Below are 57671 nucleotides of genomic sequence, written 5' to 3'. Positions count from 1 at the left end.
GGTTCCTTCTACCTCAGGATGGCCCTTATGACCGATCATGATGAATTCGTACCCTTCTTTATGCAATTTGGCGACTTCAACATGTACTTTGGTTACCAACGGGCAAGTGGCATCAAATACCCTGAAGCCTCTTCGGGCCGCTTCATGTTCAACTTCTTTCGGTACGCCATGTGCACTGAACACAAGTGTTGAATCTGGTGGTACATCATTCAAGTCTTCAATAAAAATTGCTCCGCGTGCGCGCAAATCATCTACGACATGCGTGTTGTGCACTATTTCATGTCGAACATAAATAGGTGCACCAAATTTTGACAGCGCGTGTTCGACAATATCGATGGCCCTGTCTACACCTGCACAAAAGCCGCGTGGCTCAGCCAGGATTATTTCTGCGTTGCTAGGTTCAATCATTCACAACACTCCTATGACTTTTACTTCCAGACTTACAGCTTGTCCGGCCAAGGGATGGTTGAAATCAAACAGCACTTCATCATCGCTCACTTGCCTGACCGCGCCAGCATAACGACCATTGTTCTCAGGCGCAGGGAATTCAACCACTTCGCCAACAGCGTAAGTCATGCCTTTTTCACCAAACTGATCGAGTAATTGGCGAGATACCCATTGCATCATTTGCGGGTTGTGTTCTCCAAATGCCTGCCCAGCCTCCAACTCCAAAGTAACGTGCTGACCTTCAGTCAGCCCTAGCAATTTAGATTCAATAGCTGGAGAAAGCTCTGAGTTTCCCAAGGATAAAGTAGCTGGCGGGCCGCCAAACGTGTTGATGATGTCCCCTTGCGGGCCACTCAAGCGGTAATGCAATGTCAGAAAAGATCCTTGTTGAATGATCGTCGGGGCTGTCATGGTCGCCTTTGTAAACTGTCTCTATTGTAGAAAGGCTGTAAATCACAAAACCAAGGGGTGACAAACCACGCTTTTGTGGATGAAATAGCGAGAAGATTTACCGACCCCCATCATCCATGTTGTCATTGCACTGTTCCCTATGCGGCTTCTTGATATCCCTAAAACAACTCGCCCTCGCGAAAGACTGCTCAACATGGGCAGCCACACATTGACTGATGCAGAATTGCTTGCAGTTATGCTGGGTACTGGATTGCCAGGACAAAACGTGCTTGAACTTGCTCAATCTTTGCTTGATAGTTTTCATGGATTGGCTGGTTTGCTTCAAGCAAGCCCCGCTGAGTTACAGGCCGCTAAAGGGCTTGGTGGCTCTGCCAGACGCGCCCAATTGCTGGCTGTTCTCGAATTGTCTCGCAGAGTGTTGTTACAAAAAATGCGCAAGCGAGATCTGCTAAACAATCCAGACAGTGTCACTCAATTTTTACAATTGCAAATGGGGGGCTACCTTCAGGAGGTCTTTGCCGTGATCTTGATGGATACGCAATACAGATTGCTGAGTTTTCAGGAAATGTTCAGAGGAACCATAAACCAGACATCGGTATATCCACGTGAAGTTGTTAAATTGGCCTTGGACCAAGGTGCTGCCGCTGTCATTCTGGCCCATAACCACCCAAGTGGCGATGTTCGCCCCTCTGCAGCTGACAGTACGCTCACAAGAACGCTTCAAACAGCATTGTCTATGGTGGATATCAAGGTTTTAGATCACATCATCGTTGGTCCCGGTATTCATTGGTCTATGGCGGAGCGCAGTCCATGGTGAAAGCACGCAGTTTGAAAGATCTTGCCGCCATCAAAAAAACCTTGACCGATCAAGCACAGTATGAGGCGGCGCAAGCTGCTGAGAAACGGGCTCTAGATCTTAGAGAAAAGGCTGAACGCAATCTCTTTCAACGTGCTGTGGGTCAAGTCCAACCACTGACCCCACAACCTAGGGTCATATTGACGGGTGAACCAACGCCTCCCCATGCGTTTCAACAAAAAAAAGATGATGTCCTGGTATTAAAAGAAAGCCTAAGCGATGATTTTGATGTCACTACTTTATTGGACACAGACGATCAACTCAGTTACCGTCGCCAAGGCATTGGCACTGATGTGACCCAAAAATTACGCAAAGGTCATTGGAGTTTGCAAGGTCAAATTGATTTACACGGGTTACGCAGTGATGAAGCCCGTGAGGCACTCGGCCAATTTATCAAAGAGTCCCATAAACGTGGCTGGCGATGCATACGGGTGATCCACGGCAAAGGCTTAGGCTCCCCCGGGAAAGCGCCCGTGCTGAAATCCAAAGTGCAGCGCTGGTTGGTTCAAAAAAATGAAGTGCTTGCTTTTGTTCAGGCCAAAGCTTCAGAAGGTGGTGCAGGTGCTTTGGTCGTTTTACTCAGCTGAGCACAAAGCAAGTCTCACGGCGTTATTCCGCAGCCATGCGCAATGTTTGGACCACAGGCCGACGCAACACCTCACGCAACCCCCACCAACCTGCCAGCCATGCCAACCCAGCGCCTGTCAACATTCCTGTGAATAAAACCCATGGCGAGGCATGCCATGTGAATTCGAAAACATACTTAGCCAAACCCCAACCCATCAATGCCGCCACCAAGGCTGCCAAGGTACCTGAAAGCGCCCCAATGCCTAACAACTCAGCTGTTTGCACCTGTTGCAGCAACTGATTTCCAGCGCCTAAAGCCCGTAACACTGCATACTCTCTGGCGCGATCTTCTCGGGTGGCAGTCACAGTCGCAAACAAAACGACCATGCCAGCGACGAGGGTGAAGCCAAATAAAAATTCAACGGCACCTATCACCTGACCCAAAACTTTTTGAACCTGATTGATAGTAGCGCCCATATCCACATTGGTCACATTTGGAAAACGGTTGACCAATTCATTGTCAAAGCCCTTGCGATCAGGTGCACGGTAAGCCGCGATGTATGTCATTGGTAAAGATGGCATGGCTGAAACGGGATACAAGGCGAAAAAGTTGGCGCGCATGGAAGTCCAATCCACGCTTCGCAAAGAAGTGATGCGCGCACTCATATTTTGTCCGGCCATGTCAAAGCGCAACTCATCACCCAATTTCAGTTTGAGACTTTTGGCAATGCCTTCTTCCATGCTGATGGCGTTGCTTTCCTGCGGCACCCATTTGCCTTGAACAATGCGGTTGTGTTCAGGCGCACGCGATGTATGCGACATATTGAACTCACGCTCAACCAAACGTTGTGCGCGTTCGTCACTGTAATTCTCGGGGCGAACCGGTTTGCCGTTGATTTCTATCAATCTGCCTCTGATCATTGGATACCAATCCATTTGCTTGATGCCTGCTTGATCTAAATAGGCTAAAAAATCTTTTGATTGATCTGGCTGAATATTGATGACAAATCGGTTGGGTGCATCGGCAGGCGTGGCATTGCGCCAACTGTCGACCAAGTCTGTTCTGAGTAAAACCAACAGCATCAATGCCAGCAAACCCACAGAAAGTGAACTGATTTGTACCACCGTGTAACCTGGTCGGGCACTGATTTGCCGCGTAGCCATGCGCAACCATGTTGGCACACGCTTCAAATTGACAGTTTGTCTTAATCCCCACACGGCAAGCCAAGCCATGCCAGCAAAAACGGCGGCAGCCCCAGCGAATCCTCCGACCACCATCAAGCCCAAAGATAAATCCCTGCTGGCATTGACCAACAGGCCAGCAAAACCTACCAAGCCCAGTGCGAGTACACCAAATGATGCAGGTCTTACCGGCCCCAACTCGCGACGGATGACTCGCAACGCCGGCACTTGAGCCAGTTGCAAAATGGGAGGCAGGCCAAATGCCAATAGCAACGTCAACCCAGCGCCTAAACCTTGCCACACTGGCTGTCCGCCGGGGGCTGGAAGATCTGTATCCACCAGACCAGCCAGCAATTGAACAAACAAATGATGCAAACCAAAACCCATGGACAGCCCAAACACACTGGCTAACAGACCAGCAGTTAAAAATTCCCCTGTATAGACCCACAAAATATGCCGCTGGCTTTGCCCAAGCACTCTCAGCATTGCACATTCGTCTAAATGACCTGTTGCAAACGATCTGGCCGCTAAAGCCACAGCCACGGCACTCAACAATGCGGCCAGCAAGGCCACCAAATGCAAGAATTTTTCAGCACGTTCAAGGGTTTGGCGCATTTCTGGACGCCCTGCCTCCAATGTTTCAAGTCTGATACCACGAACATCTGCTTGCTTGACCCATGCCTGAGCCCATTGCGTGAAATCTGACAGTGCTTGCTTATCTCCTGCCACGGCCAATCGCCATGTGACACGACTGGCAGGTTGCACCAGACGGGTGGCCTCTAAATCCGATTGGTTCATCATGACCCTGGGTGCAAAATTCATGAAACCAGCACCCCGGTCTGGTTCTGAAGTCAGCACACGAGCAGCTTTAAGTGTGCGCTCACCTAATGAAATTTCATCGCCAAGCTTGATTTCCAGTGCCTCCAAAATAGCTGGCTCTACCCAAACCTCGCCAGTTGCTGGAATATCTCGTGTAGGTGTAGAAGGACGGTCATACAAAGTTTCATTGCTTAACTCTTTGACCAAAGCGGGTTTGAGCAGAGGTTGGTCCAAGGGCAATAGCACTTGCAACTGACCGCGCAGTGGGTAGCCCTCAGACACCGCTTTCAATGCAACCAATCGGCTGTTGCCACCATCGGCCAAGCCACTGCGAGCCATGGTCGGAAAAGTGAGAGTAGTTACCGAGCGCAGGCCAAATTGCTTGATTTTTTCCAGAACTTCTGCGGAAAAAACACGGTCACTGACCAACACAGCATCGCCGCCTAGGAGTTGCCGCGCATCACGTTGCAAGCCTGATTCAATTCGGTCTGCCAAAAAACCCACGGATGAAAGCGCGGCGACGCCTAAGCTGACAGCAACAAAAAGCAAACGCAACTCACCTGCTCGGGTATCTCTCACCAAAGCCCGCCAAACCATGCCCAGTAATTTCAAAGTGAAGCGCTCCAACGTTCATTCCAATCATGCCCAGTTTGCTCTATGTCACGACGGTCACGTTTGGTCGGTCTGCCATTTTCGATACTGAGCGCAGGTTCACGGGCATAACGTCTTTGCTGGCTATGCGCTTCCTTAGCTTTCAAGCTGTCAGGTGTTTCCATATAAAGAAGTTGCGCCTTAGGCGCTGGTCCGCGAATATCGCTGACGCCTAAGACTTCAATGCTGCGCGTCAGACCATCACGGCGAAAGGACACCAGGTCACCGACTTTGACTTCCCTTGCCGGTTTGACGACCTGATCGTTGATGGAAATGCGGCCCTTAAGTATTTCTTCCGTAGCCAAGGTTCGGGTTTTGTAAAAACGTGCCGCCCATAGCCATTTGTCGATACGAACTTTTTCCATGAAGGGTATTGTGACTTTTCTAAGGGATATTCTGCGTTTCAATCGTGTTAATCCCTTTGGGATGAATTGAATAGCACAAAAACAACACCGGCAGTGGAAGAATTTGACAGTATTGATAAAAACGATAGTATCGACAACCCTTTACAGGATTTAGCTCAATTAAATTCTGGGTTTCGATTGAATACTTCTGCCCCTATCGGAGTTACAAATGGCATTCAAGATTTTGGTCACCAGTCAAAAAGGTGGTGTTGGTAAAAGCACCCTGTCAGCCAATCTGGTGGCTTATCTCAGTCGCAGCCTGAATTTGGGTGTGACCTTGATCGATTGGGACCCGCATGGCTCCTCTAGCAATTGGCTCAAGCAAGCCCCGCCTGTGGGTGCAGTAGTTCAGCATTTGTCACTTCCTGTAGACCAAGGCGGCAACCGACCTATTTTTGAAGCGCGTCTGCAAATGCGCCGCGCTGCCAGTGAATGTGACATTCTGGTATGCGATCTGACCTGGTCTGACTCTTTGGCCGGCGAATTGATGTTTGAATTTGACATGGTGTTGGTGCCCACCTCGGTATCTGAAATCGAATTGGCCGCAACTTCTGGATTCCTCAGCCGTCACCGCTGGGTGTTTGATTCAGCAGCCGCGCGTCGCCCGATGCTGGTGGTTTGTCCCACGCGTGTTCTCAACGAACAGTTGAACTCTGATGTCTTTACCAAACAGCGTTTCCCTGTCAGCTTCATGCTTGCACCTCCCATTCTTGAAGCGCAAAGCGCACGCGATTTGTTTGAGCGTGGCTACTTGATGGATGCCCGCGACTTGGGCGGTGAATCATTCCGCGAGTTCGGCGAGGCTATTTGTGCCGCGCGAGAAATACGCATGGCCCAATCACAACAACCTAGAACTGCGCCCGTCAAATTGACGGCTCAAGACACCGGTAGCCACCGCGTCCCCTTGACCCCGACCAAGGCTAGCGTGCTTGAAGCCATTCCAAATTCAAGTCAATATTCTGTGCTCGGTCGTTACAGACAACGCAAATTGGCCAGTGAAACCGAAGAGACGGCAAATTCACGTTCTTTGGCTCAAATGGGTATTCCCGAATTTCTCAAACGACTGGCTCGAAGCAATTCTGCCAAGCTATAAATTGAGATGATGTCAGCCATGTCAGAAGAAAAATTCCTTGCCTTCAAAGGCCTGAAACAATATGACCCAGGTATGGGTTGGGCCGCTGTTCATAATTTTTCTGAGCCCCACATGAATATCAGTTTAAACAAAGAAGCTGAAAATATGAATGCGTCGAGATACGCCCACAATGACGACCCACTGCAATCGGCCTTGGAATCAGCGCGACAGTCCGCCGGTCAAAGTTCCGCAGAGGTTTTGCACGACCCGTTACTCAGTGAACTCTTTGAACAATTACACCAACCACCTAAAGATGAGTTGGCACAGAGTTGGAAATTAATAGCGCAAAGTGTCAATTTACTGAGCCAACGTATGGCGCAGCAACGCGAATTAAAACAGCATTTGGAAAAAATCGAACAAGAGCTGGTGGATTTAAGGCAAAACATACTGCACGACTTGAAAGAAATCCAAAGCGCGTCTGACAGTCAGTTGTCGATGGCACGCTTGAGAGCTGAGGTATCCTCACTGGCACAAGCGCGTCTGTCTTCTAGATTGCGCAACACATCTACTTGACCCTCGTTGGTCAGGGCTGCAGGGAGTAACTTCAGTGCTTGATCTCAACAACATCCGCTACCCTGTCAGGTACACCACATTTTTTATAGCCTTAGGTGGGCTTTGTTTCAGTCTTCTGCTGGTGTTAGCTTCTGGCCAAGGTTGGCTGGGATTGACAGTGTTTGCGGTGCTCAGTGCTATCGGTATTCATGACTTGCTGCAAAGACACCATGCAATCTTGCGCAACTACCCTATCTTGGGACATATGCGTTTTTTGCTGGAATTTATTCGCCCTGAAATACGTCAATATTTCATTGAAAGCGAGTCGGAAGCAACGCCATTTTCACGCGCTCAGCGCACGCTTGTTTACTCTCGTGCCAAAGGCCAATCAGACAAACGCCCCTTTGGTACACAACTCAATGTAGAAACTAACGGTTACGAATGGCTGACACATTCCATAGCGCCTAGCACCCTAGCTGACCATGACTTCAGAGTCCGTGTAGGAAATACGGCATGCAGCCAGCCCTATGACATCAGTTTGTTCAATATTTCGGCGATGAGTTTTGGTGCGCTGAGCGCTAACGCGATCATGGCTTTGAACCAAGGCGCTCAATTGGGCGGTTTTGCGCATGACACTGGCGAGGGTTCCATCTCACGCTACCACCGTATCCATGGTGGTGATTTGATATGGGAAATTGGATCGGGCTATTTCGGCTGTCGTGACGACCAAGGACGGTTCTGTGCAGAGCGTTTCGTCGCGCAGGCGCGTGAGCCTCAAGTTCGAATGATCGAAATCAAATTGAGCCAAGGAGCCAAACCCGGACACGGAGGTGTTCTTCCCGCAGCCAAGGTGACTCCAGAGATCGCTGAGGCCCGCGGCGTACCGTTAGGCGCAGACTGCGTTTCACCCGCAGCGCACAGCAGTTTTGGAACGCCCATAGAAATGCTCGAATTCATGCAAAGTCTGCGTGAATTGAGTCAAAACAAACCGGTGGGCTTCAAACTCTGCATAGGTCATCCTTGGGAGTGGTTTGGCATTGCCAAAGCGATGCTTGAGACGCGCATACTTCCAGACTTTATTGTGGTGGATGGCGCTGAAGGTGGTACTGGTGCGGCACCACTTGAATTCTCAGACCACATGGGTATGCCAATGAATGAAGGTCTGCGACTTGTTCACAATACATTGGTAGGAATTGGTATGCGTGAGCACGTGAAGCTTGGCGCCAGCGGCAAAATCATCAGCAGTTTCGACATAGCCCGAACTTTGGCTTTGGGCGCAGACTGGTGTAACAGCGCACGCGGCTTCATGTTCGCACTCGGCTGTATTCAAGCCCAAACTTGTCACACGGGGAACTGCCCTACGGGTGTTACCACGCAAGACCCGCAAAGACAAATGGCGTTGGTGGTTCCAACCAAAGCGCTGCGCGTAAAGAATTTTCATCACCACACTATGCTTGCGTTCAAAGAGCTACTGCAGGCAACCGGGTTGTCTTCACCTCATGAATTGCGATCTCATTATTTTTCTCACCGCATCAATGGCAATGAAACGCTGACCTTGGCACAAATCTATCCGCCCCTGTCTGCTGGCGCATTGCTCAAAGACAGTACGGCCAAACTACCCGAGCCTTACAAAACATATTGGGCGAAAGCGGATGCTGAGAGCTTTCAATTGAAATAGCTCTCAAGCTATCAGAAAACAAAATGGAAATAGACTAAACGCAAGAGCACTCTGTTTCAATTGTCACCAGACGGACGTGGAAAAATCACTCTGTCTTCTTTAGGTGCAGCTCGCGGTGGTAATGCTGGAGGTTGAGCCGCAGCTCTGGCAGCTTCAGCGGCAGCCGCTCTCGCCTCTGCGGCAGCACGGGCCTTGGCTTCTGCGGCGGCCTTAGCCTCCGCTGCCGCCCGTGCTTCCGTGGCTTTCAGTTCAGCTGCCTTTGCCTCGGCCGCTTTAGCCTCAGCAGCTGCCTTGGCTTCAGCAGCAGCCTTGGCTTCAGCAGCTTTCTTGTCTACGGGCTTGACCTCTGGCGCTGGCTTTGGAATGATCAACGGTTTATCTAACAGTTTTTCTCGCTCACGCTCTTTGGTGGCCGCTTTCACAGCCGCCGCAGTCGCCGCAGCGTTGGCAGCTTCAAGGTCTTTTTTCAGTTTCTGAATCTCGGCAATCACTTCTTTTTGGTTGTTGACCACGGGTGGCGCAACAGGGGCTGGCTTGGTGGAAAGTGCTTGTACCTTCGCATCTAAGGCCTGGATATTTTTTTGCAATTCCTTGAGCTTGGCATCTAAGCTTTTTTCTGATTGACCATTGACCTGTCCAGCGATTTGGTCGGGAAGTTTGACGAATAGCTTATTTAAGTCTTCCATCTTGGCCTGAAACTTATCGTCAAGCTTGATTTGGCGCTCTTCCATGCTGTCGAGTTTTTCTGTGGTGTCTCCCAAACCTCGTGTGGCATCGCCAAAAGTAGCCAGCGTTGCATCCAGTTCTACCACCCGTTTACCAACCGCCAAAGATAAGCTGTCAAGTTGACGAATATTTTGTTGAAGGCGGGTTGAAATGGCAAAGAACGTGCCTACAGCAATGATCAAAAAACTGAGGAGCCCAATTAAAATGATACGAGAATGCAAAATGTTTTTAGCCGTCATTTCGTTGACGATCTTCATCACATTGCGCATTTCCTGACTGATGTTGGCGGCGACCTCTGCCGAGCGAGTGGAAACTTCGGCCGAGCTGATGACTACGCCGGTCAATTCTTCTATTTGACGCGCCACCTCTGAGCTGTCCAAGGCTTGATCGTTGATATCGTCCAAACCAATAGCGAGTGCTTCAGCTTCAGATTCTTCTTCAGTATGTACGGGCATATCTGGCAAGAAGTCACCATCTTCTGTGGCATCCGCTTGTTTCGAATCTTGCGCCATGTTGAATATCCTCAGGAAATCTTTTTGGGTTTACTGCGCTCAAGTTCGTCCAATTGAACGTGCACCTGCGCGATGTCTTCGCTCAATTTTTGAATACGCGGTTGAATTTGCTCTTCCCATTGATCGGAGGAAGTCAGACCAACTTGAGCCAGATGCGCCAGCAAAGCGGGTTGCTGAGAAAGAAGCTGGGGAGTTTCTTGCTCAGGATCTGCGACAACGATGGATACATCCGAGGATGAAGTCCAAATGGGCCCATCCAATTCAGGAGCCTCGGCTGCATGTAAATCTGGTTCATGCAACTCAAGGGTGGCAAGCGCGGCCAAGCTTGATGGATCGGTGTGACCATAGCCTGTATGTTCAGTATTTAAATGCGGCTCAGGCAGACTCTCATGGAGATGATCTATGGCAGGCATACCATCATGGCCAGCATGGCTGCTTATTGAATCATGTGCGACAGAACCCTCAGCGGTCACGGTTGTGTCGGCTGAATTTCCATCCGGTGGCGGGTCATGGGGGATTGCAGGGTTCTGGCTCATGTGTTACTCCGTTGGAATTGATCGACCCTTAGATGAAAATCTTGAAAAAACCTCACTCATTCCTGAAACTGTGCTTTGAGCGATTTCGCTGATCGCACCCAAGCCTTGGCCAACGGCGGGTTTTGCTTCATCAACGCTTCAGCTTGCGCCTTGTCTGTATAAGGGCCCGTGATCAAAATATAGTAGGGCTTGCTGCCTTTTCTCTGGGTATATAACACTTGTCCAGACTGGTAGCCTAGAGAAGTAGACTGAAAGTTACGCGCCTCGCTCAAACTTTCAAAAGCCCCGTGTTGCATGACCCAAGCATTCGTATCCAATGCTTGCACCCAGTCCGGGTTGTCAGCTTGATTGGTTTTATCCGAAGTTTTCGTCTGAGACTTGGGTTTGGTATCCGTTTTAGATTCTGCTTTGGCCAATTTGTCAGCTGGTTTTTCCTCCACCACTGGTTTTTTGGCAGGTTCTGCTATTGGTTTTACAGGCTCCTTGACAGATTCCTTGACGGGCTCTTTGGCAGGCTCCTTGGCAGGCGGCTCCTTGGCAGGCTCTTTGACGGGCTTAGGTTTGGTCAAACTTGATGCATCAGTTGGCGGGGTGACAGACTCGCTCTTCACAGTGACTTCAGCTGGAGGTGGTACCGGCAACTTGGCAGGTTCAGGGTTGTTCACCACCAATTCCTCTTTAGCAGGATTCAAAGCTTCATTAGGCTTGACCGCTGTTGTGTTGCTCGAAGACATAGAGACGGTCGGAGGTGGCGCGGGCGGGACTGAAGCGGGGGTTGGCGGGGAGGTTGCCGCTGGTTTTGCGCCAGCCAAATAGGCCCGCATCCCTTGCAGTTCTTCTGATACGCGTTCTTGGTAGATGAAGCCGGATATACCCAAGGTGAACACCAGCGCTATCAGCAATACCGCAGCAATCCTGCCGCCACGCAGATTTTCAGTTTTGGGTTCTTCCCAAGACTTGGCCAATTCTTCCCCAGATAGTATTTCTGGGCTTGGCACCACAGGGTCCCCCATCACGGGTTCTTGGCTCATTGAGGATGTGGATGAATCCGCGGGTCTGATGTCTGACAAATCCAGTGGAGGTGGCGGCACCGCCGGCAGACTCAATCCGATATCCAATGGTTTTTCACTGATGGATGATTTGTTTTCAGACACTACTTCTTTGGCGCCAGGCCAGTCGCCAAGGGTTTCTAAGCGTGGCGTTTTGGTAGTTGTTGGGGTTTGGGATTCAAGCACCCATTGAAGCAAATTTTTACCAAAGGCAGAAAGCTTTTTGTCATAGGCACTTTGGCTATTCACCAGCAAGATAACGTTGATATTACTGGCGGGGAAGCCATTGACCAAACGTGCAAGCAATTGCAATTCAAAGTCTTGAATACCATGTGTATCTGGAAAAATCATGTAGCGCTTAGGTGCGGTTTTATTTGATTTGTCCAGCGCTTGGTCAAGTGTCAAACTCGACAAAATTTCATTGAATCTTTCCACCAATCTTTCAGAGTCTGCAGACGTCCACAGCTCGACATTGGGCTCGCCTTGTTCACGTAAGTGTTGAAAAATACGGCGTGCATAGCTGGCGAGCGCCAATTCTTCATCGCCCAATATCGCAAGATTTAAGCGGCCTTCGCGCAAGGACTTGAGCAAAATCTCAAATCTAAGTTTGTCTGCAGGGCTTTGATAAAAATCTGTCATGGAATATTGAACTTCATCGGATCATCACTGAAAGAGAAAACCATTTTCGTCATATTTCATATTGTCTGGAATTCGCAATGTGGGTTTCATCATGCGCTCACTTTCAACATAACTTTGGTTTAAGCTGAACACATATGCGATCACTTGAGCCACAGCATGATAAAGCCCTTCGTGTATTGGGTTATCCAGCTTGGTTGTGAAATACAAAGCGCGAGCTAATTCAGGTGCCTCAAACAAATATACCCCTGACTTCTTGGCCTCATCGCGTATCCTTTGCGCCAATTCATCCGTACCCTTTGCAACCAACGTAGGGGCGCCGTCTGAATTGGGGTCATAACTCAGCGCAACTGCAAAATGCTGAGGGTTGGTGATCACGACATCTGCGTCCTTGACCTTCTCCATCATGCGGCTGTTGGCCATCTCTCTTTGGCGTCTGCGAATGGTTGCTTTAACTTCCGGGCGACCTTCAGAATTCTTCATTTCGTCTTTGATTTCCTGGCGGGTCATCTTTAAACGCTTGTTGGTTTGATAGTGTTGCAGTGGCACATCTGCAAGCGCGATGACGATCAGTCCCATGCTCATCCAAAAACACGCATCCAAAATCATATTGCCGGCGTGATGTATCGCGGTGCCCAAATCCATGCGATTGATAGTGACTAAATCCTCAATATTGTTAGTCACCGACATCCACAAAATGATGCTTATCAACAAAAACTTCACAATGGCTTTACCAAGATCAATCAGCGCCTTCATGCCAAACATTCTTGATAATCCAGCCATCGGGTCGAGTTTGCTGAACTTGGGTGCAATCATGCCGAGAGAAAAAACCATGCCCCCGCTCATCACTGTGGAGAGCACCGCAACCACTGAAAGTAAAAACATCACAGGCAAAATCAGAATGTAGGCATCAACGACAGATTGCAAAAATATGCCCGGAAGCAACTCAGCCTTGTCCATGATTTTTCGATCAAACTGTAATTGCGATGTGAATAAGTTCCCCAAGCGGTGGAACATGTAGTTACCAGACAGGCTGAAAAACAAAGTAGCAGTGATTAAAACAGCAGCAGTCGGCAACTCTACCGAGCGGGCTAATTGCCCTTCCTCTCGCGCTTTAGTCAATCGCTGCGCTGTCGGTTCTTCGGTCCGTTCTGCTGAGTCATCAGCCATGGCTTAACCTCCCAGCAGCATGCCACGCATCTGCCCAAATGTTTGGATCCACCACCAACTCATGCGATTGACAATACTGGGTATAGCCAACCAAAGCACCACAAATCCCGAGAGCAAAATCGCCGGCAAGCCTACGGAAAAAATATTCAAACTGGGCGCTGATCGGGTAATAAAGCCCACACCAATATTCACAAATAACAAGGTAATCACCACAGGCAAAGAAATCAACAATGCCGCCACAAACATCATGGCACCCCAAGCAGTCATCTTGCCTAACAAATCGGGCGTCATCAATGCCTTACCTATGGGAAACAACGTAAATGATTCCAACAACAATCCAAACACAATCAAATGGCCGCCAATGGATAAAAACACCAACGTGCCGAGAATATTGAAAAATTGCGACACCACCGGCACACTGCCCATGGTGGGATCAACCATGGTAGCCATGGACAAGCCCATGGAGCCTGATACCGCCTGTCCCGCAATGACAATAGCCGCGGTAGCCAATTGCATGATCATTCCCATCGCGAAACCAATGAACAATTGATTGAAAATTTCTTTCAATCCCTCTGCTGTCACCGGATCGATGCGTGGTGTCTGCAATTGCATTGACAAAAAGATAGTGAGCACCATGCCAATTGCGACACGGATTCGCATATTGACAGCGCGAATCGAAAAAATTGAAGAGAACGCCAGGAACGCAGAAATGCGCAGCATAGGCCACAACAAGGCATAAAACCTGTCGAGCAAATTGAGCATTTCTATATTCATGGTTCTCAGCCGAACAAGCCTGGAATGCGGCCATACAACACCTTGGTGTAATCAACCAGCGTATTGATCATCCAACCGCCAAACACTGAAGCAGTCAGCCCCAAAGACAATAGCTTGGGAATAAAACTCAATGTTTGCTCGTTGATAGATGTGGCAGCTTGGAAAACACCAATCACCAGCCCAACGATCAATCCAACAACGAGCATAGGCGCCGAGACGATCATCGTCATCCATAAAGCCTGACGCCCCAGATCCACAACCATGGCTGTATCCATCTCAGTACCTCATTTAAATATAAAACTCGATGCGAGCGAGCCCATCACCAGCGTCCAGCCATCGACAAGCACAAACAGCATCAATTTGAAAGGCATGGAGATGATCATGGGCGACAACATCATCATGCCCATAGACATCAACACACTGGCGACAATCAAATCAATGACCACGAAAGGGATATAAATCATGAATCCGATCATAAAAGCGCTTTTTAACTCAGAGGTTAAAAATGCTGGCACCAACGTGGTGAAAGGGACTTCTGCAGCGCTGGCCACTTCCTTGCGCTGGGCGATTTGCATGAACATCGCAATGTCATCTTCGCGTGTCTGCAAGGTCAGAAAATGACGCACCGGCACCTCAGCTTTGGCCAAAGCTTTTTCAAATGGCAATGTGCCATTCATATACGGTGCAATGGCGTTTGCATAGACATCATCAAATACAGGAGTCATGATGAAAAAGGTCAGAAACAACGCCAACCCAACCAGCACGGTATTGGGTGGTGTTTGTCCCGTGCCCAAGGCTTGACGAAGGATTGACAACACGATGATGACCCGCACGAACGAGGTCATCATCAACAACAATGAAGGTAGCAAAGTCAAGACCGTCATCAGCCCTAGCAATTGCAATGTCAGGCTGTATTGCTGACCGCCTTTGCCTGAGTTGACTGTCACCATGGGTAAGCCCTGAGCAAGCGCCATATCAGGCAACCAAAGCATGCACAACAAAGAAAGAATAAGTATCAAATGTTTAATTCGCATCGTTGACACCTGGTTTGACGGGCGAAGATGAGTCTGCATGCCAAGCATGCAGGGTTTGAATGTCATTGTTATTGACTGACAAAAGGAGTCGTTCTTGATCGACTTGTATCAATAACAGTTTGTGCCGCAATCCCATAGGATAGGCCTCTAGAATTTGAATACGCCGAGGCGATGCAGGGAGTAAAAAGCCCTTGTTGCGACGGGACAGCCACCAAAGAGCCGCCGCCAGAAGCAACAAGACGAATGTCATACTGAGAGAGTACTGAGCCCAGTCATAGTTTGGCATGGAAGCATTATCTATCGTGTGAGACTGAAAAATGAAATTAATTGATAAAAGATTTAAAACTGTGCTGTGTGCCCTTTGTATGCTTGGGGCAAGCTTTGCGATGGGGGCAGACTGGATCAGTGTCGGTATGTCTGACAGCGCCATGTATGGCATAGACCGATCCACCGTAGAAAAAGATGGTCATTTGCGTCGTCTTTGGTCTATGCTGGATTACCGTCAACCCCAAAAAAATAGCTTGGGTAAAACCTACTTATCCAGTCGCATGTTGATGGAAATAGATTGTCAACAAAAACGGGGGCGCAGCCGCTCCTTGGCAATTTACAGTGGCGCGCATCTCAGCGGTGAGATGCTGACCAGTGAAGGTGTGATCGCCGATTGGCAACCGATTCCCCCTAGCTCGCCTGTATTCACCATGATGCGCCATGTCTGTGAAAATTGAATCAGCTAACGGAACCAGACTGGCGACCTGGATCAAAGACTTAGCCAATGCAGGGGGCACGGGTGGACTTAATTGGCATGTACATGCCGCGCGTTCATTACAGCAATGGTTACCCACCAGAGAATGTATTGCGTCTTTTTTATCAGATATCCAACCAGCACAAGATCACCTGATTTTGATTGGCGCGAGTGCTGGATGGATGCTGCCTACACCGTGGTTGGCGCGTTTTAAACATATTGATGCATATGACATTGATCCACTGATCCCCTTTTTATTTGGCTTGCGGCATGGCAGAAAACTGAATGCGTTAGGTGTCAAAGTGCGTTACCACAGGTTGGATGCAATCGCTGGCTTACCAGGTATATTGAAACAGCACCCGCATGCGTGTCTGTGGTTTGACAATGTTTTGGGTCAGGTAGGTATCAGGTTGGGAGATGAAGACATCGCGGAACGCCAGTTAAGCCAACTCAAGCGCATATTAGATGGACGCACGTGGGGCAGTCTTCATGACATGTATTCTGGCGGGATTGATACCAGCATGCCATTGCCAGCCATTGAGTCAATGCATTGGACCCGAATGGACGATTTTGATGAGGAATCTGCCCAAGTGAAAATCAACCAGCAGAATTATTCTCACGAGCAAGCAGCACAGCTATTGTTGACACGCTTGAATGCAGAAGGTGTATGGCACGACCATGCAACCAGAACTGTTTTTCCTGCGGGCACCATGACAACGGTGATTCCCTGGGCATTCAAACCCTCTTATTGGCATTGGCTACAAGCAGCTTGGATCAAGTCTTAAGGTTATAGAGTGTCAAGCCAAGGGTGTCCATTTCTTTTTGGTCACGCTTATTCTGCCAAGTCTGAACCGCTTGCAGATCTTTTTCTTGCATCGTCTCCATTTTCATACGCTGATGCGTCGCTTGAATCAACACGGTTTTGGCCTGTTCAAGATCTCGCAAGGCAATCATCAAATCCTCATCTACCCGATTGACTAAACTTTGCAGTTGCAACAGAAATTGACGACTGTTTGTGGTCTGCGACATGGTTTGCACCTGCGCCTGAGATTCAATTGCACGTTTTTTGTAGTCCTGAAGTAATTCATTCATACGATGCCGACTTTGCTGGAGCTCCAACACTTTGTTGCGCGCCTTGGCCGCCGCTGTTTGAGCGGTTTCTTCTTCATCTTTGGTCTTCTTCACCAAAACGGACCAGCAACTACGGGGTTTCATTCTGCAAGGTCTTTCAATTCTGGTTGAGCAATTCACGCAACTGCTGACGAGTGGTGTCATAGTCCTGACTGATGTGCATGTCTTGACGTAAGAAACCCACTATTCGATCGTTTAATCTGATGGCTTCATCCAGCTCAGGATTGGAGCCGTGCTCATATGCACCCACCTGCACCAAGTCAACGTTCTGCTGGTAAATGGACCACAGACGGCGCAATTTATTGGCTGACTTCAAGTCCTCGCTGCTGAGCAGTGATTGCATCAAACGTGAAATAGAGCCCGTCAAATCGATGGCAGGGTAATGTGCAGAATCGGCCAGTTTGCGAGACAACATCACCTGTCCGTCCAGAGATGCCCGGGCAATGTCAACGATAGGATCAGCGGCGTCATCGCCTTCAGCCAGCACTGTGTAAATGGCAGTGATTGAACCGTAGCCATGTCTGCCGACACCTCCGCGCTCAATCAAATTAGGCAGTAACCCAAATACCGATGGCGGATAACCTTTGGCGGTAGGCGGCTCACCGATAGCCAAACCGATTTCACGCTGTGCGTGCGCAACACGGGTCAAGCTGTCACACAACATCAGTACATCTTTGCCCTGGTCACGGAAATATTCCGCAATCACATGTGTCAAATGTGTCGCTTTCAATCGGAGTACGGGGGATACATTGGCTGGTGCAGCAATCACCACGGACTTGGCCAAACCTTCTTCGCCCAGCGACTCTTGGATAAAGGCCTGAACCTCGCGACCGCGTTCACCAATCAGTCCAATGACAACAACATCGGCTTTGGTGAAACGAGTCAACATACCCAGCAACACACTTTTACCAACGCCAGAACCCGCAATCAATCCCAAGCGTTGTCCCCGACCCAAGGTCAACACGCCATTGATGACCTTGACACCTACATCCAAAATTTTATTGATGGGACCGCGTTCCATTGGGTTGATAGGACGACCCAGCAAGCTGAGCAATTCCTTGCACTCGGGCGGTGGTTTGCCATCCAAGGGTTGGCAACGACCGTCAATCACACGGCCAAGCAACTCAGGGCCTAAACTGACCAACGATGAATTGCTGATAACGCGCACCATATCGCCAGGACCAACGCCAGTGGGTTCGGTAAACGGCATCAAAAATAAAATTTTGTCGTTAAAGCCAACCACTTCAGCTTCCACACGATGACCATGGCGACCAACCACTTCGCAACACGCACCTAAAGGTGCCATGACACCGCGCGCCTCCAAGGTCATACCAACCAGGCGAACCAAGGTGCCGCTACGTTGCGGTTGAGGTGTCCTTAAATGGGGCAATACAGAATCGATGTCAGCGGCAAAATTCATCATCGATCAGGGTGTAATTTGAATCATGGAGCGAATCGCGTTGGCCACACGGTTTTGTTCCTGCTCGGTGACATAGCGAACCACCATCAGCTTGTCCTCGTAACTGTTGCCTGCCAATAATTCAGCAGGAATAGCTGGCTTTTTCTTTTCCTTCTTCATACTCTGGCGCATTTTTTCTAGTGAAGATTCTTCTTCATCATCTACATCAGCACCTTGCTCATTGTCAGAATTTTCTTGTGCCAATCTAGCCAAACGCTCGGCCTCTATCGCAGCAATATCCATACGCCGCGCCATTTCCTCTTCATGACCTTTGATCAATTCTGCCAATCTTGCATTTTCTGCATTTAATTGCGCTTGCTCTTCTTCAGTCAACTCCACAGTCGCCACCGCCGCATTCTCTGGGAGTTGCGTCGATGCGGTAGAACCATCTTTCTTGGATGACTCCAATTGAGGCACAGGTTTTTTGGCATAGAAACTCAAAAATTGCTCTCTGAATGCAGAGTTGACTGCCAATTGCGCCATTTCTTCTAGCTCAAGCGTATTGGGCTCGCGTCTGACCATGGACATGAGCATAGGTCTGACCACAAAGGCTATGAATGCCAGGCACATGATGGTGCGCAACGCAATATTGAAGAAATCAAGCATGCTCATCCTCTTCGGGTGGATCTTCGTACGTCACGCGTTGCGTAGCGTCTTCAACTTGACCTTCTCTTTGTGCGAGAGGTTGACGGAAAAACGCTGACTGCTCACGCCATAACTCAGGTTGATTCAATAAACGGTTGGCCATTGCCTGCAATCTGTGCTCTATCAAATCTTCAATTTGACTGTCATTGACGAGCAAGCGAACGCTGCCAGGCTGCAAACTTGGTACAGCCTGCAATTGCATTTGCTTGATCACCTCAGCACCCAAATCTTCAAGACGCGCTTTGTCTTGAGGGTTTAATTCAATCGTGATGGCAGATTGACCATGTAAATCGATTTCATCAAGACAGCGCTGGACCAGACGTTCAATCACTTGGCCTGACAATGTCAATTCAGCAAGTACGAGTTGCTCGCTGATATGTACGGCAAGTCTTTTGAGTGGCTCAAAAAGTTCTTGTGGGTTATGACTGAAAGCATTGATTTTTTCATTCAGTTGAGTCAATAAATTAAGCTGATCATCTAAAACTGCGCTCAATTCATTTTTTTGATTTTGTAGGGCATTTTCTAATGACGTAGCGGCCTCGGCTTGTGCCTTATCAATCCCTTGTTGCAGGCCTTCGGTCAAACCTTTGGCATACCCGTCTTGATTACCTTGCGCCAACCCGCTTTCAACACCTGCCGCATACCCTGAACCATAGGCTTGGTCACGCGCAGCAGCTAAAGCGGCGGGGTCTAAGCTTGGTGTGTCGTCCCCCAAGGGCCAATCGTCTAAGGCAGAACTGTCCGCATTGCGCCACATACAGTCAGGACCAAACACGACCCGCTCGAGTTGCCGCTGCTGCTCGCGCAGTACTTGAGCCTCTTGGTGTGCGCGGATCTCATCCTCATTGTGTGCGTGTTGATGAGCTTGTGCATCAGGTTCGATTTCTGTGGAGGGTGGCTCAGAATCTTCTAAAGGGGCTGCGGTCGATGATGGTTTGTCATCACTGATATCGGGCATGCCATCTTGTCTGAAGCCGATAGACCTACCGAATGTTTCCAGCTTGAATTCGCTGTCCTCATCCAGAACACGGGCAGACTCAGGCGTTGCCAATTGACGAAACTTGACCGCAGAATAATCCAGTTTGGGCACGTTGTCCCAATCAAACTCGCCAAAACTTTGAATAGGGCGTGTCGATGAATTTAGCCAGGTGTCATCCAGCCAATGGCGAGGGGCCTGCTTAAGTGGGTCCGCATTAAACAAAGTCTGCTCCGCCTAAGATCAACTCGCCGGTGTCTGACAACTTGCGAGCAAGACGCATGATCTTCTTCTGTGCGTCTTCAACGTCTGCCACCCGCACTGGGCCGCGAGCATCCATATCGTCTTTGAACATACCGCGTGCACGTTCGGACATGTTGTCGAGGAAACGTGCCAACACTTCATCTGGTGCACCTTTCAATGCCACCATCAATTGATCCGGTTCGACATTTCTCATCAACACCTGAATACCCTTGTTATCCACAGATACAAGGTTGTCAAAGGTAAACATCTGATCTTGAATCTTCATCATCAGATCGGCGTCAAGCTCTTCCAGCCCATCCATGACAGAACGTTCCATATCCGTTTTGGTTTTGTTCATGATGTCTGCAGCTGCTTTGATGCCCCCAAAACTAGAGGATTTAGAGGATGAGCTCTTAGCAAATTGCTGCTTCATGATTTTTTCCAACTCAGCCATGGCTGACGGCTGGACGGTGTCCATGGCTGCTACTCGTTGAATCGCCTCGGGCCGAACCTCGGCAGGCAAATACACCAAAACGTCCGCAGCCACGCTGGTATCCAAAATGGACAGAATAATGGCAATCACCTGTGGATGTTCTGTTCGGATCATCTCTGCGATTGAACGCGGATCCATCCAAGCAAGAATATCTAAGCCCTTGGTGCCTTGTCCAGGCATGATGCGATTCAGAACCGAGTTGGCTTTGTCTTCGCCCAATGCAAGTCGCATGACCCGGTCTACGTAATCTGAACCGCCAAGTCCAACGTTGTTTTGTTTCTTCAACATATCAACAAACTGATCCAATACCACGTTGACAGCACCTTGCGACAGTGAAGAAGCTTGCACCATGGCAGCACCCAAGGCTTGCACCTCTTTAGGGCTCAGGTATTTCACAATTTCTGCTGCCTGCTCTTCCCCTAGCAACAGCATCAAGACAGCAGCGCGTTGGGTAGAGGTCATGGCCTCCATCTCAGCGCGAAGCTCTGGGGTCCATTGGATAGTATCTTCAGCCATTTGTATTCCTTGGTAGCTAGCTTGTCATCAAGATTGAATCATGTTTCGCATGACACTGGCCACACGACCGGAATTGTCAGCAACAATCATACGAATCAGGGCGACTTTGTCATCATAAGAGTTGGCATTGTTCAATAGATCTGCGGGGATACTTGGTTTCTTGGGCTTGAGTACGCCCATGCGTGCCTTCAAGTCATCCAGCGACTCACCTTCTTCCATTTCCACATCTTGTCCACCTCCAGCTTGCATTTCCAATGCGGCTAAACGTTCGGCTTCTCGCGCAGCTTCTTCTTCTGCCATGCGTGCTGCCTCTGCGGCTGCAGCTTCTTCTGCCAATTCGGATTCTTTGGCCAGTGCTTCTGCAGCGAGGCGCTCAGCTTCGGCTAGCGCCTCAGCTTCCTTGCGTGCTCTTTCCTCAGCCTCTTCTCTTGCGGCCCGTTCTGCCACGACTCTTGCAGCGGCCTCAGCTTCAGCAGCTGCAATTCGGTCACTGCGAAGTTTTTCAGCGGTAGCAGCCTCTGCCGCAGCCGCAGCCATGGCAGCGGCGGCAATCGCAGCGGGGTCAACTTCAGGCTTGATCAGTTTCTTGATCATTGGGCGAACCACAGCCATCAAGAACAATAAGAATAACAAGGCGACCACACCGCTGTTGGCCAGAGAAGCCAGTGCTTCATCTTTGTACCAAGGAACAGCGTTCGGATCCACTGGCGGCTCAAAGCGGGTTGCTACCACAGTGACGACATCACCACGTTTGTCATTGAAACCAACCGCGCCCCTCACCAATTGGTTCAAACGGTCAAGTTCTTCTTGTGTATAGGGAATAGTGGTGGGTGGTGGAGAACCATCTGCTGGTTTCTCTACTTTCATACCTGCTGGAATCGGACGTTCATTGATCAATACACCAACGCCTAGCTTGGAAATATTTCCCATCGCGGTTTTAGTGTGTCTGACCGCACGGTCAAGTTCATAATTTTTTGTACTGCGTGCGACGACTTGAACGCCTTTTTCGCTGACCCCTTTGTTGGGATCGGCTGGTGTTGCATCAGTGGCAGCTGGATTGATTGGCGGATTCGGCGGTGTATTGGTCAACGAACCAGGAATACCAATGGCATCCTTGAATGTATTGCGGTCCTCTACATATAACTCCGAACGCGTTTTGGGGCCTTTGTCGCGCTGGTCAAAATCTTCAGTTGTAATTTCTTCCTGAGTGAAGTCAAGTTGCAAAGTGACTTGCGCGGTCACGTTTTCGGCACCCACAATCGGAGCTAGCAACTGCATCAAACGGGTACGATACAAATCTTCCATTTGTTGCTTTTGCTGCAATTCAGCCCCGGTCAAGCCCAACGGTTGTTGACCCAACATGTCATTCATCAATGACCCAAAATTATCAACCACAGAGACGTTTTCTGGTGCCAGATAAGGAACGCTTGAAGCCACCAAAGAAATAATCGCTTGCACATTGGCAGAGGACACTTCTTTACCTGGTGCGCGAGTGATGATCACAGACGCTTTGGTTGGAACGCGATCACGCACAAAAACACTCTGTTTAGGTGCGGCCAAGTGCACACGTGCATTACGTATGCCAGCAATTTGTGAAATGGTTTTCGCCAGTTCCTGCTCCATCGCATTGTTGTAGCGCACCTGCTCCATGAATTGACTGGTGGTCATGGCAGGCATGTCTTTCAAGGTTTCCATGCCTTGCACTTCAGTGCGCGGCAAGCCTTTGGAAGACAACAGCATGCGTGCCTCTTGGTACTTATCGGAAGGCACCAAGATTTGACCTGTGTTGTTGTCAATCTCAGGTTTGAAATTGGCAGTCTTCAACGTTTCAATCGCCAGTTGTTTGTCCGCCTCTGGCAACATCATGGTCAACGCACGCATCTGAGGTGTTTTCATCGACATCGATGCCAATCCAAATGCAGCCACGACCATCATGATGACAACCAATGGAAGCAACTTACGCACAGTTGGTTGACGCACCAGATCGCGGATCATGCCCATGGGATCTGTCAGGGCTGAGCTGGCAATATTTCGCGCAAGATCGCCGCTGCGCACGGGAGTGCCGCTGGCCACCATAGCGCCACTGCGTGCAGTGTTGTCTGCATCAGTGGTGAGCGCGTTATTGCTGGTACCTATTGGGGAATTGAGTGTTGCACTTGCGGTTGCCATGGTGTTCTCTCAGGTTAGACCGGCATGTTCATGATTTCTTCATACGCCCGTAGCACTTTATTGCGAACCTGTAAGGTTGCTTCAAAGGCTAGGGAGGATTTCTGCATACCCAACACCACATCGGTCAAGGGTACGTCTTCGCCACGTTGATAGGCTTCTTGCAAGTTGGTGGACTTGACTTGCGTTTCATTGACTTTATCGAGTAAATTTTTGACTGACTCGGTGAAATTCGGCAGCTCCGTTTTCGGGGCTTGAATATCTTGCACCTGAGGTGGCTTGATATTGATTTGATCGATACCACCCGCAGCTTTTTGCTGGTAAGCGCGAATCGTATCCATCATCGAATTGATGCTGTTGCCTGAAATACTGTCAATCATGGCCTATGCTCCTGCTTTAAGCGGCTACAGCCAAGTCCATGCCACGCTCACGCAATTGCGCAAGTTTGTAACGCAGTGTTCGAGGACTGATACCCAGTTTTTTGGCAGCTTCAACCCGGCTATCGGTTGCTTGTATGGCTGCCAAGATGACCTGATGCTCACTGGCCTTGACCGCCGACATCAAATCTTCAGGTACCGCAATTTTCATATCATCGGATGATTCAACTGCCATGAAACTGTCAGCTGATGCAGCTGTAGGTTCAATCACATGAACCGCTTGCGCCGCAGGAACAGATAGTTCATTGTTTGTGAACATCGCAGGCGCTTCATCAAACATCAAATGCGCAGGTGTCACCACTCGACCGCGACACAAAACCACCGCACGTTGAATCACATTTTCTAATTCACGCACATTGCCAGGCCAGGGATATTGCTGAAGCATCAATTGCGATTCGATACTCAAGCTCAATGGAATATTGTCTTTCGCCAAACGATTCAAGGCCTGCATTGCCAACGGCAAGATGTCACCTGGGCGTTCGCATAAGGGTTGAATACGCAAGCGGAATGTACTGATACGGAAATACAAATCTTCACGGAATTCACGGGCTTCAATAGCCTGACGCAAATCCTTGTTGGTAGCCGCGATCACGCGAACATCCAAATCAATAGAAGCCTCACCACCTAAACGGTTGAGCTTTTTCTCTTGCAACACGCGCAACAATTTGGCTTGTAAATGGATAGGCATTTCACCGATCTCGTCCAAAAATACCGTGCCGCCTTGCGCTTGTTCAAACAATCCTTTATGGTCTTTGTGCGCACCAGTGAATGCGCCTTTTTCATGGCCAAACAACATGTCTTCAATCAAATGCTCAGGCAATGCCGAGCAGTTGAGCGCAACAAAGGGCCCCTTGGCACGCGTAGACGATTCATGCAACACTTTGGCCAGTACTTCCTTACCAGCACCTGTGGGACCCACCAGCAAGGCAGTCACCTCGGTTTGCGCCACACGCTGTGCCAGTGCGAGCAAATGTTGGCTGACTGGATCTACAAAAACAAAACTTTTAGGCTGCGTACTGTCGCTTAATTGCATGCCATGCGTGGCAGCTTGCCAAGCATTGACAGACCACTCATCGGTAGGCAGCACATGCAATGCCCCAAATCGCATCGCATCTACAGTGACTTCCATGCGGCGTCTTTCAACCCGACAAATCACCGGAACGTTGAAGCCCAGTTGACCAATCAATGTCTGGACTTCACGCAATAAATCAGCGCTGTCGCCCAAGCGGATGACCATGACATGTGCTCGGCGCAGTGCCAGCGTCAGATCCCCAAGTGTAGAAATTGCGTGCAATGCCAAGCCGGCCTCACCCAACTGGGCACGCTGCTCATCATCAAGCGGGCTGAACGGATCCAGCCAGACAGCTTGCAGTACGTTTTGAGTCGAAGTGTTCACATTGATCAACCAGTAACAAAGGTCTGATCAATAAGCAATGGTTGTGCCAGATACTTTTATGTGTACTTTTAAATAAATAAAAATTTAATTCGGATTTAAATAGAGAACTAAATAGAGATTCCAGTCGGCATTTCGACAGAGAGAGCTCATGCTTTCCAAAGATAACGCGAGTTTCTTTTGACAGCTGTCGGAGTAGCTTTGTATTGCGTTTGCGGCTGCTTGGCTTCTTTGTCCATGAAGCCCCTGCAGTGATTTCCATCTGCTCTGAAAACTTCAAATGAAGGAATCATTCTGCTTTTGAAACCCATCATGCCGCATTTATAAGGGTTGCGCGGATCCCAGCTGATGGCGAAATACCGGCATTGCCAGCAATTCGGTGCTTGGGTTGGATCCTCGTTTTGAATGGAGTTCGGTGGCATGAAAAAAAACAATCGTTTCTAGGGGTAGAAGGATTAACCGCCCAGCAATTTCAACACAGACTGCTGGCTGGTATTGGCTTGCGCCAAAACCGCTGTTCCCGCCTGTTGCATGATTTGGTTTTTGGCCAATTCTGTGGAAGCAGAAGCGTAATCCGAATCTTCAATTTGGCTGCGTGAAGCAGACAAGTTCATTGACACATTCGACAAGTTATTGATCACATGATCCAAGCGGTTCATCACCGCACCCATGGTCGCACGGGTCGCATTGATGTGGTCCATGGCCGCATCTAATTTAGCCAACACAGCGCTCGCACCATCACGTGTATTGATACGAACACTGCGTGACTCCACATTTTGATCAACGTCGCCAGTGATCTCACCAGTGATGGGCCCGCCTTTACCAAAGTCGGCCAAATCAATGGTGATCAATTGATTGGCTGAGGAACCTACTTGGAAAGCCAAGCGGCCGACGCGCGGTGGGTCCATGTCTGAGCTGGATCTGCCGCCATACGTACCCTCATTGAATCCGAGAGAAGCAAAGTTGCTGTTGACGCCAAATCCATCGGCACCTGAACTGACAGTAAATGGTTTACCGTTGGCCCGCAGTAATTTTTCATAATCAGAGGGTGGTGCGCCAATAGGAACAGGCAATCCAGGCATTTGTGGCGCCTGAGCAATCATGCGAACTGTGCCGTAAGCTGTCAATGCGGTGGTGCTTGTTGCACTGGCCCCGCGAATACCGGTTGCCAAGTTATTGCCTTGGCTGTTCGCAGTGACTTCGTTGATGGAGATGCTGACAGCCGAAGCGCCTGAAGCCTTGCTGACAGATGCCCCCATGACTTCAAATGGAGAGCCCGCAACAGTTGACGTGATGTCAAGTACACCGTCACTTCTTGAGACAGAGATATTTTTCAATGCGCCAGAACTGATGGCTGCATTGATAGCGGTTTCCAGTGCAGTTGCCATGCTGGTAGCATTCCCTGACGATGGATTGTCAGAGGTGATGGTCACACCGTTGATCGTCACCTGTGATGTGTCGGAGGTGGTTACCGTTCCATCAATGCTGATACGTGAAACTTGAGCAACAGCGCCGCCTTGATCCAAACCAAAATTGTCAGCAGACAAGTCTTTGACATTCGAGTCAAACCATACTGACATGTTGCGGCCATCTGATGCCAAGCTCACGCCATTGCCGTTATTTTGAGCAATCACGCCATGTTGACCAAAGCGCAGGTTGATGGCATCCACCACTTTATTTCGGCGGACATTGGCATCCTCACCTTGCACAAACTCAACTTCAATCTTGGTACCGTTTAAGTACAGCGATTGCATGGTTGGCTCACTGAGGACTGGCAAATTGGTATTGACCGGTCCACCGCCCTTGATTTCAGCACCCTTGGCCTCTGCTCGTACGGCTGTCAATGGCGTTTGAGAATTGATGGCCGCGGCGATGGCGATGGCACTGGCGCTCTTATTGCTGCTGGTGGGCAAGGTGGACGAATACTCGTCAGTTGCGGCAGAACTCGGTGGAATTTTTACGCCATTGATCACAAGGTCATCCATGCCAAGCGGTTTGTAACTCGCTTGTGCATTTTCAACCACGGTCACTGGCGTAGCAATCGCCGCACTTGCACCCGAACTTTTGGAAGTATTCAAAGTAAAGCTGGTGCCAGGCTTGTCTGATACAAAAAGAATTTCACCCGTGTTTCTACCTGCTTTAGCCGTGACAGGCACGTCCGAGTTCGCATTAACCAAGGAAACCAATTCATCGCGAATTTTTTGCGATGTCAGATTGGATGTACCTGACACAGCCTTGTAGGTGAAAGTAACGCCATTGACAGTCACAGAATAGGTGTCATCAGCCACTGGCGTGCCAGTCAAAGTGACACTTTCTACTTGAGCCATCGCAGGGCCTACAGTGGGGCGAACACTTGTATTGGTCACTGCTTGGTTACGTGAAAAATCACCGTTGACCAAGCCAGCACGTGTGATATCGCCGGTACTGTCAGACGATAAAACAACCGGTGTAGGAATTTTGGATTCCAGTGAAATAGTACTTGCCTGAACCCCTTGTCGCATACCAATGCGTGCTCCAAAATCATTGGCATCTGCCATGGTTTCAAAGCTGACTTCGATATTGCGTCCATCGGCGGCGGTCAATGTGACGCCTTTGGTGTCAGATCCAGTGTCGGTAGCTTTGACACCTGTCTTGTCACTGATCAAATTGATCGCTTTGACCACATTGGCACGCGTTTCACGCGGGTTGTTCAATACGGTGGTGACATTGGCGCTGGCATAACCATTGATGAAGATAGCACCTGTGACAACCGATGTACCAGACATCGCCTGACCAGTCATCACATTCTCATTGACTTTGGCAAACACGCCAGTACCGGCGCTAGAGGTAAATGCCTCGGCAGTGGTATCGACAATACCTACCAGTCCGGTAGACCCCATATTGACAGAGGTCGCGCTGATATTACCTTCAGATGGCGCATACGTAATTGAGAGGTTTGAGTTGCCAGGCGTGTAGTTAACGGTGCGGCCTGTTGTACTGGCAAACAATGAGCTTGCTTGCAGTGCAGCTGCAATTTTGGCAGTGGCTGCAGCTGAAGTTGTATCCAATGCGTTCAAGGTTACGCTCACGCCGCCGATGAAGATGGTGCCGGCAGAGGGCGTACCGCTGACAATAATGTTTTGAGTCTCGCCTCTGGTGATGCCAGTGGCAACCGCTTTACGGTTGATGGCAGCGGCTTTTGCAATGGCGCTTCCTGCTGCATTGTTCGAAGGAGAAACAGTGTCATCGCTTGCATAAGAAGCACCGATATCAATGTTGTTGATCTTTAGGTCTCCAGCGCGAAGCGTAGGAATACTTCCTGCGACATCTACAGTCATGCTGAACTCACGGGCAGTACTGACTGGAGTTAAGTCTGCTTGCTGTAAGGTATAGATCAAGTCATTACTGATGACTTTTGAATTTGAGCCTAATGATTTATAAAAACTGATAGAGCCTGCAGGTGCTCCATTGGTAATCGTGATGGCTGGCAAGTCACCAGATCCATTGGCGACCAGATCCGTCACATTCGCACCAGTAGATGCGCTGGTGAACAACACAGTAGCCGTGGTATCGGCGGTAATAGAAGACGCCGTTGAAAATCCATTCAATTGACCAGTGAAAGTTCCATGGGATTTGGTACCGCCTGCATAGCCATTGGACAGACTCAAAAAGTCTGAAGCTACTTCATCAGCCGTTGCCCCATCTGAATTGGCTGTATAGGTCAGTCCGCCCATGGATATGGTTTGATTCGCGACCATGGCATTGAATGTCACAGCTGCTGTCTCAGTCACCGCTGTACTGTGATAACTGCCCGTCATATTGACAGTTTCACCCGTCTGAGTGCTGAATGCCGCAGTGACAGCACCTGTTGAATCCATATTCATGCTGAGCGTTCCGCTCTTGATGAATGTTCCGCTGTCTTTGAAATTTTCTTTAGACAGGGTAATCGCTTGGCGAGTTTCAGTTGAAGAGAATGCCAAATCATTTGATGCAGTGGTAATTACGCTTGCATCAACTGCGATGGGATCTACATCGCCGTCTGCGCCTGTGTAAGTGATGGTCAATGTACTGCCAGACAATGTGACACTTCGACCGGAAGTATCATTGAAACTGCTGCTTGAGCTCAGTGTTTGTTGTATTTTGGTAGCCAGTGCGTCTGTACTTGCTGCATCGGTGGAATCGACCACCACATCCACGCCACCTACTTTGATGGTTCCTGTCAAGAATGGTGCACTACCTGAGATTTCAAGCGTTTGCTTTTCACCTGCATCCGTACCGCCAATGGTTCGCAATGTGGTCGGGTTGATGAATACTGGGCCAGACAGATTTTGCGAAGTGACTTTATACAAAGGCATTTCACCGACGCGTTCACCTGCCGAGCCGTTGAGCACCGGAAAGCCGTTCCACTCGGTGGTATCAGCAATACGCACAATCTCTTGCTTGAGTTGTTGAAATTCAAGATCCAAGTAACTGCGCTGCTCATTGGCATTGGTGTCGTTCACTGCTTGAATCGCTAATTCACGCATGCGCACCATCATGTCGGTGATTTCGTTGGTCGCACCCTCTGCTGTTTGTATCAAAGAGATGGCGTCCCCCGCGTTTCGCACGGCCATGTTCAAACTGCGTATCTGGTGAGTCATGCGCGTTGCGATGGCCATGCCAGCGGCGTCGTCACGGGCGGAATTGATCCGTTTGCCGGTCGACAACTGCTGCATGGCGATAGCGGTGCTACGCTCACCAGACTTTAACGCTGCTTGTGAAAACAGTGCTTTAACGTTTGTATTGATAACTGCCATTTACTTCTCCAGACCTTCCAGGTCATTGATACTGTGCTACCTACTAAGCAAACTTGATGCCAGAAAAAATCTTCTTTTATCTTTCAAATAAATCTTGTTTTGGCCATGATTTGCTTGATGATTTCTATCAAGTGGCAAAAAATGTCGTCACAAGGGCAATGTTTAGCCGGTTTGCCGCAGATACTTTCTTACTGAATTTGTAGACTCTCACCCACCAAGTCAGCAAAGTCTTCCAATGCCAGACTTTCTGCGATCAGCTCAAGCTGATCTGGAAAAAACTGCAATCCTTGACGCGCCACTTGCAATGCACGGCCAGGATCAAGATTGCAACGCAAGGCACGAACCATCATCACGTAGGTAAACGCCTGCGTGTTTTCACCTTGAATTTGCATCAACTCTTCTAACTGCTCAACAGCGGTTGACCAGTTTTGTTGCATCAGCGACAACAATCCGTTGATGGCCAGCATGTCTTCGCTGTGCGGATGAATACTCAACCCAGCATCGCCCAATGCACAAGCCAGATCAATTTGCTCAGTGGCCACCAATGTTTGTATGGATTCACGGATTTCAGCAGGTGTGAAACGCTTGATGTGTTCTGCTTGCAGCAGACCACCAACAGCAGCCTGGTTCATGAGTTCTTGAATGAGTGTCATGCTTATTCCTTTAAAAGTTATTGATTGATGGGTTGAGAGTTGAAGTTGTTGATGTTGTGCTTTTGATGGGGCTCACACTGGCTCAAACTCGGGGTTTAAGTGCGTTTTGATGAGCGTTCTGATTTGTTCTACTGTCAAAAAATCTGGATTGGAACCAGATTCATAAGCAAACCCAGGTCTCACAGGCGTTGCTTTTAAGGCTTGCAAATATTCAGGCATTTTGTTTTGCAAGCCTGATCCAAGAATCGCGTAGTACCCGCCCAAATCGATAGTGCTTGGGCTGTCGCTGCTGGTGATCATTTCTTCGTGTAACTTTTCACCTGGGCGAATACCTACAATTTCTTTTTTACAACTAGGGCCAATGGCTTGTGCCACATCTCCAATACGGTATGAAGGGATTTTGGGAACAAGAATTTCTCCGCCAAGGGCATGTTCCAAGGCCCAAAAAACCATTTCAACGCCTTCATCTAAAGGAATATTGAAACGTGTCATGCCGTTATCAGTGATGGGAAGTACGCCGGATTTCGCCTTGTTGATAAAGAATGGAATAACCGAACCACGCGAGCCCATGACATTGCCATAACGGACCACAGAAAATCGCAAGTCTCTTTCACCTTTGAAGTTATTGGCCGCGATAAATAATTTATCGCTACACAATTTGGTGGCTCCGTACAAGTTAATCGGCGCGGCCGCTTTGTCTGTAGACAAGGCCACTACGCGATGCACTCCCTGATCCAAGCATGCCTCAATCACGTTTTGAGCACCCATGATGTTGGTCTTGATGAATTCAAAGGGGTTGTATTCGGCCGCAGGCACTTGCTTTAAGGCTGCTGCATGAACCACTGTATCTATACCCTCCATTGCTCGAGACAATCGAGCAGGGTCACGCACGTCACCGATGAAAAAACGCAAAGCGGGGTATTTGTCATGCGGAAACTCTTGCTGCATCTCGTACTGCTTGAGTTCATCACGACTAAACACCACCAATCGTTTGATCTTTGGGCAATGGTCGAGCACAGATTTGACAAATGCTTTGCCAAATGTGCCCGTACCTCCAGTGATCAGAATGGATTGGTCACAAATATCAACAGACTGCTTCATGAATATTCGCCGGTTTACCGACGCCTATGGGTTCGAATGCAGTTTTTAAAGCAGTATTTGTGCCAAACAATACAGGCTTATATTTTGCTTGTTTGATCAACCAAGCTTAATTGAATTGATAAAAAATGAATCCTTTTATATCTATTGTGGTCACAACCCATCACAGACATGAGCTATTAGAAAAGGCTTTAGATTCAATATACAAACAAGATTTTGATGATTTTGAAATTGTACTTTGTACAGATGAAGGCTCTAAAGAAACAAAATCAATAGCTTTTAATAAATTGCGGACAAATGATATTTTTATTTCTATACCAGGTTTAAAGGGACCTGCGGAATTAAGAAATATGGGTGTTCAAGTTGCACGCGGCAAATGGGTATGCTTTTTAGATGATGATGATTCATTTTCAATAGATTATTTGAAAAATGCAGTAACTTATTTGAATAATGAAAATACATTGTATTATTTTAATTACTTTATTACTGAATGTAATTCACATCAAAATAAGGCAGAAATCAAAAAAATTACTAAATTTATAAATTCAGCATTAACAAGTGAATATTTGTATATCAGTAATTACATACCCATTGGATCTTTTATCATTTCAAAAAATACAGCCAAAAAACATGAATTTGATAAATATTTATCTACACATGAAGATTGGGATTGGTTGTTGGCTATCAAAAAATCAGAAGATATAGAATTTAAATATATTGATATAGATAGTGTAAATATTTATAACTATCCAGATATATCAAGAAATAATCCCAATGATAGAAATGAAGAATTATGCCTAGATTATCTTTACATTTATCGCAAATGGAGATCAAATACAAATACAGTTCAATTACAAAGAAAAGAAATACTTGCTAATTGGAAATTAGAAATTGATGAAAAATATTTGTAAAACCAAATCAATCTTCTTTGAAATGATTGAAGATTTTGTGAATGACTGTAGATACATTGTGATTCCACATAGCATCGATATTTTTTATTTTTTCAATATAAACTGATCGAATCACATCGTAGTCCGGATAGTCTTCAATGACTATATTATTATCGTTATCAATAATACCCTTTAAATATGGAAAAACACCGAATTCATGCTCAAGCATTTCTGACTCTGATAATTGATTAAATTGCATATAAACTACTTTGGCACCGCATAATATAGCATCAGATGTAATTGATGATTGGGTGTCCCAACAATACAAGTATTTTGTGCATTTCAATAATATTGCTAATTCCTCTTTATTGCTTGGCCATTCAGAACTCAATACAACTGTATTTTTAATTTTGAAACATGGAAAATATTTAGGTCCTTTTCCAAAATAAGTCAAAGACAAAGATCTTTGTTCATTAACTACCGTATTAGTATCATTAAAATGAGAATCAGATACAAGCTTAATTAAATATGCATTTGGATTATCATGATACTGCTTGCTGAATGAAATTAAAAAATCTCGTGGCTCATACAAAGACTTATACCCTGTAATTACGCCATCACTATTCAAAAAATACCTGACTACATTTTTAGCGTTCAGTGGATTTCCAGTAATTATCTCAGGATAAATGGTTACTCCATTTTGCAAGATCATATGTACCCATTCAAGATTAATCTCTTTATTTATAGAGATATTTGACGCCTCAGGATGGTATAAATTAGCATTATATGATGTATAAAACTTCCAAGGCAATACAGAATTATCAATGAAAATAATTTCCGCGTTATAGCCCAATGTAAAAATAGCTTTGTATAAAAGATGTAATACAGCAATCCCTGCAGAATTATTAGCATATGGTGGAGATACAATGACAAATGAATTACCAAGATTTTTCATTTACTTCTTTAAGAATGAGATGTTCTAGCATTCAATAATTCATAATCATTTATTAATTTTTTTAATATAATTACTTGATCTAATTTCTTGAATCCATTAAAACCAATTATGGATGTATTCTCTCTCAACTCTTCACTGCTTAAATATTTGACACAAGTATCAACAATTTGATCGTATGAAGCAGTAACTAATGTATTTTTAATATTTTCATGTATTTCAGTATGCTCATCGCATTCACTGACAATACATATTTTATTATTTAACAAATATGAAACTCTTACTAATTCAAAAATTTTTGAAGGATAATAATGTATGTTTAAAACAATTTTTGATCTTGATATTAAATTATCTCTCTCGCCACCATAACAATTTTGTGTAACATGAACATTTAAATTTAAACTTAACAAACTGTTTAGAATTTTTAAACGTCTATCATTTATAGCACCATAAAATAAAATATCAATATCTTGGATTTCTTTTTTCTCAATTCTAAATAATTCTTCAGCATATCCTATTTGTAAATATTGAATGTTTGATTTGTTATTAATTGCAATTAATTGATCAATATTTCTATTACTGTAATCCCAAAATACAAATTTATTTAGTTGATCATACATATTAGAAAGATTATATGTATTGATATCATTTATTTGTTCTGAATTAAAAATAATAGTGTTATGTGGTATTGCATTAATATCGGTTATAAAAAAACTAAAAAAAAGAATATTTATTCCGTCTAATATAAACTCATTGTCTTTAACATCAACATTACAACCTAATTTTTTGAATGAAATGCTCAATAGCTCAATGATTTCTGACATTGAGTTTTTAGAACCTGCAAAATCTGGTCTAGCAGTTACCAACCTAACTTTATTCCAGTTAGTTGGCAATCTACGATCAGAAGTTTGATTATTATGCAGCACTTAATTCCTTACAAATTTCTTTGTATTTCATGTAATGACTTTTTAAATTTCTATTAAGAAATATTTCTCTATGAGAGTCTGCCATGATTAATTCCGTTAAACCCTCATTAGAATATTTATCTGAAATACCTAAATTTAATGAAGGGTAAGAAATACAATTCAGTTTATATTTATCTACTAATAAAGTAATTATTCGTTCAATGATAAAAATTTTCATTGGCAAATAGTAATCTTCATGATTGGTCATTAAATTAAGATTTTTTTTCGAATCATCTTTCTCATTTTCTGCAATCAAATAAATTTGCTCAGTCAATTCAAACCATTTTTTCCATATTTTTCCTTTCGCAATAAAATAATTACAATAAATGAAATTATTTGTGCTTGAAGGTTTTGCTAATATATTGTCATCGATTGCTATTTCATTTAATATATATTTAAAACAAGATAGTGTTCCTGGATGATTTACTTCACACTGCAGATAAATGTTATCGTTTAATATTTTATGATCATAAAATGGACTGAAATGCAATACATCGCAATTTTCTATATTATCTTTTATAAATCTAAGAAATTTTTGTTCATCTAAACCAGTCTTTTCTTTAAATTTTGGAGAAAAGAATCCGTACCATTCATCATCTTTTATTTCATGATTCAATAAATAATTTTTTATTGGCCAATACTCACGCCAATCTGGTCTTGTATTTTCTGTATTATCCAATATTTCAAAGCATTCAAGACACTTTTCTTTAGTCTTTTCATTATATGCAATTTGAAACAAATGGACTTCTGGAATTATACTTTTATTTATTTCTTCAGTAACTGTTTCTTCCTCTTTTCTTAATAAGTTAAAATTACACGATACAAATCTTTTGAATGCACTCTCATTCATTGTCATTTGACCATTACTTTTATCTAATTCAATGCATTCAAACAGCAATTCTTTTGCATATTTATATTCTTTGAGATACATGTATTGAACTGCCATTAATCCAAATACTTGTTTTTTATAATTTATTTGATACTCTTTTATTTTTTCATTCTGTTCGTTTATTTCAATTAGTACTTTAATTGAACTCATATGTTTTTTATTGTTATTTAATTCCAATGCCTGAGCAAATTTTTCTTTATATTTTGTCAAATTAAATTTCATGATGAGTCACCATTTTGAATTTTGTATTTACCGCATTTGGATTTATATGTTTAAGCAGAAGTCATGCCAAATACCTGTTGCTGGTCTGTAAATTGCTTATGTTTTATTCTTTGATCAGTGACTGACCCATTTTTGACACATGATGAACAAAATTCCCTACGGTAGGCAACAGATTTCCGAGAGCGATATACAGGCTGTGGTTGATGTACTGCACTCTGATTTCCTGACACAAGGCCCTGTTGTTCCTCAATTTGAAGCCGCAGTGGCCAATTATTGCCATGCACGGCATGGCGTTGCCGTAAGTAATGCAACTGCGGGTTTACATATTGCCTGCCTGAGCTTAGGTCTTGGCAAAGGAGATAGCTTGTGGACAAGTCCTGTTTCATTTGTAGCCTCAGCTAACTGTGCGTTGTATTGTGGTGCAAGCATCGATTTTGTCGATATAGATCCACGCACATTCAATATGTGTCCCATCGAATTAGAAAAAAAACTTATTCAAGCCAAGCTTATCGGTAAATTACCCAAAATTGTCATTCCTGTTCATATGGCAGGACAGCCATGTGATATGGAAACAATCTATAAACTTTCACTGGAATATGGCTTCAAAATTATTGAAGATGCTTCACACGCTATTGGTGCTCGCTACCAAGGTGAACCAGTAGGTAACTGTAAATACAGCGATCTAACTGTTTTTAGTTTTCACCCCGTCAAAATAATTACGACAGGTGAAGGTGGCATGGTCTTAACCAACAATACAAATTATGCAAAATCATTGATTCAATTAAGAAGTCATGGCATCACTAACGATCCAAATGATATGCAGGATAGGCCATCCAATGAGATATGGAACTATCAACAAATTTCACTAGGTTTTAATTATCGAATGACTGAGATACAAGCTGCTTTAGGCATCAGTCAACTCAAAGAAATTGATAATTTCATAAGTAAAAGGCATTGTATTGCCGAATTTTATAATCAAGCATTCAAAGGCCTGCCCATAGTTACACCTTGGCAAATGTCAGATTCTTATTCGAGTTATCACCTTTATCCTATTCTGATTTCTGAGTCAGATACAACAGTCAGCCAACAAGACTTGTATCAAGCAATGCATCTCAAGGGAATACAAGTTAATCTTCATTACATTCCTATTTACTTGCAACCTTTTTATGCATCTCTAGGCTTTTTTCCTGGATATTGTCCTAATGCTGAGTCGTATTTCAAAGGCTGCATCAGTATTCCTATGTATCAAGGTCTCAAGGAATCTCAACAAATTTACATCATCGATTCTTTAAATGAATCTTTAGTCAAAAAACATAGCAAAGCATATTTTTTATCCGTATAAGATCAAATGAATATTGCAATTATTCCTGCAAGAGGTGGTAGCCAAAGAATACCAAGAAAAAATATTAAATTTTTTCATGGCAAACCTATGATCGCTTGGTCTATACAAACAGCAATCAAGACTAAATGCTTCGATAGGATTATTGTTTCTACAGATGATGAAGAAATTGCAAATATTGCCAAGAATTTTGGTGCTGAAGTTCCATTTTTAAGACCACTTCACTTAAGTGACAACCATACAAGCACTGGAAAAGTGGTACGGCATGCACTTCATTGGCTTGATTCGAATGGAACAAAACCAGATGCAATTTGCTGTATTTATGCTACTGCCCCGCTCATGCGAAGTGAAGATTTAATTAGCTCAAAGCATATATTGTCAAATCATCCTGTTGATTATGTATTCAGCGCTACTGAATTCAATTTCCCCATACAACGTGCTTTTTATATCAATGATCAAGAACAGCCTGTGATGTTCCAACCTGAACATATGCAAACACGTTCACAAGATTTGACCAAGGCCTTTCATGATGCTGGTCAGTTTTATTGGGGTACAGCTGATGCTTGGAAATTTGAAAAACCAATTTTTTCAATCAATTCAAGACCCTTATTGATTCCAACATACCGAACACAAGACATCGATACACACGAAGATTGGTTAAGAGCTGAAATGCTTTTTTCACTTTTATCAAACGAAAATTTTACAAAAGGTTGAATCATGAATAAACGTTCTTTTGCTACTCCACAAGAGGAATTTTGGGCTGGTGAATTTGGTACAACCTATATTGAGCGTAACCAAGGTAGTGCCTTGCTTGCATCAAATTTAGATTTTTTTAGTAAATCATTAAGTAAATCTCAGCACTGTAATAGTTGTATTGAATTTGGTGCAAATATTGGGATGAATCTCAAGGCATTGAAGTTACTGTTTCCATCGTTAGAAACATATGGGATTGAAATTAATAAAGATGCAGCTACTGAACTAGCTCAATCAATACCAGCTGATAATATTTTCAACCAATCTATTCTTGAATTTAATTCAAAATTAGAGTGCGATCTTGTTTTAATTAAAGGTGTGTTGATACATTTAAATCCAGACGTGTTACCCGTTGTATACGAAAAGCTTGTCAATGCCTGTAAGCGTTTTCTACTGGTAGCAGAATATTACAACCCTACACCCGTTAGTATTAACTACAGAGGCCATAACGACAAACTCTTTAAGAGAGATTTTGCAGGAGAAATTATGGATCAACACCCTGGTATGCAGTTAGTCGACTATGGATTCAGTTACAGAAGAGATCCCAATTTTCCACAAGATGATATTACTTGGTTTTTATTAGAAAAAAGAAAGACAGCATGAAAGCACTTATCCGCACTGATTCCTCCCTCATGATTGGCAATGGTCATGTCATGAGATGTATGGTTCTTGCTAATTCATTAAAGTCTGTGGGTGTAGAAGTTGTATTTTTATCAAAACCTTTGAAGGGTAATTTGATCGCATACATGCGATCAAAAGGTCACACAGTGTTTGAAATTCCAACCAATCAAGACTTTATAGAAACCGATCCGGAAAGTCCAATGTTGGAATGGCACCAAGATGCAAGTTCATGTTTGAACATCATAGGTAGCGATTATTTTGATTGGGTGATTGTGGATCACTATGGATTAGATGCTAAATGGCATCAAATCATCAGACCAGTATGTCGACAAATTTTGGTATTAGACGACTTAGCTAACAGGGTTTTAGATTCTGACGCTTTGATAGACCCTAACCCAGGTCGATCAATTTCTGATTATTCTTTATTTACCAAGCCCTCTACCAAAACATTCATTGGTCCAGATTTCGCACTACTCAAACCATCATTTGCTGAATTAAGAGAGATTAGTCTTTCAAGAAGGCAAAATGCCAAAATTCGCCACATATTAGTGAGTTTAGGCGGCGTAGACGCGATGAATGCCACTACCAGAGTATTAGATGCATTGAATCATTCCATATTCACTGAAGAAATTCAAATTACAGTTGTTTTGGGTTTACATTCACCTTGGCGTAAAGAGATTGAATCTCAAATAACTCATATGAGTTACAACACACGTATTTTATTTCAAACTGAACACATGCCTGAGTTAATGTGTGATGCAGATATAGCGATTGGTGCGGCAGGAACCAGTGCTTTAGAGAGATGCTGTATGGGTTTACCAAGTCTTCAATTGATTCTTGCTGACAACCAAACCACGGCCGCTATGGCACTTGAGTCTTTAGGTGCTGCAATAACCATTCCGCTCAACAATGATTTAAGTTCATCCATACAAGCTGCATTGTTTCAACTATTGCAACCTCAATTCTTACAAACTATGCAATTAGCATCATCCCAAATAGTGGATGGATTAGGCAGTCAAAGAGTACTTTATGAGGTAATGAATGTCGAATAACAATTTGACAATCCGTGAGATTGAATTAAAAGATCTTGATGCTGTACTGAGATGGCGTAATGATCCAGCAATTCGTCGTTATATGCTGACTCAACATGAAATAACAGTTGATGAACACGCTCAATGGTTCGAATCTATTCAACATAATTCTAATAAACATGTCTTGATTGTTCAAGAATCTCAAATACCATTTGGCTTGGTTCATTTCACAAAATTAAATAAGGATGAAGTGATGGATTGGGGTTTTTATGTAAATCCTTCAGCTACCAAGGGCTCAGGAATGAAGTTAGCCAAACTTGCTTTAGATTTTGCATTTATACAAAAAAAATGGCCTAAAGTTTGTGGAAATGTGCTGTCTATCAATTTTTCTTCGCGTCGATTCCATTTGAAGTTAGGATTTAAACTTGAAGGTGTTTTAAGGGAGCAAGTTCATATAAATAATGAATGGCTATCTCTTTGGTGTTTCGGGCTATTGGCTTCAGAATGGAATCCGTTATGACCAGGGCTGCTACGCATTTAAATATTGGTGGACGCCTTATCGGTCCTGGCCAACCACCTTATGTCATAGCTGAGATGTCAGCAAACCATAACGGCCAACTCTCGAACGCATTCAAGATCATTGAAGAAGCTAAACGATGCGGAGCGGATGCAGTTAAATTACAAACATACACTCCAGATACCATTACCCTAAATTCCAATTCGGATGATTTTAAAATCAATGGGGGTCTATGGGATGGCCTCACTTTATACGAGCTTTATACACAAGCTCATATGCCTTGGGACTGGCATAAACCACTTTTTGATCACGCCCGTCAAACGGGCATCACGATTTTCAGCTCACCTTTTGATTCAACTGCAGTGGATTTATTAGAAGATTTAAATGCGCCAGCTTATAAAATTGCTTCATTCGAGGCGATTGATCTACCTCTGATTCAATATGTAGCTTCTACTGGTAAGCCTATGATTATTTCCACAGGCATGGCTGACGCGGATGAAATTCAAGACGCAGTTGACGCAGCGCTCTCCAGTGGATGCAGCCAACTCGCCTTACTGTATTGTGTGAGCGGATATCCTGCACCTGCAAAAGACTACAAATTAAAAACAATGCAAGACATGGCAACGCGTTTTGGATGCGTAACAGGTCTATCAGATCACACCATAGACAATACAACCGCCATAACCAGTATTGCTTTAGGTAGTTCACTCATTGAAAAACATTTCACCTTAGATAGAAATGGCGGTGGTCCTGATGATAGCTTTTCACTGGAATCGGAAGAATTGAAATCATTATGTGACAGTGTTTTAACGGCATGGAATTGCCTTGGAGATGTTGACTACGGGCGTCAATCAAGTGAAAAAGCCAATGTTCAATTTCGTCGATCACTCTACTTTGTTGAAGATTTAAAGGCTGGACAAATCATTACTGCTGATTCTGTGAGAAGTGTCAGACCTGGTTATGGTATTGCGCCCAAATTTTTGAATAATGTTATTGGCAAACAAACTTCTAGAAAGATATCTAAAAATACGCCGGTATTATTTAACTCTTTTAAATAATACTAATTCAAAGATTATGATGAAAAGGAAATAAAAATGAATAACTCTATAATTTTTCGGTATGAGTTGACCTGCCCCCTTTTGCCTTACCACTCATTAGTTGGAAGTCCGGGTTAAGGTTAATCTAAATTTGAATTAATGGATTCACCTTCATTGGCAGCTCGCTGCCGATGAAAGTGGGCGAACTCAGCAGATGGAATTCTTCCAACGCTGCTATGTGGTCTGACCTGGTTGTAGTCCTGTTTCCAGATCGAGGTCGCATTCCTTGCTTGTTGCAATGTCTCAAACCAGCTCTCATTGAGGTGTTCATCCCGAAACTTGCCGTTGAAACTCTCGATATAGCCGTTTTGCATTGGGCGACCCGGTTGAATCAAGAAATGACGAATGCCATGTGTTTGTGCCCATGCCATGAACACCCTGCTGGTGAACTCCGGGCCGTTGTCGGTTCTCACCATATCTGGATAGCCCCTGAACACGGCTGCCCTGTCTAACAAGCGGGTCACATACTCACCCGAGATACCGAAGTCCACAGCAATATCCACACACTCGTGGCTGAAGTCATCGGCCACTGTCAAGTATTTGAGCCTGCGTCCATTGCTCAAGCTGTCGGATACGAAATCCATGCTCCACACCTCATTGACCGCCTTGGCCAGTTGCAATGGCACTCGCTCATTGAGGGGCCTTTTACTCTTCTTGCGTTTACGCACAGCTAGATTGGCTTCTCGGTACAAGCGGCACACACGCTTGTGATTCACACCAGGAAAGTCCCAGCGCAGCAAATCATGCACCCGGCGATAGCCAAACCTACGACGCTGATGGGCAATATCAACGATTCGGCATCGCAGGGCCTGTGTTTGCTCACTGGCCATGGGTGGGTTGCGAAAACTGTCTCTGCTCAGCCCCACAAGTCGGCAGGCACGGCGCTCGGAGAGTTGAAATTGCTCAATCATCTTGCCGATCGCCTCGCGCTTGACCTGTGGGGCTAGCGCTATACCCCAAATACGCCTTTGAGGGCATGAATGTCCAGGTGGGCCTCAGCCAGCAATTTCTTCAGCTTAGCGTTCAGACTCAAGTTCGCGCAGTTTGCCCGCATCTGAGGCCTGCATACCACCGTACTTGGCCCGCCATTTGTAGAAAGTGGCATCGCTAAAACCGCCGCTGCGGCACAACTCCTTGATCGGCATGCCTGCTTCGGCTTGCCGCAAGAACCCAATGATCTGTTCGTCGGTAAATCTGCTCTTCTTCATGCCCGTCATTCTCCATGGTGACGGACTTCACAAACTTTACGTTGGTACAGTTGAGAGGGGGCAGGTCACTCATTTATTTTTGAAATTCCGTGCCATGTTTTATGGGACAGTTGTTACCACAGAGCGGCAAATTTGACGGATCTTTGACGATAAGTCAGCAGTGGAAGGGCTTTCAAGCCGCAAAAAAGCGGCAAAAGTAGGCCACACATGGTCAATACCTTGGGAACAGATATTGCTTTATTACCTCAATAGACAAAAGATCTTTGTCTGCCTTGGAGTAAAACATGTCTCTTTATCAACAGCTCATCGACCCGAATCAGGCAGTAGCGTTTTTTGAACAAGGCTTGATCAAACGATTTGAACCTGAAGAAATTCGTCTGGCGATTCAGTCCTTGCTGGCTGAACCTGAACATCACAAATTGGCACACGCATTGGGCGATGCAAGCCTGGCACTTTACCCTGAAAGCGAAGACATGCTAGCCATCAATGGCTTATTGGCAACCATCCGTGAAGACTGGGAATCAGTCATCGAGTACTTGTTGCAACTTCTTGCCGCTAGAGAAGAAAGAACAGATGCATTCACCTATCAAGTTTTGATACATGCTTTGAAACAACGCATGGAGTATGAAGCAGCATTAAATCTGCTGACCTTGGGTTTGCAGCATTATCCTGATTCAAATGAATTAAAGTCTGAATTGAATTCACTCCATCAGTTGGTCAACGCCATGAGTGAACAACAGCTTTCACAATAAAGCAGGAACCAGCATGAATCACACGGCGACATTGGTGGACATCAAAGGGCTTTACACGCTTTCAAGTGTTGCTTCCAACATTTCCCCTTTGATCCCCAAGCAGTTTTTTCAAACCTATAAAACATCCATGTTTGACACCGCGCATGCACATCGCATCGAGGTGTTTCGAAGCCTTCATCCAGAGTTTGATTTTTATTTTTACGACGACGATGCCATGAACGACTTCATGCAGACGCATTGGTCGCATCACCCTATTTTCAAAATTTACCAAGGCGCCAAATTTGGTCCTTCTAAAGCAGACATTTGGCGTTACTGTGTTTTGTATTCCAAGGGCGGCATTTACCTCGACATCGACTCGGAAATTCAATTCAATATGAATTCGATTCCTGCGCAAGTGGGTGAAATGGTGTCATTTGAAGAAAATGTATTAGGCAACTTTACTTGGCACGAAGGATGGCCCTGCGGCCCTTTCTTTGCACAAAAAAATTACCAAGAAAATCTGCTGATTTGCCCCGGTAACATTGCCTTGCAATGGTTGCTGGCCTTTCGACCTGGTCACCCCATATTGGGGCGAGTGATTGAGTTGATTGTTGAAAATTCAGCGTTTTATGCCAACCGAAAATTCGAAAACGTGCTGCATGCGGTGGTATCTTTCAGCGGGCCTGTCATTTTTACCCAGGCCGTTTGGGAGTACGTTAACAGCGGACAAGCCATGTACCAACTCAGTTATGATTTCAACCGCTTGGCGGTATTCAAAAGCATTCCCGAACCCGAGAAAAGTGTCTACTTGCAAGACACTGATTACTACGCTAGAAAAGCCAACACCGAGGTGTTGGTCCTTTAAGCTCAACTTTCAAACCTTGACGAACAAAGCGTCATTAGGGTATTTGTGTAACAACTTGAAACTCAGCGTCATCATCAAGGCATTGAGTGTTTCAAAGTTAATCTGACCTTCATATTGTTCGTCGTCTGAAAACTCAGTGTAAAAGTAACGAGTTCTTTGCAAAGTTTCTTGTGCACCCAAAATCAAGTCGCTTTCTGCACCCTGCACATCGGCCCAGATGAAGTCCACCTCACCAATTTGGTTGTCACGCGCCCAGTCGTCCAGTTTGATCATTGGCACAGGAATTTGTTTTTCAAATTTCACGCCTGGAAACACCTGCAGATGGGATTTGGGCTTGCGAATCGAACCAGAATGATCCCAGCCTGCGGGGTCAATATGCTCAGCACCTGAGCTTTGGTTGAACATCACCACACCCGAATTGGCACCCACAGCAGCCTCGATCAATTGCACCTGAGAATGGTGAATCATAGCCTTGAATTTGGCAATGGCCCTGGGGTCAGGTTCAAAACAATGTACCTTGGCATGCGGCATTTGCTCTAAAAAAGTAATGGTGGACTGCCCGCAATTAGCACCAATTTCCAAAATCAACGGGCTGTGTTTACCAATCAAATTGAACATGTGCATGGCATTCAGTTCTTCACCAAAGTCAAAGCCTGAATAGGCGTTGTGAGGAGTCTGCGCAGATTGTGGATGGTTCATCAGGTTCTTTCAAAAATTGGCATCAAGCGGCCAGGCGAGGTCGTAAGAAATCAAGCAATGCCTGATCGGAAGCTTGCATCGAGTTGGGTTTGCACTGATTAAAGGCTTGCAGAGATTGCAAGGCTGGAACTGCCTCATTGAGCAACCACTGGGCATAAGCCAAATGCAGCCAAGACGACGAGCGATGGGGTTCGAAGCGCAACACATGGGCTAAGTGCAGACGAGCGAGATGGGCTTGTCCCTGGTTCAAATGAAACACTGCCAATGTGTGGCCAAGTTCAAGCAAATCTGGGCCAGTGAAAAACTTGCTGGCCTCTTGCAACAGCTCGATGGCCTGGTCTACCCGACCACTGACACCCACCAGATTGCATGTTTGCAATAAAGCACTCAAAGGCACGGCCCTTGCCTGCAATTGACGCTTGACTTCACGCGAACTGACAAAGGGTAGCGCAGAGGGTTGTGGCCAGTCTAACAAAGGATGAATCTCGCCAATGAGTCTGGCCATTCTTTGAAAGGTGGAGCCAGAAAACCCCACAATTTGTGCTTGGGCCAAGATCAGCATGTCGATGGTGGCTTCCATCACCGATTCACGACCACGTTGGATGTTGCCGTTGTAGATACGGCCATCATCATCCGCCGTCGTTTGGGTCCAATCGCCTGTTGATTTCTTCTCTACATGGTGCAACTTGGGTCGGCTGTGAACATGGGGATGCGCACTGGCCAAGGCTTCGGCCACTGGATCGTCTGAGCAAACATAAAACCGTGCATCGGGGTGTTGCATGACCAAAGTTTGCACTTCCAAATCGGTCAAACCCACATTCAAGTCGGTGCGACGCAAGTGGATGCCATGGAAAGGGCCTTGCAAATGGTTTTGCATGAATGCTATGGCTTGCGCTCGAATTGGAGCGGCAAACTCCAAGGCTTTCAATTCATCGCGGATGGCCGACATAGGCACCCAATCAGGCATCAAAGCAGGATAGAAGAAAACGGTTTGGCCTTGACGCAATGCCTTGGCTTGAAAATCAGACAACGACGCATAGTCATAGGCCGAAGCAAATTCCACCCCCAAAGCCGTTGAAGCGATCTCATCGTGCAGCAGCATGACGGCCTCATTCAATTGCCCGTGCAGGTCTTTCAACGAGGCCACGCTCAAAGGCATGGGGGTATCAAAAATATCTTCAAAAGCGGCCGCACACCAATTATTGATGGGCCAATGTACTTGGTAAGTCAAATCAAAATGCTTGGCCACAGCCAAACCTGCTAGCAAGGCATTGATGCGGTTGCCAATACCCCCGTCACAAAAAATAAAAAAAGAAGCTTTGCTCATGGCGTCAAAATACTTCCAACAATTGGTGACATACATCCGTCCAGGTGATGCGCTGAACAGGTTGCGACATGGCTTTTTTTCGTCCCAAGTTGGCCAACACGTCAGCGATTTGCTCAGTATCGGGTTCTATATAGGCATTGACGGTCAAATGCTCTTTGAGTGATGCATTCTCTATCAACGTGCCATCAACAGGGTGGTATCGGTCGCCTTGCAAAAAGTCGTCTGTGGCACCGCCGCGCGTTGCCACCACGGGCGTGCCGCAGGACTGCGCCTCCAAAGCTGGCAAATTGAATCCTTCTGCACGGTAGGGCGTGACATAGGCGTCTGCCACGTTGTAGAGGGCATTGAGTTGCGACAAATTGAGGTGTCCTGAGATCAAGCGAATCGCAGGCAACAGGTTTGCATCGTTTAGGCCGGCTTCACTCAGAATCTGGTAGACATAAGTTTCTGAATTCATCAAATAGGTGGAACGCTGGTCTTTCAAAATCAATTGCAAACGACGGTTTTTTTGACGTGCTGCTGCAAATGATTTCAGCAATACATCCAGTCCCTTGTTCCAATGGTGGGTGCCCACATTCAACAAGACCACATCGTCTTCATCAAGACCCATGTTTTGCCGGTTCAAGGCAATGCCCTGGGCGTCCATAGGGAAGAAATACGCCTCGTCTACGGCATGGGGTATCACATGGATGATGTGTTCTGGCACGCCATTGGCTAACAAACGCTGCTTGCTCCACTGGCTGGGCGTGTGAATCTGCCCGCCCCTGGCCGCATATTCTTTGGCAAACCCTTCAGGGTGTGCGTCGGTGTCCAAACCAAATTCAGTCACCACAAAGGTCAGCGTGGGCAAGCTCGTTTGCGTGCTCAATTCCAATGGAGCATATATTTTGTAAACCGCTTGCGCCATCACAGGTTGGGACAGGTTCTCCAACAGACTTTGATCGGCGGGTGAAAAACCGGCTGAATTTTGCCCCTGTCCCCAATGCGCCATGATGAAGGGCATGTCCACATGCTGAAGCCGCACCATGCCCTGTTTTTGAAAGGCCAGCATTTGAAACTGGTTAACCAAAGCGTAAGAGTGGCTGATACCGCGCCAGCCTTCGATGCGCAGTGTTTGAGGGGGTGTGGTTATGGTCATGGAAGCGTCTTTAGGAGGCCAATTCGGGGTTATTACGGTGAAAATGGACCAGCCCTTTTTCGATGGAGCGTGCCAAGCGATGGGGCTGCTGTTGAACGCTGGCAAGGCGTTGACGCAAATCGTTTTTGATGTGTATGCGTTGATCGGGGTGTGACGCCAGACGTACCACCTTGTCTTCGTAATTTTGCCAATCGTGGGCAATCCATTCGCTCAAATTCAGCGAGGTCAAAATACTGCCCCCCCATGCACGAGACCATGGTTTTGCCACTCAAGGTGACAAGGGGAACACCGGCATTGAGTACATCTCTGGTGGTGGATCCACGGTTGTAGGGGTGGCTGTCTATCTAGAGCAAGGTTTGGCGCGTTCATGGGACCAATGAAAGTGATTGAACCCATTTTGCAAGCAAATAGCGCACCAGTCTATGAATTCACCATGTATTGCAATTCGATCTTGATCAATCCAATTCATTTGAATTCTTAATGACTATATGTTGTTCTTAAAATAATTTTTAAGAAAACTCCAAGACAGCAAGCACTCCACCACTGCCTATGGCAAATACGACACAGTGCAGGCATGGTGTGGCAAAAAATCGCCTCCCCCTGAGTCTTTCAGAACTCAGGGTAAGACGCTGACCTTTGACAACGGCAAAGAGTTTGCGGGGCATGCGCATATTGATAAACAACTTCAAAGCACGGCCTAATTTGCCAGACCATTTACCAGCTGGGAACGGGGCAGCAATGAAAACCTCAACGGTTTGCTGCGCCAATACATTCCAAAGAAACGAGCCATGTCCACAGTCAGCGATGAGGAAATTAGAATGATTCAAAACAGATTGAATATCAGATCAAGAAAAAGATTGGGATTCAAAATACCCTCAGAGGTGCTTCATCAATCACTCAAGCGCGTTGCACTTCGAACTTGAATCCGCCATTTTTATAATATTTTCAATTTCTTTTGATAATACTTTTTTCCCGCTAGATAACTTAATTGTATTTTTTAACGCAATACTTTCATCCTTACTTAATTTTGAAATTTCTTTAACGCGTTGAACATATTTATCTTTGTCGTCAACACAATAATCAGACATGCTGATACTACTTAGTATGCTTAATCCCATTCGAGAGACCATGGTTTTACCGTACATAGTAACCATGGGTAACCCCGCTTGCACAACATTATTTGTGGTGGATCCACAGTTATAAGGAAAGGTATCCAAAAAAACATCTGCAAGCTTTAATCTTTGTTTGTATTCTTCGTAATTTGCTCTGGTAGAAAAAACTATTCTTTTTGTATTTACTCCAAATTTAGCTATGTGCAATTTTAAATTTCTGGTTGTCAATGCATTATCGTCAATCAACCAGAGCACTGAAGTGGGTATTTCATTCAATAAATTAATCCATATATTGAACATATCAGGCGTAATTTTGTAGGAATTACCAAAAGCGGCCATGACAAAGGCTTCCTCCGGTAAGCCACATTGTTTTCTTGTGATGGTTAATGGTGGATCTGTATCTGGCGTTAAGGGAATAAAGCTGCTTTTCAACCTCAAAGGTTTTTCAGCAAAATACGGTTCGAGTTCTTTCGGAAAAGCCTTTTCATCTGTGATCACAAAATCAAACCAAGGCATGCCAGTAGTACCTATGAATCCAAGATAGGTTCCTTGTAATGGGGCGGGATGCAATGCAAATATGCCTGGTCTAGCGCCTGAACTCAAGCCATGCAAGTCTATGAGCACATCAATTTCGTCATGCAACACAACTTCAGCCACTTGCTTGTCCGTCAAGGAATGCACGAATCTGATCGTATCAAACGATTTTTTCAGTCGTTCTCGATGTGATGTCCCATCTTCTACGCTGAAATCGTATGCATATATTTCGTATTGAGATCTGTCATGTCCTTCCAACAATTCCGCCATCAACAAACCCACGGCATGAACGCATAAGTCGCCCGATACATACCCAATTCTTTGACGCTCGTGCTTGTATTTTTTTCCTTCGCAAAGGTTTTCTTCTTTGAAGCTATAGGTTCGTCCCACGAACGCATGGGCAGTCAATAACTGTTGTACCGGATCATCCGTCAGCGCCAACATGGCCAATGGAGAAGTTGCCATGAGCATCTGATGACGAGAAATACCAGGTAGGGACTTGTAGACAGGCCATTCACACGATTTCTGCCTGATATGCACCCAATGCTGAATGACCCCAGGCTGCTTTGGATTCAGGGCTAAACTTTGCGTAAGCGCCACCTGTGCCTGTTCGTATTGCTTTAAATCCTCATGAACTCGGCCCATGTGGTTCCAAGCAGTGACTTTTAATTCGTCACTGATGATTTCTTGTGTATTCTTTTGCGTAACCAAGCTTTTCCAAACCAAGATAGCTTTTTCCCGCTCCCCTCTTCGCTCCAAAATCAAGCCAAGATTGATACAAGGTTGGGCAAAAAATGGCCGTAACACCAAGCATTCGCGGTATATTTTTTCCGCTTCCTCGCTTTGACCTGTGCTTTGTAGCAGTGAGCCATGGTTAAACATGGCAAGCACTTTATTGGGATCAGCAGTGTGCGAGGTCCAACATTTATACAATTCAATAGCTAATTCTGGATGCCCTTCTGATTGAAAAGTATCAGAAAATGAGAAAAGCTGCGCCATAGTCATTTGGCCGTTTTCAGCCAGAGCCAAGCTGCTCACAAATGTTTGCTGCATTGATGACGGATTTAGCATGCGAATGTTCTTTGACAGTTAATCTCCAAAGACACAAGCAAAAAACAAGCCAGAGCCTAATGCTGGCTTGTTATCAACCGTCAGGACAAGTAGGTGTTTGCCGCCAATAGCGTGGGGACACTGGCTAATGCACTTGTCTGCACATCCGACATTGCATTGATCTGATCCAAGGATAGCGCTTTAACTTGAGCAACTGTCATATTCACCAATTGATAGTTTGTCAACGCAGTTATTTTCGTGAAATCTATGGCTGAGACTTGGGCCGTGGACAAAGCAGACAACTGGGAAGTGGTTAAGTTGCGTACTTGGTCTGTTGTCAATGCTGCGATCTGATCTGTAGTTAATGCGGCCAATTGAGAAGATTTCATTGTTGACAGTTGGGTTAATGTCAAGGCTGCCACATCAGTAGTCTCTATGGCCTTCAGTTGAGCCACACTGAGAGAAACCAGTTGTGAAGTACCCATGTTCCTCACTTGCAAAGTGCTTAGTGCTGCAATTTGGAGGGTGCTTAAAGCAGCTAGTTGTGATGTTTTCAAAGCCGCTATTTGTGCTGTCGATAGGCTATTTAAATCGACAGTTTCCATAGAAGCCACTTGGCTTGCCGACAAGGACTGTATCTGACTGGTAGTCAACTGTGCGAATTGCGCAGTGTTCAACGCTTGGATCATCGATGTACTCAATACACCCACCAGCTGTGAAGTAGTCAACACTTTTATTTGGTCGGTTGTAAGTGATGTGACTTGATCAACCGACAAACCCGACATTTGTGAAGGTTTCAAAGCCACCAATTGCGAAGTCGACATTGCTGAGATATTTTCAACGGTTAATGACTTGAGCTGTGAAGCACTTAAACCGCTGAGTTGCCATGTGGACAAACTGGTCAATTGATCGGCTGAAATTGAAGCCAATTGTTCGGTTGTAAATGCCGCCAATTGACTCGAGCTAAATCCATCCAAATAGTTACCTGCAATCATTGCCAAATCTTCAATTTCTATTGCAGAAATTTGCGTGTTACTCAACGACTTGAGTTGAAGCGAAGAAAGTTCTAAAAATTGATCTTGTCTCAATGCACGAATCATTGCGGTGCTGAAGCTACTTAACTGTGATGTCAGCATCGCATCCACTTGATCAGTAGTCAAAGACGCTACTTGATCTATAGATAAACCAGCAATTTGATTGGTTTTTAAGGCGGCAAAATTTGAAGCCGTGATGGCTGCAAGATCTGAAGTCTCTATAGACTTAATTTGTGCAGCACTCAAACTTGTCAATTGCAAAGTGTTGAGATTAGATATTTGGTAAGTTGTCATTGCCACCAGTTGCTCAGAAGTGAGTGCAGTAACTTGAGAGGTAGTAAATCCAGCAATTTGAGACGTGGCTAAAGAAATCAATTCATCGGTGGTTAGCGCGGAAATTTGCGATGAAGTCAGTGAAGCCAAGGTTGTTGATGAGATTGTTTGCAGTTGACCTGTGCTCAAAGCTCTGATCATGGATGATGACAATGAAGCGGCTAATTGCGCAGAAGTCAGCGCAGCAAATTGGGTGGTGGTAAGCGACGCAACTTGTGCAGTGCTCAATCCAGCTAACTGTGTTGATGTCAACTCGCGGATACTGGCCGTTGTCAATGTGACCAGGTCATCTGTTTTAATGGCTTTCATCTGGCTTGCTGACATGCCCACTAACTGCGAAGTAGTCAAATTGGTAATCTGTAAGCTGCTCAGTGCGGCAAATTGATCTGTCGTCAAATTCGCGACTTGTGCAGAAGTTAATCCACCGAGTTGTTTGGTGGTCATGCTGGCAATCTCATCCGTTGAGAATGTTGCAATTTGAGCGCCGCTCATCGCTGAAAGCTGAACGCTATTGAGGGCGCTGATTTGGTATGTTGACAAGGCAGATACCAGTGCCGTCGTCAGCCCTGATTTCAATTGCGACGTGGTCAATGCCGCCACCTGTGACGAAGTCAGTGCAGTCAGTTGGGCGGTTGACATTCCCTTTATTTGCGTAGAGTTGACGTAATTGGCGATTTGGGTAGTCAATAAAGCGGCTATTGCATCCGTCGATAAATTAGAAAATTGGCTGGCACTCATCCACGACAATTGAGATGACTCCAAAGCAGCTATTTGACGGGTAGTGAATGCGCCAAATTGCGCAGAATTCAATGCCTTGAATTGATCGGTACTCAAGTTAAGAATGCCTGTGCCTAAAGCAACCAAATCTTGAGTCTCTATGGCCTTTATTTGAGCACCTGAAAGAAGTGATAGTTGAGATGTACTTAGGTTAAGTACTTGAGTAGAACTCAATCCTGCTATTTGCAATGCAGTCAAAGAACTGAATTGATTGGTGGATAAATAGCCTAATTGCGCTGTTGTTAATGCCGCCACATCTTCACTGTCAATCACTGTTAACTGATCCGTACTCAATTTAACCAATTGACCAGAATTCATGGCGCTGATTTGAACGCTGCTTAATGCTTTGATTTGAGCGGTGCTCATACCACGCATGGTTGCGGTTGACAGAGTAACGATTTGAGCAGTTGTTATATTGGAAATTTGATCGGTTGTTAAAGCAATGATCTGCAGTGCGCGTAAATTAGCAAATTGCTTGGTAGTTAAGTTGGTAATTGCATTGTTTGAGAGCGAGGAAATTTGACTGGTAGTCAGACCCCGCAATTGATCTGTGGTGAGTAACTGTATCTGTGATGTATTGAGAGCTTGCATTTGCGCCGTGGTCAACGCGGCAATTTGACTGCTTTTGATGCTCAAAAATTGATCTGTACTCAATGATTGCAATTGATCACGAGAAAATGCGGCCAACTGTGCGTTGGACCAAGAAGATAACTGCGTTGTAGTGATTTGAGACAGTTGACTGGTAGACAGTGAATTGGTTAATGTGGCACCAATCAAAGACATTTGTGTCGCTGAAAAACTAGTCAATTGCGCAGTACTTAAAGCAATCACTTGATCACCGCTTAAACCCGACAATTGGGATGCGCTTAGGGACGTCAACTGTGCTGTAGCCAAAGTGGATATGACTGCGGGATCAACCGCAGCAAATTGCTGCGAACTCAGGCTGGTGAGTTGCACTGTCGTCATCGCCTTCAATTGGTATGAAGTCAATGAAGCCATCAAATTGGTACTGAATTGTGACACTTGTGCCGTGGTCAACGCTTTGATTTGGGCGGTTTTCATTACAAGCAATTGCTCCTGACTTAAGCCAGTCAATTGTTTGGTACTGAGTGATACCAATTGACCAGTCCCTAATGCCACCCAGTCTTCGTTTTCAATTGCACCAAGTTGTGCTGAACTGATCCCACTCAGCTGTTTGGTTGACAAATTGCTTATCTGAAGTGTCGTCAATCCAGCTATTTGCTCTGTCGTCAATACACCTATTTGTTTGCTGGTCAGTAAAGCAACCGAAGACGCACTTAAACCTGCCACATCAACAGCTTCCATGGCTGCCAACTGAGTCGAGGATAAATTCAACAGTTGGTTGGTCGTTAGGTTTGCAACTTGATTGATTGACAAGCCTTTTATTTGGTTGACTGTGAAACCACTGATTTGCGTTGTGTTCAGCGCTCTTAATTGCGCTGTAGACAACATATCCAATTGATCCAGACTCAAAACAGACAATTGACTTGACTTTAAGCCCGCTATTTGAGCCGTCGAAATCACAGAAACTGCATCGGTCTTAAGGGCTGAGATTTGTGCAGTAGTTAAAGCAGACAATTGATTGGATTGTAAGTTTCCAATTTGATCCGTGTTCATAGCAGCCAATTGCGCTGTCAGCAATGAAGCAATCTGATTGGTCGTCAGCTTTGATAACTGAGCCGTGGTGAATCCTTGCAATTGATCTGTGCTGATAACAGCCAATTGCGATGTAGATAAGTAGGCAAGCTGAGCCGTACTCAAACTTATTAACTGATCTGTGGTGAATGTTTTGATCTGAGTACTTGTCAGACCCATGACTTGTGCACTGTTGAAGGCTGCAATTTGTGTGGATGTCAAATTGCGGGTCTGAGCTGTAGTCATTGCAGCTAATTGAGAAGTCTTCAGCGCTTGGATTTGAGACGAAGAAATACTGATCAAATCATCTGATTCAAGTGCAGCTATTTGACCGCTGGTGAATGATGATATTTGGCTGGAATTGAAATTACTCACTTGCTCAGTTGTCAATGCAACTATCTGAGCAGAATTCAAAAAGCTGATTTGTCCTGTGCCCAGTCCTGCCAATTGACCAGTGGTTATTAAACTGATCTGATCGGTTGTTAAACCATTCAATTGTCCAGTTGTTAATTTGCTCAACTGTAGCGTTGACAGACTTAGCAAATCATCGGTTTCAAATACACGAATTTGTGCAGCAGTCAAACTACTTAACTGGGAGGTGCTGAGTTTGGAAATCTGTATAGATGTCAGCGCCACAATTTGATCAGTGGTCATCGCTGACAATTGACTGCTATTCATTACTTTGAGCTGCTCTGAACTCAATATTGAAATAGCCAGCGTATTCATTGCTGCAATATGTTTACTACCTAGTGCTACGACTTGCTTGGTGGACAATGCATTGACCTGATCTGATGTCAAGGCCAATACTTGGGAGGTGCTTAATCCGCTGACCAGTGAGGTACTTAGATTTTGGATTTGAGCAGTCGATAAGGTGACAATCTGCGCAGTACTCAATATTGCAAGTTGAGAGGATTGCAACCTATTGATTTGATCTGTGGTTAAAGCCGCCAGGTCATTAGTTTCTAAGCCTATGATGGCAGCTGTACTCAATGCCGCAATTTGATTTGTGCCCAATGAAAAAACTTGCTGCGTACTCAACGATGCCAACTGTGATGAATTGAATGCAGCAACTTGCGCTGTGGTCAATAGTTTGATTTGAGTTGAATTTAAGGTGACTAAATCGTCAGTTTCAATCGAAGCTATTTGCTTGGTATTTAAAGCCAGTATTTGCGTAGTTGTTAATTGACTGAATTGATTGGTAGACAGTCCCACTATTTGGGATGTATTTAAACTGCTCACTTGTTGTGATGTCAGGCTAGTGAGTTGGGTGGTACTTATATTTGCCAACTGTGCTGTTGTGATATTTGCGATAACGCTTGTTGACAAGCTCTTGAATTGTGCGGTTGATAACAGCGCAAGGTCTTCGCTTTCCATAGCCACAACTTGTGTCGAACTTAATGCGGCAATTTGCGTAGTTGTTAACACTTTCACTTGATCAGTCGTGATAGCCACCACTTGATCGGTTGTCAGTCCAGCCATTTGACCTGTGGAAAGCCCTTTGATTTGGCTTGCTTTCAAATTACTGAAATCATTAGCGCTGATAGCATTCAATTGTGATGTTTTCAGCGCCCCGATTTGAATGCTCGACAAACTCAATAAATCATCTGATTCAATAGATGCAACTTGTCCAGTTGTCATCGCTGCGACTTGTGATGTTGTCAATTTTGAAAATTGACCGGTTGACAGCGCAACCACTTGGTCCGTTGTCAATGACGATACTTGATTGGTACCTAATGCAGCAACTTGGGTATTTTTTAATACATTCACTTCCTGTGTAGTCAAGGCTGCAATTTGCGCAGTGATTAATGCAAATATTTGATTGACTGAAAAGCTATTTATTGCACTGGTACTCAAACTACTGATTGCAGTTGTGTTGAGAGCTACAACCTGAGCCGTTGACATCGCCGCGATTTGAACGCTTGTCAATGATGAGATTTCAGCGGTCGTTAAAGCAATGTCAGCGGTTGCCAACGCTCTTATACCGGCCACCGTAAGGCCGGAAATACCTGAAATTGCTGTAGCCATCAAATTCTCCAAGCACTTGGAAATACCAAGTCATGGATTTGCATCGGCATGAAAGGGCAAAAATTTACAATTTTTGCCCTTTCTTTTAGTTGACTACGATAAAAGTCCTGATATTTGCGCCGTTGTGATGGCCGCCAAATCTCGGGTTTCCATCGCCGCCACCTGAGTCGATGTGAGCGCGACCAACTGATCTGTAGTTAAATTAACTACTTGCAGTGTTGTCAGGGCAACCACTTGTGCCGTTGTCAACGCTTCAATTTGATCTGTTGTCATCGTCTTTATCTGTGCCGACGTGATGGCAGCAAAATCATCCGTCTGCATCGCCACGATCTGCGCCGTTGTCATCGCAGTCAACTGTGATGTTGTCAAGGTGCTGACCTGGGCTGTGCCCAATCCCACGACCTGATCCGTGGTCAAGGAAACGATTTGCTTGGTTGACAAACCAGTGATTTGCGCGGTTGTGACCGCTGCCAAGTCTGCGGTCTCCATGGCTGATATCTGCGCTGTTGTCATCGCTGCCAGTTGAGATGTCGTCAAGTTGCTGACCTGGGCTGTACCCAGTCCCACTACCTGCGCTGTCGTCAATGCAGTGATGCTGGCAGAAGTGATGGCCGCCAAGTCTGCCGTCTCCATCGCCGCGATCTGCGCTGTCGTCATCGCCGCCAGTTGCTTGGTCGTCAAAGTGCTGACCTGCGTGGTACCCAAGGACACTACTTGTGCTGTTGTCAAGGATGCCATCTGCGCTGTTGTCAGTGCTGTGATTTGTGCAGACGTGACCGCCGCAAAGTCTGTGGTCTCCATCGCCGCCATCTGCGCGGTCGTCATCGCCGCCAGTTGCTTGGTCGCCAAGGTACTGACCTGCGTTGTACCTAAGGCCACTACTTGCGCTGTCGTCAACGAAGCCATTTGCGCTGTGGTCAATCCAGTGATTTGTGCTGACGTGACAGCTGCAAAGTCTGTGGTCTCCATCGCTGCGATCTGCGCTGTCGTCAGCGACGCTAACTGCGACGTGGTCAAGGTGCTGACCTGCGTTGTACCCAAGGCGACTACTTGCGCTGTTGTCAATGAAGCCATTTGCGCTGTGGTCAAGGCAGTGATTTGTGCAGACGTGACCGCTGCGAAGTCAGTGGTTTCCATCGCCGCGATCTGCGCTGTCGTCAGCGACGCCAGTTGCTTGGTCGTCAAAGTGCTGACCTGCGTCGTACCCAAGGCGACTACTTGCGCTGTCGTCAACGACGCCATTTGCGCTGTCGTCAAGGCTGTGATGCTGGCCGAGGTGATGGTTGCCAAGTCTGCGGTCTCCATCGCCGCGATCTGCGCTGTTGTCATAGACGCCAACTGTGCGGTGGTCAAGGTGCTGACCTGGGCTGTGCCCATTCCAGCCACTTGCGCTGTCGTCAATCCACTGATGTTCGCTGTGGTGATAGCCACCAAGTCGGCCGTCTCCATGGCCGCGATCTGCGCTGTCGTCAGCGCCGCCAGTTGCTTGGTCGTCAAAGTGCTGACCTGCGTCGTACCCAAGGCCACGATCTGATCTGTCGTCAATGCCGCCATCTGCACTGTCGTCAGTCCAGTGATTTGTGCTGACGTGACCGCTGCAAAGTCTGTGGTCTCCATCGCCGCCATCTGCGCGGTCGTCAGCGCCGCCAGTTGCTTGGTCGCCAAGGTGCTGACCTGTGTCGTACCCAAGGCCACTACTTGCGCTGTCGTCAACGAAGCCATTTGCGCTGTGGTCAATCCAGTAATTTGTGCAGACGTGACCGCTGCAAAGTCTGTGGTCTCCATCGCCGCCATCTGCGCTGTCGTCAGCGACGCCAACTGCGACGTGGTCAAGGTACTGACCTGCGTCGTACCCAAGGCGACTACTTGCGCTGTCGTCAGAGACGCCATTTGCGCTGTCGTCAAGGCAGTGATTTGTGCAGACGTGACCGCTGCAAAGTCTGTGGTCTCCATGGCAGCCATCTGCGCTGTGGTCAGCGACGCCAACTGCGACGTGGTCAAGGTGCTGACCTGCGTCGTACCCAAGGCGACTACTTGCGCTGTCGTCAGCGACGCCATCTGCGCTGTGGTCAAGGCAGTGATTTGTGCAGACGTGACCGCTGC

General features: G+C 46.0%; 49 protein-coding genes and 3 pseudogenes (1 of these 52 running past the window's edge). 17 read left to right on the top strand and 35 right to left on the bottom strand.

Annotated elements, in window-relative coordinates; genetic code table 11:
• Together ispH and AC9UG7_RS10005 are read right to left on the bottom strand one after the other, a co-directional pair.
• On the bottom strand, positions 1-408 hold the 5' end (the start) of the coding sequence (ispH, locus tag AC9UG7_RS10010) for a 4-hydroxy-3-methylbut-2-enyl diphosphate reductase (protein ID WP_509587210.1). It extends 537 nt beyond the left edge of the window; 408 of the gene's 945 nt are visible here — the first part of the coding sequence; the start codon lies at positions 406-408; its stop codon lies off the left edge, out of view.
• A complete protein-coding gene (locus AC9UG7_RS10005; RefSeq protein ID WP_509587208.1) occupies positions 409-858 on the bottom strand; it encodes an FKBP-type peptidyl-prolyl cis-trans isomerase in 450 nt (149 codons plus the stop codon).
• A gap of 139 nt (positions 859-997) precedes the next feature.
• On the opposite strand from AC9UG7_RS10005, the gene radC reads away from it, so the two are divergent.
• Positions 998-1675, top strand: a complete 678-nt coding sequence (gene radC / locus AC9UG7_RS10000; RefSeq protein ID WP_509587206.1) for a RadC family protein — start codon at positions 998-1000, stop codon at positions 1673-1675.
• A complete protein-coding gene (locus AC9UG7_RS09995; RefSeq protein ID WP_509587204.1) occupies positions 1669-2301 on the top strand; it encodes a Smr/MutS family protein in 633 nt (210 codons plus the stop codon). Before radC ends, AC9UG7_RS09995 begins: the two co-directional genes overlap by 7 nt.
• A gap of 22 nt (positions 2302-2323) precedes the next feature.
• Here AC9UG7_RS09995 and AC9UG7_RS09990 read toward each other — a convergent pair whose 3' ends face one another.
• Positions 2324-4879 carry an ABC transporter permease gene (locus tag AC9UG7_RS09990; protein WP_509587357.1) on the bottom strand — a complete coding sequence of 852 codons (2556 nt, stop codon included), beginning with the start codon at positions 4877-4879 and terminating at the stop codon, positions 2324-2326.
• A gap of 11 nt (positions 4880-4890) precedes the next feature.
• The gene (locus tag AC9UG7_RS09985; protein ID WP_509587202.1) at positions 4891-5298 is read right to left on the bottom strand and encodes an RNA-binding S4 domain-containing protein; all 408 of its coding nucleotides are present in this window, start codon (positions 5296-5298) and stop codon (positions 4891-4893) included.
• Positions 5299-5506: 208 nt separating this feature from the next.
• Between AC9UG7_RS09985 and AC9UG7_RS09980 the strand changes: the two genes are divergently transcribed.
• The 3 genes from AC9UG7_RS09980 to AC9UG7_RS09970 all read left to right on the top strand — a co-directional run bounded on the left by AC9UG7_RS09980 (position 5507) and on the right by AC9UG7_RS09970 (position 8639).
• The gene (locus AC9UG7_RS09980) at positions 5507-6430 is read left to right on the top strand and encodes a nucleotide-binding protein (RefSeq protein WP_509587200.1); all 924 of its coding nucleotides are present in this window, start codon (positions 5507-5509) and stop codon (positions 6428-6430) included.
• A 111-nt stretch (positions 6431-6541) separates the two neighbouring features.
• A complete protein-coding gene (locus tag AC9UG7_RS09975) occupies positions 6542-6982 on the top strand; it encodes a hypothetical protein (RefSeq protein WP_509587198.1) in 441 nt (146 codons plus the stop codon).
• A 34-nt stretch (positions 6983-7016) separates the two neighbouring features.
• Positions 7017-8639, top strand: coding sequence for an FMN-binding glutamate synthase family protein (locus tag AC9UG7_RS09970; protein WP_509587196.1), 1623 nt, complete (start codon positions 7017-7019; stop codon positions 8637-8639).
• Between the two features lie 56 nt (positions 8640-8695).
• Here the strand turns inward: AC9UG7_RS09970 and AC9UG7_RS09965 are convergent, their stop codons facing one another.
• Genes AC9UG7_RS09965 through AC9UG7_RS09930 form a run of 8 tightly spaced genes read right to left on the bottom strand, consistent with a single transcriptional unit; the run spans position 8696 to position 15362 of the window.
• A complete protein-coding gene (locus AC9UG7_RS09965; protein WP_509587194.1) occupies positions 8696-9877 on the bottom strand; it encodes a hypothetical protein in 1182 nt (393 codons plus the stop codon).
• A gap of 11 nt (positions 9878-9888) precedes the next feature.
• Positions 9889-10413: a hypothetical protein gene (locus tag AC9UG7_RS09960; protein WP_509587192.1), complete on the bottom strand. Its 525-nt coding sequence runs from the start codon at positions 10411-10413 to the stop codon at positions 9889-9891.
• A 56-nt stretch (positions 10414-10469) separates the two neighbouring features.
• Complete coding sequence (locus AC9UG7_RS09955; RefSeq protein ID WP_509587190.1) at positions 10470-12101, bottom strand: SPOR domain-containing protein; 1632 nt, start codon at positions 12099-12101, stop codon at positions 10470-10472.
• Between the two features lie 24 nt (positions 12102-12125).
• Complete coding sequence (flhB, locus tag AC9UG7_RS09950) at positions 12126-13268, bottom strand: flagellar biosynthesis protein FlhB (RefSeq protein ID WP_509587188.1); 1143 nt, start codon at positions 13266-13268, stop codon at positions 12126-12128.
• A gap of 3 nt (positions 13269-13271) precedes the next feature.
• Positions 13272-14042 carry a flagellar biosynthetic protein FliR gene (fliR, locus tag AC9UG7_RS09945; RefSeq protein WP_509587185.1) on the bottom strand — a complete coding sequence of 257 codons (771 nt, stop codon included), beginning with the start codon at positions 14040-14042 and terminating at the stop codon, positions 13272-13274.
• 5 nt (positions 14043-14047) lie between these two features.
• Positions 14048-14317, bottom strand: coding sequence for a flagellar biosynthesis protein FliQ (fliQ, locus tag AC9UG7_RS09940; protein ID WP_509587183.1), 270 nt, complete (start codon positions 14315-14317; stop codon positions 14048-14050).
• Positions 14318-14326: 9 nt separating this feature from the next.
• The gene (fliP, locus tag AC9UG7_RS09935) at positions 14327-15076 is read right to left on the bottom strand and encodes a flagellar type III secretion system pore protein FliP (protein WP_509587181.1); all 750 of its coding nucleotides are present in this window, start codon (positions 15074-15076) and stop codon (positions 14327-14329) included.
• Positions 15066-15362, bottom strand: a complete 297-nt coding sequence (locus AC9UG7_RS09930) for a flagellar biosynthetic protein FliO (RefSeq protein WP_509587179.1) — start codon at positions 15360-15362, stop codon at positions 15066-15068. Before AC9UG7_RS09930 ends, fliP begins: the two co-directional genes overlap by 11 nt.
• Positions 15363-15393: 31 nt before the next feature.
• On the opposite strand from AC9UG7_RS09930, the gene AC9UG7_RS09925 reads away from it, so the two are divergent.
• Both AC9UG7_RS09925 and AC9UG7_RS09920 read left to right on the top strand, forming a co-directional pair.
• On the top strand, positions 15394-15801 hold the full coding sequence (locus tag AC9UG7_RS09925) for a surface-adhesin E family protein (RefSeq protein ID WP_509587177.1): 408 nt from the start codon (positions 15394-15396) through the stop codon (positions 15799-15801).
• Positions 15785-16603, top strand: a complete 819-nt coding sequence (locus AC9UG7_RS09920; protein WP_509587175.1) for a hypothetical protein — start codon at positions 15785-15787, stop codon at positions 16601-16603. The genes AC9UG7_RS09925 and AC9UG7_RS09920 overlap by 17 nt, the downstream gene beginning before the upstream one ends.
• Here the strand turns inward: AC9UG7_RS09920 and AC9UG7_RS09915 are convergent.
• From AC9UG7_RS09915 to pseB, 12 genes are all read right to left on the bottom strand, one after another.
• Positions 16593-17003 carry a flagellar FliJ family protein gene (locus AC9UG7_RS09915; RefSeq protein WP_509587173.1) on the bottom strand — a complete coding sequence of 137 codons (411 nt, stop codon included), beginning with the start codon at positions 17001-17003 and terminating at the stop codon, positions 16593-16595. The genes AC9UG7_RS09920 and AC9UG7_RS09915 overlap by 11 nt on opposite strands.
• A 43-nt stretch (positions 17004-17046) precedes the next feature.
• Positions 17047-18369, bottom strand: coding sequence for a FliI/YscN family ATPase (locus AC9UG7_RS09910; RefSeq protein WP_509587171.1), 1323 nt, complete (start codon positions 18367-18369; stop codon positions 17047-17049).
• 6 nt (positions 18370-18375) lie between these two features.
• The gene (locus AC9UG7_RS09905) at positions 18376-19014 is read right to left on the bottom strand and encodes a hypothetical protein (RefSeq protein WP_509587169.1); all 639 of its coding nucleotides are present in this window, start codon (positions 19012-19014) and stop codon (positions 18376-18378) included.
• Complete coding sequence (locus AC9UG7_RS09900) at positions 19007-20254, bottom strand: FliH/SctL family protein (RefSeq protein WP_509587167.1); 1248 nt, start codon at positions 20252-20254, stop codon at positions 19007-19009. Before AC9UG7_RS09900 ends, AC9UG7_RS09905 begins: the two co-directional genes overlap by 8 nt.
• Complete coding sequence (gene fliG, locus AC9UG7_RS09895; RefSeq protein ID WP_509587165.1) at positions 20247-21281, bottom strand: flagellar motor switch protein FliG; 1035 nt, start codon at positions 21279-21281, stop codon at positions 20247-20249. Before fliG ends, AC9UG7_RS09900 begins: the two co-directional genes overlap by 8 nt.
• A gap of 27 nt (positions 21282-21308) precedes the next feature.
• Positions 21309-23450, bottom strand: coding sequence for a flagellar basal-body MS-ring/collar protein FliF (fliF, locus tag AC9UG7_RS09890; protein WP_509587163.1), 2142 nt, complete (start codon positions 23448-23450; stop codon positions 21309-21311).
• 14 nt (positions 23451-23464) lie between these two features.
• Positions 23465-23827 (bottom strand): flagellar hook-basal body complex protein FliE, encoded by a 363-nt coding sequence (fliE, locus tag AC9UG7_RS09885; RefSeq protein ID WP_509587161.1) that lies wholly within the window; start codon positions 23825-23827, stop codon positions 23465-23467.
• Between the two features lie 16 nt (positions 23828-23843).
• The gene (locus tag AC9UG7_RS09880) at positions 23844-25280 is read right to left on the bottom strand and encodes a sigma-54 interaction domain-containing protein (RefSeq protein WP_509587159.1); all 1437 of its coding nucleotides are present in this window, start codon (positions 25278-25280) and stop codon (positions 23844-23846) included.
• A 146-nt stretch (positions 25281-25426) separates the two neighbouring features.
• The gene (locus AC9UG7_RS09875; RefSeq protein ID WP_509587157.1) at positions 25427-25699 is read right to left on the bottom strand and encodes a hypothetical protein; all 273 of its coding nucleotides are present in this window, start codon (positions 25697-25699) and stop codon (positions 25427-25429) included.
• A 33-nt stretch (positions 25700-25732) separates the two neighbouring features.
• Entirely contained in the window at positions 25733-30052 is a 4320-nt protein-coding gene (locus tag AC9UG7_RS09870; RefSeq protein WP_509587155.1) for a flagellin N-terminal helical domain-containing protein, read from the bottom strand.
• A gap of 188 nt (positions 30053-30240) precedes the next feature.
• Positions 30241-30705, bottom strand: coding sequence for a hypothetical protein (locus AC9UG7_RS09865; protein ID WP_509587153.1), 465 nt, complete (start codon positions 30703-30705; stop codon positions 30241-30243).
• Between the two features lie 72 nt (positions 30706-30777).
• Positions 30778-31806, bottom strand: a complete 1029-nt coding sequence (gene pseB, locus AC9UG7_RS09860; protein ID WP_509587151.1) for a UDP-N-acetylglucosamine 4,6-dehydratase (inverting) — start codon at positions 31804-31806, stop codon at positions 30778-30780.
• A gap of 125 nt (positions 31807-31931) precedes the next feature.
• On the opposite strand from pseB, the gene AC9UG7_RS09855 reads away from it, so the two are divergent.
• A complete protein-coding gene (locus AC9UG7_RS09855) occupies positions 31932-32714 on the top strand; it encodes a glycosyltransferase (RefSeq protein WP_509587149.1) in 783 nt (260 codons plus the stop codon).
• 7 nt (positions 32715-32721) lie between these two features.
• On the opposite strand, the gene AC9UG7_RS09850 is transcribed toward AC9UG7_RS09855, so the two are convergent.
• The 3 genes from AC9UG7_RS09850 to AC9UG7_RS09840 are packed head-to-tail and all read right to left on the bottom strand — an operon-like array spanning position 32722 to position 35721.
• Positions 32722-33648 (bottom strand): hypothetical protein, encoded by a 927-nt coding sequence (locus tag AC9UG7_RS09850; protein ID WP_509587147.1) that lies wholly within the window; start codon positions 33646-33648, stop codon positions 32722-32724.
• Between the two features lie 8 nt (positions 33649-33656).
• Positions 33657-34571 carry a hypothetical protein gene (locus AC9UG7_RS09845; protein WP_509587145.1) on the bottom strand — a complete coding sequence of 305 codons (915 nt, stop codon included), beginning with the start codon at positions 34569-34571 and terminating at the stop codon, positions 33657-33659.
• Positions 34561-35721 carry a hypothetical protein gene (locus AC9UG7_RS09840; protein WP_509587143.1) on the bottom strand — a complete coding sequence of 387 codons (1161 nt, stop codon included), beginning with the start codon at positions 35719-35721 and terminating at the stop codon, positions 34561-34563. The genes AC9UG7_RS09845 and AC9UG7_RS09840 overlap by 11 nt, the downstream gene beginning before the upstream one ends.
• Positions 35722-35863: 142 nt before the next feature.
• On the opposite strand from AC9UG7_RS09840, the gene pseC reads away from it, so the two are divergent.
• From pseC to pseI, 6 genes are read left to right on the top strand one after another with little or no spacing between them, the layout of a single operon-like run.
• Positions 35864-37063 carry a UDP-4-amino-4,6-dideoxy-N-acetyl-beta-L-altrosamine transaminase gene (gene pseC, locus AC9UG7_RS09835; RefSeq protein WP_509587141.1) on the top strand — a complete coding sequence of 400 codons (1200 nt, stop codon included), beginning with the start codon at positions 35864-35866 and terminating at the stop codon, positions 37061-37063.
• Between the two features lie 6 nt (positions 37064-37069).
• A complete protein-coding gene (pseF, locus tag AC9UG7_RS09830) occupies positions 37070-37774 on the top strand; it encodes a pseudaminic acid cytidylyltransferase (protein WP_509587138.1) in 705 nt (234 codons plus the stop codon).
• Positions 37775-37777: 3 nt separating this feature from the next.
• Entirely contained in the window at positions 37778-38416 is a 639-nt protein-coding gene (locus AC9UG7_RS09825) for a pseudaminic acid biosynthesis-associated methylase (protein WP_509587136.1), read from the top strand.
• The gene (gene pseG, locus AC9UG7_RS09820; RefSeq protein ID WP_509587133.1) at positions 38413-39486 is read left to right on the top strand and encodes a UDP-2,4-diacetamido-2,4,6-trideoxy-beta-L-altropyranose hydrolase; all 1074 of its coding nucleotides are present in this window, start codon (positions 38413-38415) and stop codon (positions 39484-39486) included. Before AC9UG7_RS09825 ends, pseG begins: the two co-directional genes overlap by 4 nt.
• On the top strand, positions 39476-39985 hold the full coding sequence (gene pseH, locus AC9UG7_RS09815) for a UDP-4-amino-4,6-dideoxy-N-acetyl-beta-L-altrosamine N-acetyltransferase (RefSeq protein WP_509587131.1): 510 nt from the start codon (positions 39476-39478) through the stop codon (positions 39983-39985). Before pseG ends, pseH begins: the two co-directional genes overlap by 11 nt.
• Positions 39931-41040 carry a pseudaminic acid synthase gene (gene pseI, locus AC9UG7_RS09810; RefSeq protein WP_509587128.1) on the top strand — a complete coding sequence of 370 codons (1110 nt, stop codon included), beginning with the start codon at positions 39931-39933 and terminating at the stop codon, positions 41038-41040. The genes pseH and pseI overlap by 55 nt, the downstream gene beginning before the upstream one ends.
• 119 nt (positions 41041-41159) lie before the next feature.
• Here the strand turns inward: pseI and AC9UG7_RS09805 are convergent.
• Positions 41160-42287: pseudogene (locus AC9UG7_RS09805) on the bottom strand (IS3 family transposase).
• Positions 42288-42571: 284 nt separating this feature from the next.
• Here AC9UG7_RS09805 and AC9UG7_RS09800 point away from each other — a divergent pair.
• Positions 42572-43039, top strand: a complete 468-nt coding sequence (locus AC9UG7_RS09800) for a hypothetical protein (RefSeq protein WP_509587125.1) — start codon at positions 42572-42574, stop codon at positions 43037-43039.
• Positions 43040-43052: 13 nt separating this feature from the next.
• A complete protein-coding gene (locus AC9UG7_RS09795) occupies positions 43053-43883 on the top strand; it encodes a glycosyltransferase family 32 protein (protein WP_509587122.1) in 831 nt (276 codons plus the stop codon).
• Between the two features lie 9 nt (positions 43884-43892).
• Here the strand turns inward: AC9UG7_RS09795 and AC9UG7_RS09790 are convergent, their stop codons facing one another.
• The 4 genes from AC9UG7_RS09790 to AC9UG7_RS09775 are packed head-to-tail and all read right to left on the bottom strand — an operon-like array spanning position 43893 to position 47315.
• Positions 43893-44582: an FkbM family methyltransferase gene (locus tag AC9UG7_RS09790; protein ID WP_509587119.1), complete on the bottom strand. Its 690-nt coding sequence runs from the start codon at positions 44580-44582 to the stop codon at positions 43893-43895.
• Between the two features lie 22 nt (positions 44583-44604).
• A complete protein-coding gene (locus AC9UG7_RS09785) occupies positions 44605-45909 on the bottom strand; it encodes an O-fucosyltransferase family protein (RefSeq protein WP_509587117.1) in 1305 nt (434 codons plus the stop codon).
• A gap of 4 nt (positions 45910-45913) precedes the next feature.
• Positions 45914-47047: a glycosyltransferase gene (locus AC9UG7_RS09780; RefSeq protein WP_509587115.1), complete on the bottom strand. Its 1134-nt coding sequence runs from the start codon at positions 47045-47047 to the stop codon at positions 45914-45916.
• 10 nt (positions 47048-47057) lie between these two features.
• A complete protein-coding gene (locus tag AC9UG7_RS09775) occupies positions 47058-47315 on the bottom strand; it encodes a hypothetical protein (protein ID WP_509587112.1) in 258 nt (85 codons plus the stop codon).
• 355 nt (positions 47316-47670) lie between these two features.
• Between AC9UG7_RS09775 and AC9UG7_RS09770 the strand changes: the two are divergent.
• A pseudogene (locus tag AC9UG7_RS09770) lies at positions 47671-47970 on the top strand (IS30 family transposase); the annotation flags it as partial.
• Here the strand turns inward: AC9UG7_RS09770 and AC9UG7_RS09765 are convergent.
• From AC9UG7_RS09765 to AC9UG7_RS09755, 3 genes and pseudogenes are all read right to left on the bottom strand, one after another.
• Positions 47941-49764 carry an O-linked N-acetylglucosamine transferase, SPINDLY family protein gene (locus AC9UG7_RS09765; RefSeq protein ID WP_509587109.1) on the bottom strand — a complete coding sequence of 608 codons (1824 nt, stop codon included), beginning with the start codon at positions 49762-49764 and terminating at the stop codon, positions 47941-47943. The pseudogene AC9UG7_RS09770 and the gene AC9UG7_RS09765 sit on opposite strands and share 30 nt — an antisense overlap.
• Before the next feature lie 80 nt (positions 49765-49844).
• A complete protein-coding gene (locus AC9UG7_RS09760) occupies positions 49845-55568 on the bottom strand; it encodes a hypothetical protein (protein WP_509587106.1) in 5724 nt (1907 codons plus the stop codon).
• Positions 55569-55661: 93 nt separating this feature from the next.
• Positions 55662-57671, bottom strand: a pseudogene (locus AC9UG7_RS09755) (heme utilization protein); the annotation flags it as partial.

The organism is Limnohabitans sp. (assembly GCF_046052765.1).
Lineage (GTDB): Bacteria > Pseudomonadota > Gammaproteobacteria > Burkholderiales > Burkholderiaceae_C > Limnohabitans.
Note: the sequence above shows the minus strand (reverse complement) of the source record. Positions and strands in the feature narration are given on the sequence as shown.

Bases quoted from the DNA above. Each gene is read 5' to 3' on its own strand.
- AC9UG7_RS10005 (WP_509587208.1), bottom strand. From the start codon at position 858: ATGACAGCCCCGACGATCATTCAACAAGGATCTTTTCTGACATTGCAT.
- radC (WP_509587206.1), top strand. From the start codon at position 998: ATGCGGCTTCTTGATATCCCTAAAACAACTCGCCCTCGCGAAAGACTG.
- AC9UG7_RS09995 (WP_509587204.1), top strand. From the start codon at position 1,669: ATGGTGAAAGCACGCAGTTTGAAAGATCTTGCCGCCATCAAAAAAACC.
- AC9UG7_RS09990 (WP_509587357.1), bottom strand. From the start codon at position 4,879: ATGGTTTGGCGGGCTTTGGTGAGAGATACCCGAGCAGGTGAGTTGCGT.
- AC9UG7_RS09985 (WP_509587202.1), bottom strand. From the start codon at position 5,298: ATGGAAAAAGTTCGTATCGACAAATGGCTATGGGCGGCACGTTTTTAC.
- AC9UG7_RS09980 (WP_509587200.1), top strand. From the start codon at position 5,507: ATGGCATTCAAGATTTTGGTCACCAGTCAAAAAGGTGGTGTTGGTAAA.
- AC9UG7_RS09975 (WP_509587198.1), top strand. From the start codon at position 6,542: ATGAATATCAGTTTAAACAAAGAAGCTGAAAATATGAATGCGTCGAGA.
- AC9UG7_RS09965 (WP_509587194.1), bottom strand. From the start codon at position 9,877: ATGGCGCAAGATTCGAAACAAGCGGATGCCACAGAAGATGGTGACTTC.
- AC9UG7_RS09960 (WP_509587192.1), bottom strand. From the start codon at position 10,413: ATGAGCCAGAACCCTGCAATCCCCCATGACCCGCCACCGGATGGAAAT.
- AC9UG7_RS09955 (WP_509587190.1), bottom strand. From the start codon at position 12,101: ATGACAGATTTTTATCAAAGCCCTGCAGACAAACTTAGATTTGAGATT.
- flhB (WP_509587188.1), bottom strand. From the start codon at position 13,268: ATGGCTGATGACTCAGCAGAACGGACCGAAGAACCGACAGCGCAGCGA.
- fliR (WP_509587185.1), bottom strand. From the start codon at position 14,042: ATGAATATAGAAATGCTCAATTTGCTCGACAGGTTTTATGCCTTGTTG.
- fliQ (WP_509587183.1), bottom strand. From the start codon at position 14,317: ATGGATACAGCCATGGTTGTGGATCTGGGGCGTCAGGCTTTATGGATG.
- fliP (WP_509587181.1), bottom strand. From the start codon at position 15,076: ATGCGAATTAAACATTTGATACTTATTCTTTCTTTGTTGTGCATGCTT.
- AC9UG7_RS09930 (WP_509587179.1), bottom strand. From the start codon at position 15,362: ATGCCAAACTATGACTGGGCTCAGTACTCTCTCAGTATGACATTCGTC.
- AC9UG7_RS09925 (WP_509587177.1), top strand. From the start codon at position 15,394: ATGAAATTAATTGATAAAAGATTTAAAACTGTGCTGTGTGCCCTTTGT.
- AC9UG7_RS09920 (WP_509587175.1), top strand. From the start codon at position 15,785: ATGTCTGTGAAAATTGAATCAGCTAACGGAACCAGACTGGCGACCTGG.
- AC9UG7_RS09910 (WP_509587171.1), bottom strand. From the start codon at position 18,369: ATGAATTTTGCCGCTGACATCGATTCTGTATTGCCCCATTTAAGGACA.
- AC9UG7_RS09905 (WP_509587169.1), bottom strand. From the start codon at position 19,014: ATGCTTGATTTCTTCAATATTGCGTTGCGCACCATCATGTGCCTGGCA.
- fliG (WP_509587165.1), bottom strand. From the start codon at position 21,281: ATGGCTGAAGATACTATCCAATGGACCCCAGAGCTTCGCGCTGAGATG.
- fliF (WP_509587163.1), bottom strand. From the start codon at position 23,450: ATGGCAACCGCAAGTGCAACACTCAATTCCCCAATAGGTACCAGCAAT.
- fliE (WP_509587161.1), bottom strand. From the start codon at position 23,827: ATGATTGACAGTATTTCAGGCAACAGCATCAATTCGATGATGGATACG.
- AC9UG7_RS09875 (WP_509587157.1), bottom strand. From the start codon at position 25,699: ATGCCACCGAACTCCATTCAAAACGAGGATCCAACCCAAGCACCGAAT.
- AC9UG7_RS09870 (WP_509587155.1), bottom strand. From the start codon at position 30,052: ATGGCAGTTATCAATACAAACGTTAAAGCACTGTTTTCACAAGCAGCG.
- AC9UG7_RS09865 (WP_509587153.1), bottom strand. From the start codon at position 30,705: ATGACACTCATTCAAGAACTCATGAACCAGGCTGCTGTTGGTGGTCTG.
- pseB (WP_509587151.1), bottom strand. From the start codon at position 31,806: ATGAAGCAGTCTGTTGATATTTGTGACCAATCCATTCTGATCACTGGA.
- AC9UG7_RS09855 (WP_509587149.1), top strand. From the start codon at position 31,932: ATGAATCCTTTTATATCTATTGTGGTCACAACCCATCACAGACATGAG.
- AC9UG7_RS09850 (WP_509587147.1), bottom strand. From the start codon at position 33,648: ATGAAAAATCTTGGTAATTCATTTGTCATTGTATCTCCACCATATGCT.
- AC9UG7_RS09840 (WP_509587143.1), bottom strand. From the start codon at position 35,721: ATGAAATTTAATTTGACAAAATATAAAGAAAAATTTGCTCAGGCATTG.
- pseC (WP_509587141.1), top strand. From the start codon at position 35,864: ATGAACAAAATTCCCTACGGTAGGCAACAGATTTCCGAGAGCGATATA.
- pseF (WP_509587138.1), top strand. From the start codon at position 37,070: ATGAATATTGCAATTATTCCTGCAAGAGGTGGTAGCCAAAGAATACCA.
- AC9UG7_RS09825 (WP_509587136.1), top strand. From the start codon at position 37,778: ATGAATAAACGTTCTTTTGCTACTCCACAAGAGGAATTTTGGGCTGGT.
- pseG (WP_509587133.1), top strand. From the start codon at position 38,413: ATGAAAGCACTTATCCGCACTGATTCCTCCCTCATGATTGGCAATGGT.
- pseH (WP_509587131.1), top strand. From the start codon at position 39,476: ATGTCGAATAACAATTTGACAATCCGTGAGATTGAATTAAAAGATCTT.
- pseI (WP_509587128.1), top strand. From the start codon at position 39,931: ATGGCTATCTCTTTGGTGTTTCGGGCTATTGGCTTCAGAATGGAATCC.
- AC9UG7_RS09800 (WP_509587125.1), top strand. From the start codon at position 42,572: ATGTCTCTTTATCAACAGCTCATCGACCCGAATCAGGCAGTAGCGTTT.
- AC9UG7_RS09795 (WP_509587122.1), top strand. From the start codon at position 43,053: ATGAATCACACGGCGACATTGGTGGACATCAAAGGGCTTTACACGCTT.
- AC9UG7_RS09790 (WP_509587119.1), bottom strand. From the start codon at position 44,582: ATGAACCATCCACAATCTGCGCAGACTCCTCACAACGCCTATTCAGGC.
- AC9UG7_RS09785 (WP_509587117.1), bottom strand. From the start codon at position 45,909: ATGAGCAAAGCTTCTTTTTTTATTTTTTGTGACGGGGGTATTGGCAAC.
- AC9UG7_RS09780 (WP_509587115.1), bottom strand. From the start codon at position 47,047: ATGACCATAACCACACCCCCTCAAACACTGCGCATCGAAGGCTGGCGC.
- AC9UG7_RS09765 (WP_509587109.1), bottom strand. From the start codon at position 49,764: ATGCTAAATCCGTCATCAATGCAGCAAACATTTGTGAGCAGCTTGGCT.
- AC9UG7_RS09760 (WP_509587106.1), bottom strand. From the start codon at position 55,568: ATGGCTACAGCAATTTCAGGTATTTCCGGCCTTACGGTGGCCGGTATA.